General features: G+C 66.5%; 53 protein-coding genes. 33 read left to right on the top strand and 20 right to left on the bottom strand.

Annotated elements, in window-relative coordinates:
• Positions 1-11: 11 nt before the first annotated feature.
• A complete protein-coding gene (locus IM760_RS15265) occupies positions 12-524 on the bottom strand; it encodes a chalcone isomerase family protein (RefSeq protein WP_228233342.1) in 513 nt (170 codons plus the stop codon).
• Complete coding sequence (locus IM760_RS15260; protein ID WP_204430971.1) at positions 503-1,084, bottom strand: nuclear transport factor 2 family protein; 582 nt, start codon at positions 1,082-1,084, stop codon at positions 503-505. Before IM760_RS15260 ends, IM760_RS15265 begins: the two co-directional genes overlap by 22 nt.
• 105 nt (positions 1,085-1,189) lie before the next feature.
• Here IM760_RS15260 and IM760_RS15255 point away from each other — a divergent pair, with 105 nt between their 5' ends.
• From IM760_RS15255 to IM760_RS15240, 4 genes are read left to right on the top strand one after another with little or no spacing between them, the layout of a single operon-like run.
• A complete protein-coding gene (locus IM760_RS15255) occupies positions 1,190-1,741 on the top strand; it encodes a DUF2878 domain-containing protein (protein ID WP_204430967.1) in 552 nt (183 codons plus the stop codon).
• A complete protein-coding gene (locus tag IM760_RS15250) occupies positions 1,734-2,510 on the top strand; it encodes a DUF1295 domain-containing protein (protein WP_204430965.1) in 777 nt (258 codons plus the stop codon). The genes IM760_RS15255 and IM760_RS15250 overlap by 8 nt, the downstream gene beginning before the upstream one ends.
• Entirely contained in the window at positions 2,507-3,520 is a 1,014-nt protein-coding gene (locus tag IM760_RS15245; RefSeq protein ID WP_204430963.1) for an SAM-dependent methyltransferase, read from the top strand. The genes IM760_RS15250 and IM760_RS15245 overlap by 4 nt, the downstream gene beginning before the upstream one ends.
• 35 nt (positions 3,521-3,555) lie before the next feature.
• A complete protein-coding gene (locus IM760_RS15240; RefSeq protein WP_204430961.1) occupies positions 3,556-4,821 on the top strand; it encodes a sensor histidine kinase in 1,266 nt (421 codons plus the stop codon).
• A gap of 9 nt (positions 4,822-4,830) precedes the next feature.
• Here the strand turns inward: IM760_RS15240 and IM760_RS15235 are convergent, their stop codons facing one another.
• The 7 genes from IM760_RS15235 to IM760_RS15205 all read right to left on the bottom strand — a co-directional run bounded on the left by IM760_RS15235 (position 4,831) and on the right by IM760_RS15205 (position 12,793).
• Entirely contained in the window at positions 4,831-5,709 is an 879-nt protein-coding gene (locus tag IM760_RS15235; protein WP_204430959.1) for a GAF domain-containing protein, read from the bottom strand.
• Positions 5,710-5,783: 74 nt separating this feature from the next.
• On the bottom strand, positions 5,784-6,476 hold the full coding sequence (locus IM760_RS15230) for a response regulator transcription factor (RefSeq protein WP_204430949.1): 693 nt from the start codon (positions 6,474-6,476) through the stop codon (positions 5,784-5,786).
• 56 nt (positions 6,477-6,532) lie between these two features.
• Positions 6,533-7,915, bottom strand: coding sequence for an alanine/glycine:cation symporter family protein (locus tag IM760_RS15225; RefSeq protein ID WP_204430947.1), 1,383 nt, complete (start codon positions 7,913-7,915; stop codon positions 6,533-6,535).
• Between the two features lie 54 nt (positions 7,916-7,969).
• Complete coding sequence (locus IM760_RS15220; RefSeq protein ID WP_204430945.1) at positions 7,970-8,962, bottom strand: GlxA family transcriptional regulator; 993 nt, start codon at positions 8,960-8,962, stop codon at positions 7,970-7,972.
• Positions 8,963-9,276: 314 nt separating this feature from the next.
• Positions 9,277-11,637, bottom strand: a complete 2,361-nt coding sequence (locus tag IM760_RS15215; protein ID WP_204430943.1) for a fatty acid cis/trans isomerase — start codon at positions 11,635-11,637, stop codon at positions 9,277-9,279.
• A 91-nt stretch (positions 11,638-11,728) separates the two neighbouring features.
• The gene (locus IM760_RS15210) at positions 11,729-12,184 is read right to left on the bottom strand and encodes a DUF3429 domain-containing protein (protein WP_228233332.1); all 456 of its coding nucleotides are present in this window, start codon (positions 12,182-12,184) and stop codon (positions 11,729-11,731) included.
• A gap of 93 nt (positions 12,185-12,277) precedes the next feature.
• Positions 12,278-12,793 (bottom strand): DUF1643 domain-containing protein, encoded by a 516-nt coding sequence (locus IM760_RS15205; protein ID WP_204430941.1) that lies wholly within the window; start codon positions 12,791-12,793, stop codon positions 12,278-12,280.
• 64 nt (positions 12,794-12,857) lie between these two features.
• Here IM760_RS15205 and IM760_RS15200 point away from each other — a divergent pair, with 64 nt between their 5' ends.
• Positions 12,858-13,580 carry a nitroreductase gene (locus IM760_RS15200; protein ID WP_204430939.1) on the top strand — a complete coding sequence of 241 codons (723 nt, stop codon included), beginning with the start codon at positions 12,858-12,860 and terminating at the stop codon, positions 13,578-13,580.
• A 25-nt stretch (positions 13,581-13,605) separates the two neighbouring features.
• Here the strand turns inward: IM760_RS15200 and IM760_RS15195 are convergent, their stop codons facing one another.
• Entirely contained in the window at positions 13,606-14,124 is a 519-nt protein-coding gene (locus IM760_RS15195; protein ID WP_204430937.1) for an Hsp20/alpha crystallin family protein, read from the bottom strand.
• Positions 14,125-14,322: 198 nt separating this feature from the next.
• Between IM760_RS15195 and IM760_RS15190 the strand changes: the two genes are divergently transcribed.
• On the top strand, positions 14,323-14,529 hold the full coding sequence (locus tag IM760_RS15190; protein WP_204430935.1) for a dodecin: 207 nt from the start codon (positions 14,323-14,325) through the stop codon (positions 14,527-14,529).
• 52 nt (positions 14,530-14,581) lie between these two features.
• Here the strand turns inward: IM760_RS15190 and IM760_RS15185 are convergent, their stop codons facing one another.
• The 3 genes from IM760_RS15185 to IM760_RS15175 form a co-directional block, all read right to left on the bottom strand.
• Positions 14,582-16,237, bottom strand: coding sequence for a DEAD/DEAH box helicase (locus tag IM760_RS15185; protein WP_204430933.1), 1,656 nt, complete (start codon positions 16,235-16,237; stop codon positions 14,582-14,584).
• Positions 16,238-16,430: 193 nt separating this feature from the next.
• Positions 16,431-17,048, bottom strand: a complete 618-nt coding sequence (locus tag IM760_RS15180; RefSeq protein ID WP_204430931.1) for a YceI family protein — start codon at positions 17,046-17,048, stop codon at positions 16,431-16,433.
• Between the two features lie 218 nt (positions 17,049-17,266).
• Positions 17,267-17,680, bottom strand: a complete 414-nt coding sequence (locus tag IM760_RS15175) for a DUF4168 domain-containing protein (RefSeq protein WP_204430929.1) — start codon at positions 17,678-17,680, stop codon at positions 17,267-17,269.
• Positions 17,681-17,904: 224 nt separating this feature from the next.
• Between IM760_RS15175 and IM760_RS15170 the strand changes: the two genes are divergently transcribed.
• The 10 genes from IM760_RS15170 to IM760_RS15125 all read left to right on the top strand — a co-directional run bounded on the left by IM760_RS15170 (position 17,905) and on the right by IM760_RS15125 (position 30,808).
• A complete protein-coding gene (locus IM760_RS15170; RefSeq protein ID WP_204430927.1) occupies positions 17,905-18,618 on the top strand; it encodes a phosphoadenylyl-sulfate reductase in 714 nt (237 codons plus the stop codon).
• 102 nt (positions 18,619-18,720) lie between these two features.
• Positions 18,721-19,146: a hypothetical protein gene (locus IM760_RS15165; RefSeq protein ID WP_204430925.1), complete on the top strand. Its 426-nt coding sequence runs from the start codon at positions 18,721-18,723 to the stop codon at positions 19,144-19,146.
• An 83-nt stretch (positions 19,147-19,229) separates the two neighbouring features.
• Positions 19,230-21,383, top strand: coding sequence for a TonB-dependent receptor (locus tag IM760_RS15160; RefSeq protein WP_239549884.1), 2,154 nt, complete (start codon positions 19,230-19,232; stop codon positions 21,381-21,383).
• On the top strand, positions 21,383-22,591 hold the full coding sequence (locus IM760_RS15155; RefSeq protein WP_204430923.1) for a PepSY-associated TM helix domain-containing protein: 1,209 nt from the start codon (positions 21,383-21,385) through the stop codon (positions 22,589-22,591). Before IM760_RS15160 ends, IM760_RS15155 begins: the two co-directional genes overlap by 1 nt.
• A gap of 290 nt (positions 22,592-22,881) precedes the next feature.
• Complete coding sequence (locus IM760_RS15150) at positions 22,882-24,474, top strand: ABC-F family ATPase (protein ID WP_204430921.1); 1,593 nt, start codon at positions 22,882-22,884, stop codon at positions 24,472-24,474.
• 92 nt (positions 24,475-24,566) lie between these two features.
• Positions 24,567-25,415, top strand: a complete 849-nt coding sequence (locus IM760_RS15145; RefSeq protein WP_204430919.1) for a MurR/RpiR family transcriptional regulator — start codon at positions 24,567-24,569, stop codon at positions 25,413-25,415.
• A 161-nt stretch (positions 25,416-25,576) separates the two neighbouring features.
• On the top strand, positions 25,577-26,827 hold the full coding sequence (locus tag IM760_RS15140) for a pyridoxal-phosphate-dependent aminotransferase family protein (protein ID WP_204430917.1): 1,251 nt from the start codon (positions 25,577-25,579) through the stop codon (positions 26,825-26,827).
• Positions 26,824-28,107 carry an allantoate amidohydrolase gene (gene hpxK, locus IM760_RS15135; protein ID WP_204430915.1) on the top strand — a complete coding sequence of 428 codons (1,284 nt, stop codon included), beginning with the start codon at positions 26,824-26,826 and terminating at the stop codon, positions 28,105-28,107. Before IM760_RS15140 ends, hpxK begins: the two co-directional genes overlap by 4 nt.
• Before the next feature lie 42 nt (positions 28,108-28,149).
• On the top strand, positions 28,150-29,367 hold the full coding sequence (locus IM760_RS15130; RefSeq protein ID WP_239549883.1) for an MFS transporter: 1,218 nt from the start codon (positions 28,150-28,152) through the stop codon (positions 29,365-29,367).
• 151 nt (positions 29,368-29,518) lie between these two features.
• Positions 29,519-30,808, top strand: a complete 1,290-nt coding sequence (locus IM760_RS15125; RefSeq protein ID WP_204430913.1) for a hypothetical protein — start codon at positions 29,519-29,521, stop codon at positions 30,806-30,808.
• An 88-nt stretch (positions 30,809-30,896) separates the two neighbouring features.
• On the opposite strand, the gene IM760_RS15120 is transcribed toward IM760_RS15125, so the two are convergent.
• Positions 30,897-31,592: a pirin family protein gene (locus IM760_RS15120; RefSeq protein ID WP_204430911.1), complete on the bottom strand. Its 696-nt coding sequence runs from the start codon at positions 31,590-31,592 to the stop codon at positions 30,897-30,899.
• 182 nt (positions 31,593-31,774) lie between these two features.
• On the opposite strand from IM760_RS15120, the gene IM760_RS15115 reads away from it, so the two are divergent.
• From IM760_RS15115 to IM760_RS15095, 5 genes are all read left to right on the top strand, one after another.
• Entirely contained in the window at positions 31,775-32,359 is a 585-nt protein-coding gene (locus IM760_RS15115; protein WP_204430909.1) for a ZrgA family zinc uptake protein, read from the top strand.
• Positions 32,356-33,051: an ATP-binding cassette domain-containing protein gene (locus IM760_RS15110; protein WP_204430907.1), complete on the top strand. Its 696-nt coding sequence runs from the start codon at positions 32,356-32,358 to the stop codon at positions 33,049-33,051. The genes IM760_RS15115 and IM760_RS15110 overlap by 4 nt, the downstream gene beginning before the upstream one ends.
• Complete coding sequence (locus tag IM760_RS15105; RefSeq protein WP_204430905.1) at positions 33,041-34,279, top strand: ABC transporter permease; 1,239 nt, start codon at positions 33,041-33,043, stop codon at positions 34,277-34,279. Before IM760_RS15110 ends, IM760_RS15105 begins: the two co-directional genes overlap by 11 nt.
• 1 nt (position 34,280) lies before the next feature.
• Entirely contained in the window at positions 34,281-34,862 is a 582-nt protein-coding gene (locus tag IM760_RS15100) for a DUF3299 domain-containing protein (protein WP_204430903.1), read from the top strand.
• 207 nt (positions 34,863-35,069) lie between these two features.
• Positions 35,070-36,056 carry an ImmA/IrrE family metallo-endopeptidase gene (locus IM760_RS15095; protein ID WP_204430901.1) on the top strand — a complete coding sequence of 329 codons (987 nt, stop codon included), beginning with the start codon at positions 35,070-35,072 and terminating at the stop codon, positions 36,054-36,056.
• A 32-nt stretch (positions 36,057-36,088) separates the two neighbouring features.
• Here the strand turns inward: IM760_RS15095 and IM760_RS15090 are convergent, their stop codons facing one another.
• The 4 genes from IM760_RS15090 to fadB all read right to left on the bottom strand — a co-directional run bounded on the left by IM760_RS15090 (position 36,089) and on the right by fadB (position 40,247).
• Positions 36,089-36,382, bottom strand: a complete 294-nt coding sequence (locus tag IM760_RS15090; protein ID WP_204430898.1) for a type II toxin-antitoxin system RelE/ParE family toxin — start codon at positions 36,380-36,382, stop codon at positions 36,089-36,091.
• 3 nt (positions 36,383-36,385) lie between these two features.
• Positions 36,386-36,643, bottom strand: coding sequence for a type II toxin-antitoxin system ParD family antitoxin (locus IM760_RS15085; RefSeq protein WP_204430897.1), 258 nt, complete (start codon positions 36,641-36,643; stop codon positions 36,386-36,388).
• 256 nt (positions 36,644-36,899) lie between these two features.
• Positions 36,900-38,075, bottom strand: coding sequence for an acetyl-CoA C-acyltransferase FadA (gene fadA, locus IM760_RS15080; RefSeq protein WP_204430895.1), 1,176 nt, complete (start codon positions 38,073-38,075; stop codon positions 36,900-36,902).
• A 24-nt stretch (positions 38,076-38,099) separates the two neighbouring features.
• The gene (gene fadB, locus IM760_RS15075; RefSeq protein ID WP_204430892.1) at positions 38,100-40,247 is read right to left on the bottom strand and encodes a fatty acid oxidation complex subunit alpha FadB; all 2,148 of its coding nucleotides are present in this window, start codon (positions 40,245-40,247) and stop codon (positions 38,100-38,102) included.
• Positions 40,248-40,472: 225 nt separating this feature from the next.
• Here fadB and recJ point away from each other — a divergent pair, with 225 nt between their 5' ends.
• On the top strand, positions 40,473-42,176 hold the full coding sequence (recJ, locus tag IM760_RS15070) for a single-stranded-DNA-specific exonuclease RecJ (RefSeq protein WP_204430883.1): 1,704 nt from the start codon (positions 40,473-40,475) through the stop codon (positions 42,174-42,176).
• Positions 42,177-42,236: 60 nt separating this feature from the next.
• Here recJ and IM760_RS15065 read toward each other — a convergent pair whose 3' ends face one another.
• Positions 42,237-42,995: a transposase gene (locus IM760_RS15065; RefSeq protein ID WP_204430881.1), complete on the bottom strand. Its 759-nt coding sequence runs from the start codon at positions 42,993-42,995 to the stop codon at positions 42,237-42,239.
• Positions 42,996-43,522: 527 nt separating this feature from the next.
• Here IM760_RS15065 and IM760_RS15060 point away from each other — a divergent pair.
• The 8 genes from IM760_RS15060 to IM760_RS15025 all read left to right on the top strand — a co-directional run bounded on the left by IM760_RS15060 (position 43,523) and on the right by IM760_RS15025 (position 52,673).
• A complete protein-coding gene (locus IM760_RS15060; RefSeq protein ID WP_204430879.1) occupies positions 43,523-45,817 on the top strand; it encodes an NADP-dependent malic enzyme in 2,295 nt (764 codons plus the stop codon).
• Between the two features lie 196 nt (positions 45,818-46,013).
• A complete protein-coding gene (locus tag IM760_RS15055; protein WP_204430877.1) occupies positions 46,014-46,298 on the top strand; it encodes a DUF7352 domain-containing protein in 285 nt (94 codons plus the stop codon).
• A 32-nt stretch (positions 46,299-46,330) separates the two neighbouring features.
• Positions 46,331-47,450 (top strand): peptide chain release factor 2 gene (gene prfB, locus IM760_RS15050; protein ID WP_204430875.1). Its coding sequence is split into 2 segments (ribosomal slippage): positions 46,331-46,402 and positions 46,404-47,450, totalling 1,119 coding nucleotides; the frame shifts between segments, so codons are not numbered across the junction.
• Positions 47,451-47,454: 4 nt separating this feature from the next.
• Positions 47,455-48,966 (top strand): lysine--tRNA ligase, encoded by a 1,512-nt coding sequence (gene lysS, locus IM760_RS15045; RefSeq protein ID WP_204430873.1) that lies wholly within the window; start codon positions 47,455-47,457, stop codon positions 48,964-48,966.
• Between the two features lie 79 nt (positions 48,967-49,045).
• On the top strand, positions 49,046-49,699 hold the full coding sequence (locus IM760_RS15040) for a TetR/AcrR family transcriptional regulator (RefSeq protein WP_204430871.1): 654 nt from the start codon (positions 49,046-49,048) through the stop codon (positions 49,697-49,699).
• Positions 49,692-50,390, top strand: a complete 699-nt coding sequence (ung, locus tag IM760_RS15035; RefSeq protein WP_204430869.1) for a uracil-DNA glycosylase — start codon at positions 49,692-49,694, stop codon at positions 50,388-50,390. The genes IM760_RS15040 and ung overlap by 8 nt, the downstream gene beginning before the upstream one ends.
• 22 nt (positions 50,391-50,412) lie before the next feature.
• Complete coding sequence (locus tag IM760_RS15030; protein WP_204430868.1) at positions 50,413-51,522, top strand: enoyl-CoA hydratase/isomerase family protein; 1,110 nt, start codon at positions 50,413-50,415, stop codon at positions 51,520-51,522.
• Between the two features lie 149 nt (positions 51,523-51,671).
• Positions 51,672-52,673 carry an NAD(P)H-dependent flavin oxidoreductase gene (locus IM760_RS15025; protein ID WP_204430866.1) on the top strand — a complete coding sequence of 334 codons (1,002 nt, stop codon included), beginning with the start codon at positions 51,672-51,674 and terminating at the stop codon, positions 52,671-52,673.
• A gap of 140 nt (positions 52,674-52,813) precedes the next feature.
• On the opposite strand, the gene ygfZ is transcribed toward IM760_RS15025, so the two are convergent.
• Positions 52,814-53,779: a CAF17-like 4Fe-4S cluster assembly/insertion protein YgfZ gene (ygfZ, locus tag IM760_RS15020; RefSeq protein ID WP_204430858.1), complete on the bottom strand. Its 966-nt coding sequence runs from the start codon at positions 53,777-53,779 to the stop codon at positions 52,814-52,816.
• Positions 53,780-53,876: 97 nt separating this feature from the next.
• Here ygfZ and IM760_RS15015 point away from each other — a divergent pair, with 97 nt between their 5' ends.
• From IM760_RS15015 to IM760_RS15005, 3 genes are read left to right on the top strand one after another with little or no spacing between them, the layout of a single operon-like run.
• A complete protein-coding gene (locus IM760_RS15015) occupies positions 53,877-54,152 on the top strand; it encodes an FAD assembly factor SdhE (protein ID WP_204430856.1) in 276 nt (91 codons plus the stop codon).
• On the top strand, positions 54,133-54,519 hold the full coding sequence (locus IM760_RS15010; protein WP_204430854.1) for a hypothetical protein: 387 nt from the start codon (positions 54,133-54,135) through the stop codon (positions 54,517-54,519). The genes IM760_RS15015 and IM760_RS15010 overlap by 20 nt, the downstream gene beginning before the upstream one ends.
• Positions 54,520-54,559: 40 nt before the next feature.
• Positions 54,560-56,020: a protein adenylyltransferase SelO gene (locus IM760_RS15005; protein WP_204430852.1), complete on the top strand. Its 1,461-nt coding sequence runs from the start codon at positions 54,560-54,562 to the stop codon at positions 56,018-56,020.
• Positions 56,021-56,155: the final 135 nt, after the last annotated feature.

Here is a 56,155-nt window from a genome sequence, read left to right as displayed (position 1 = left end):
GGCGCAAGGGCTCAGCCGCCGGTATTCAGCAGCGCGTCCTTGAGATCGTCGGAATAGGGCCGGTCGCCGAACCAGATGGTGAAGTAGGCCTGGGCAAAGTCGCGGCCTTTTTCGCGGGCCAGGGGTTCGCCGTTGAGGCGCAGCACCAGCGAGCCGTCGGTGTCGTAGTCCAGGGTGTAGCGGTCGCCGTCGCGGGTGGTGCGGTAATGCTGGTTGAAGGCTTCCAGGCGCGGCAGCAGTGCCTGGAAGCGCGCTTCGTCCACGTTACGCTCGATCATTTTACGAGCGGCCTTGGCGAAGGCATCGCCGGGCACTTCCCGGTTATAGCCGAACGCCAGACGCAGGGGCGGGGCCAGCGGGTCGTCGACGGCGCAGTCCTGCCGGTACAGCGAGGCCTGGCCCACGTCGAAGATTTTCAGCGCCTTGACGTCGCCGGTGGAGCAGCGGGCCATGGCCTCGAAATCGGTGGCGCCGGCCTGTACGGTCCAGGCCAGCAGCGCGATCAGGGATGCTCTCTTAACCATCTTGTCACCGTGCCGAGAATCGGCAAATGCTGATCCAGGCCCTGGCTGCTGTCCCAGAAATCCTGGTGGAAAATGACCCGACCCTGGTCGTCGAAACGCAGCTGGGAGATGCCGATGGTCCGTGCCTCGCGCTCACTGCCCATGATTGAAAAATGGGTCTCCATGATCCAGCGCAGAAACACGTCCTCGCCGTCCCGCCAGGTCTGCTGCACGTCCAGGTTCATGTAATCGAGCCGCTCGGCGGTCTTCAGCATGTGTGCCTTGAGCGTTTCGCGGTCGTAAATGGTGGCCAGGGTGTCGTTGAAATACAGGTCCGGCGCGTACACGTCGTCCAGATGGGCCTCGATGTAGTCCGCGTCGATGGGCGAATACAGGTCAATGAACCGCTGCAGGGCCTGATCGGAGACCGGGCTGGCGCCTTGCCGGGACCGCAGACCCTGCTCGTAAAGGTGCGAATAACCCTGCTGCTGATCGGCGGCGCGGCTGGCGCAGCCGGTCAGCAGCAGCGTCAGCGCCAGGGGGGCGAGCAGCGCGCGAATCAAGAATGTTGGATAGGCCATGACTGAGCTTCCTGTGACGTGACGGCTACTGTCGCCGCCGGGTGGTGAAACCGCTGTGAAGCCGGTTCACAGGGCTTTGACGGTGGCGGGCCCAAGCTCCATCGCATGAACCGATCATTCGCCGCGCTGGCGGTCAACTTCGTGGGTTTCCAACTGCTCTGGTTCGTCGCCGTTTACGGGGGCGCCCGGGGTTGGGGTGGCTGGGCACTGATGGTATTGGTGGTGATGCAGGCGGGGGTGTGGGCCCTTAACCGGGCCTGGCGCCGGGACCTGCCGCTGCTGGCCACCGGCGCCGTGGCCTGTTTGCTGTGTGAGCCCGCCTGGCTGGCCTCCGGGCTGATCCGCTACCAGGACTGGTCGCTGGGCTGGCTGGCCCCGGCCTGGATCTGGGCGCTGTGGCTGGGCTTCGCGGTGAGCTTCAACTACAGCCTGGCGTGGTTGCGGCCGAGGCTGGCGCTGGCGGCGCTGTTCGGTGGCGTGGGCGGCGTCTTTTCGGTGACCGTCGGCATTCATCTGGGGGCGGCCACCACGCCCCACGGCTGGTGGCCGCTGGCGGTGACCTATTGCGTGGTCTGGGCGCTGGTGGTGCCCGCACTGGCGTTCGCGGCCCGCCGATTGGCCCGTGGTTCGGACAAGGAGGTACACGACTATGCCTGAGATACTCTGGTTCAGCCTGGCACTGCTGCTGATGGCGTTCAGCCTGGCCTGGGCGGTGCAATGGCTTAATGGGAACGCCGGCTACGTGGACGTGGCCTGGAGCTTCGGCACCGGCATCACCGGCCTGGCTTACCTGCTGGTGGGCGAAGGCGAGAGCGTGCCGCGCCTGATCGCCGGGGTGCTGTTGCTGGCCTGGTCGCTGCGCCTGGGCAGCCACATTCTCAAGCGCGTGATCGGAGAGGGCAGCGAGGACGGTCGCTACGCGGCCATGCGGGAACGCCTGGGCGGCGCCGCCCAGCCGGTGTTTCTGCTGGTGTTCTGGTTGCAGGCCGGTCTCGCCTGGCTGTTCTCCCTGCCCATGTGGGCGATCAGCCAGCAGCCGGATTTCATTCCCCTGTTCGTGAATCTGGGCCTGGTGGTGGGGGCGGTGGCCATCGTCGGCGAAGCCCTGGCGGACCGGCAGCTGGCGCGCTTCAAGGCGCGCCCGGACAGCAAGGGCAAGACCTGCCGGGAAGGCCTGTGGCGCTATTCCCGCCATCCCAACTATTTCTTCGAGTGGCTGCACTGGTTCAGCTATCCGCTGATCGCCGCCGCCACGGCGCCGCACTGGCCCTGGCTGTGGCTGCTGCCGGTGGCCATGTTCCTGTTCCTGTGGTTCGTCACCGGCATCCCCTATACGGAGAAGCAGGCGCTCAAGTCCCGTGGTGACGATTACCGCGAGTACCAACGCACCACCAGCCCCTTTATCCCCTGGAGACCGCGTCAATGATCATTCGTATGGCGGAGTCCGGCCTGCTGCCGGACCGGCTGATTCGCGCCGGCATTCATCGTTTGCTGCGTAAACGCCTGCATCAGGAAGAACGGCGCGGGGACCAGCAGCCGCGGCTGCTGGAGGAGCTGTCCCGGGGCCCCATCGCGGTGGCCCAGGACGAAGCCAACGAACAGCACTATGAGGTGGATTCGCGCTTTTATGAGAAAGTGCTCGGTCCCCACCTGAAATATTCCAGCGGCTACTGGGACGGCCCGTCATCGACCCTGGCCGAAGCGGAAAAATCGATGCTGGCGCTGACCTGCGAGCGGGCCGGCCTGGATGATGGGCAGGACGTGCTTGAACTGGGATGCGGCTGGGGCTCCCTGTCCCTGTGGATGGCCGAGCAATACCCGGACAGCCGCATCACCTCGATCAGCAATTCCGCCACCCAGCGCGCCTGGATCACCGCCCGGGCCGCGCGCCTGGGGCTCACCAACCTGCGCGTGCTGACCGCCGATGTGGCCCGGTTTCAGCCGGACCAGTGCTTCGACCGGGTGGTGTCCGTGGAGATGTTCGAGCACATGCGCAACCACAGCGAGCTGATGCGCCGCGTGCACGACTGGCTGAAGCCGTGCGGCAAGCTGTTCGTGCACATTTTCTGCCACCGTTCGCTGACCTATTTGTTCGAGACCGAAGGCGCCAGCAACTGGATGGGGCGCTATTTCTTCACCGGCGGGGTGATGCCCGCCTACGACTGGCTGCCGCGTTGCGCCGGCGCGCTGGTGGAGGAGCAGCGCTGGGCGGTCAACGGCCGTCACTACGGGCGCACCCTGGAGGCCTGGCTGGACAACGCGGACCGGCGCCGGGACGAACTGGTGGCCCTGCTCGACGAAGGCTATGGCGCCGGCGAAGGGGCGCTGTGGCTGCAGCGCTGGCGCATGTTTTTCATGGCCTGCGCCGAGCTGTTCAATTATGGTGACGGCGAGGAATGGTTCGTGGGGCACTACCTGTTTCGCCGCGATCCGTGAAGCCGCCGGCGGGCAGTGGGGATACCGAGAAGGGCATGGCGAGAAAGGGCGTTCAGCACCGTCTGACCAGGGTTTTCCTGATCCAGATTCTGTTTATCAGCATGGCCACGGTGTTCGGGGTCTGGGCCACCGCCCAGATCATCGAGCAGGTGTTGGTCAAGGAAGCGCTGATCAAGGAGGCGGAGCATTATTGGAGCCTGCACGATCGCGACGACGATTTTCCCCGCCCCAATACCCGCCACCTGCTCGGGTTGCTGGAAGACGCCGATACCCACGATCCGGTGCCGCCGGTGCTGGCCAATTTGCCGGACGGCTATCAGCGGGTTTATCTGGACGGCGAAAACCCCATTGTCTACATCGAACACCACGGTGAGGCCCGCCTGTATTTGATTTTCGACGAGCAGCGGGTGTCGGTGCTGGCGTTCCTGTTCGGTATTCTGCCGCTCACCGCCGTGCTGCTGGTGATTTATCTCACCTCGTTCCTGGGCTGGCGCAAATCCCGCGCGCTGGTGTCGCCGCTGGTCAAGCTGTCGGAAATTCTGCGCCACACCGACGTGGATGACCCTTCCCAGGCCCGGCCGAATCTGGAAGCGGTGGAAGCGGAGCCCGGCAGCGAGGCCGCCGTGCTGCTGGCCGCGCTGGACGCCTACGCCGACCGGCTGCTGCGGTTCGTCGAGCGGGAGCGGCAGTTTACCCGTGACGCCAGCCATGAACTGCGCACGCCCCTGGCGGTATTCCGGGCCAACCTGGAACTGCTGGCCCGGCAGGTCGGCGACCGGCCCATTATCGGTCGCATGAGCGACACCGTGGACGATATGGAATCGCTGGTGGAAACCCTGCTGTTGCTGGCGCGCACCGAGCAGCAGCCGGTGCAGGAAGAGGAGCTGGTGGTCAACGACGTGGCGGTGAACTTGCTGGATCGTCTACAGCCACTGGCGGAGCGCAAGCAGATCCGTCTGCAGGTGCGCCAGACCGCGCTGCTGACCCTGCACGCTTCGGAGACGGTGCTTAATATCGTGCTCACCAACCTGGTGCGCAACGCCATCAATTACAGCGGTTCCGGGCACGTCACCATCGTCGTCGCCGACAACGCCATCCATGTGGAGGACACCGGCGCCGGTATGGACGCCGAGGAACTGGCCCGTTTTCTCAAGCCGTTCGAGCGTGGCACCAGCAGCGAAGGCGGGCACGGTCTGGGCCTGGCCATCGTGCAGCGTCTGTGTGAGCGCTTCCAGTGGTCACTGGATGTGGCCAGCCAGCCGGGCAAGGGGACCGAAGTGCGGGTTCGCTTCGGCGATTGACGCCGAAGCTCAGTGCATGGCGCCGTCGAACAGCATTTGTGGCTGCATCAGACCGCGCATCAGGGACAGGGATTCCGCGTCGCAACGCATCAGTACCCCTTTGGCGTTGAGCGCATCCAGCATGCGCTGGCGGACCTCTTCGGCGTAAGCCAGATTGCTTTCGGTAAGCAGCACCGCGAATTGATCATGGCCCAGATAGGCGGCCATGTCCTGGTGGCGGATCATGGCGGCGATGGAGTCCGCCACCATCTGGCGCTGCTCGGCGCACAGCATGGCGCCGTGCAGGCGCAGTACCACCGCTTCCAGGCCGTAAACCTCGCAGCGCCGGCGCTCCTGGTCGAGAATGCGGCCCCAGCCGATGCGATCCAGTAAATCGGTATCCGGATCACGGCTTTCTTCTTCCAGAAACTCGGCGATGCGGCGCTGGTCCAGGCCGGCCAGATTCCAGATCAGGGCGGTTTCCAACAGGTGACTCTGGCGGCGCAGCGCCTCGCGGATATCACTCTGGTCAAGCAGGGGTTGCGGCGCGGGGTCCATGGCGCACAGCGTGCCGAACAGGCGATCGTTCTGGTCGCGCAACGGCAGGCCGATGTAGGCACGAATCGAAAGCCGGCGGGTGATGGGCGCGTCGTTGTAAAGCGGCTCGCCCTCCACGTCCGGGCAGATCAGTGGCCCCTGTTCACTGACCCGGCGATGACAAATGCTGTCGCGCCAGCGCAGCATATCGCCGCGTCCCAGGTCGTAGCCCTGGCCACAGGCGTTCAAAAGCAGCCATTCCTCACCGCGTTGTCTCGTCAGAAACCACATCGCCATGCCGAACCGTGATTGCAGATCCAGCAGTTGGGTATCGACGAATTCCGAGAAGGAGTGGCTTTTCCCCCAATTCATATTCGTTATCGTATTTGGTCGGTGAATGAGGGCATCATTCTGTGCTCGTGAACGCCACACCGCAAGGGGCCCGCTCAGTCTTCCCGTGGCGGCCGAATGCTGAAACCGACGCCGGGCTGCGTTTCCAATAAAGCGGTATCGAACGGCTTGTCGACGGCTTTTCTCAGGTTATACAAGTGACTACGCAGGGCGTCGGAGTCCGGCACCAGGTCGCCCCACAGTTCCTGCTCGAGTTGCTCACGGCTGACTACCTTCGGAGACTCGCGCATCAAAATTCGTAAAATGCGAAACGCGGTGGGCGAAAGCTTCAATAATTGGCCGTCGCGGCGCACTTCCTGACGGGCCGGATCCAGTTCCAGGTCGGCCACCGTGAGCAGATTGGCGGCCACTTCACGACGTTCCCGGCGAACCAGGGCACGCACCCGTGCCACCAGCTCCGGCAGAGCGAAGGGTTTGACGATGTAATCGTCGCCGCCGCGGGCGAAACCTTCCAGCTTATCGTCAAGCTGATCGCGGGCGGTCATGAAAATTACCGGCATGTCCTTGGCCATTTCCTTGCGCAGGGCCTGGCAAAAGGTGTAACCGTCCTCCCCGGGCAGCATGACGTCCAGGATCAGGATGTCGTAATGATGTTCCTGGACCAGCGAGCGGGCCAGCATGGTGTCACTGGCGTAATCCACCATGGCGCCTTCCTGTTCCAGGAATTCCACCACGGTTTGAGCCAGCTGACGATGGTCTTCCACCAGCAACACGGACAGATTCTGCACGATACCCTCTCCTGTAATTCACGTTTTATTATTGGGCGCGGCACGTCAAGGCGCTGTCAATTTTGCTCACACGACCGTGGCTGGAAATAGGCTCTCGCCGCCTGATTAACCCGCGGGGCCAGGCGCAACGCGGCGAGCATGGTGGGCAGCGCCATCAGCGCGTACATGCTGTCCAGTACCTTGATCACCAGATCCAGGGAGGCCACCGAGCCGATCACCACCAGGCACAGATAGAACCAGACATAATGATGCTGGTGCCGGGCGCCGATCAGAAAGCCCAGGCATTTGGCGCCGTAATACCAGAACGTGACCACCGTGCTCAGGCTCAGCACGCCCACCAGCACCGCCACCATGACGCCACTGTAATCCACGAACAGCGCCTCGAAGGCCGCCAGGGTCAGACTCACCCCATTGTCGTCGCCGCTTTCCCAGACGCCGCTGATCAGGATCACCAGGGCGGTGCAGGTACAGACGATCAGGGTATCGATAATCGGGCCGAGCATGGCCACCAGGCCCTCGCGCACCGGTTCGCCGGTGCGCGCGGCACCGTGCGCCATGGCCTCGGTGCCGATGCCGGCTTCATTGGAAAACGCCGCGCGCCGGATGCCGGTGATGATCACCGCGCCCAGCACACCGCCGGCGGCGGCCTCGCCGGTGAAGGCGTCCCGCACGATCAGCATCAGCGCCGGGCCCACCTGGTCCGCGTGGCTGACCAGGGTCACCGCGGTGAGCAGCAGATAGCCGGCGATCATCGCCGGCACCAGGACGCCGGTGACCTTGCCGATGCGCGGCAGCTTGCCGGCCACCACCACCAGCACCAGCGCCGCCAGAATCAGCCCGAACAGCAAATCAAAGCCGAAATGGGCGTCGGCGGCGGTCCAGCCGGCGGGCACGGCGATGGCCACCCGCACCACCTCGGTGAGCTGATTGATCTGGAAGATTGGCATGGTGCCGAGCAGCCCGGCCAGGGCGAAGAAATAGGCCAGCGGACGCCAGCGCGGCCCCAGGGCCTCGCGGATGATGTACATGGGCCCGCCCTGCAGGGTGCCTTCGCTGTCGCGGCCGCGGTACATCACCGCCAGGGTACAGGTGTAGAACTTGGTGGCGATGCCCACCAGGGCGCTCACCCACATCCAGAAAATGGCGCCGGGGCCGCCCACCGAGATGGCCACCGCCACGCCGGCCACGTTGCCCATGCCCAGGGTGCCGGACAGAGCCGTGCTGAGCGCCTGGAAATGGGACAGGGTGCCCTCGTCGTCCCGGTCCGGGCCGCTGAACAGCAGCCGCACGCCGTCGGGCAGATGGCGATAGGGCAGTAACCGGGAATAGAGCAGGAAAAACACGCCGCCCCCCACCAGCAGCGTCACCAGCGGGGGCCCCCACAGAAACCCCACCACCGCCCCCAGGGCGTTATCGAGCCGTTCGTAATAGTCGTTCATGGCGACGTACGGTAGCAGGGTCGCCGGGGCCCGTCACCGCGCCGCGTCGGGCGCTCAGTCGCGCAGCGCGCCGACGCGGGCGAAACGCTGGCGGTAATGGCTGGGAGACAGCCCGGTGTGGCGCTTGAACAGCCGTGAGAAACTGCTCACGTCCTGGTAGCCCACCTGCTCCGCCAGATGACTCAGGTTGGTGGCGCCCCGTTCCAGCATCTTGCGGGCGGCTTCGATGCGCACCCGCTGCAGATACTGCAGCGGCGGCTCGTCCAGGGCGTTGGTAAAGCGCCGCTGCAACTGCCGGGGGCTGAGATGCACCCGCTCCGCCAGGTCCGCCAGGGTGGTGCCTTCGGCGAAATGCTCGTGCAGCCAGGCCTGTACCTGCTGCACCTGCTCGTCGCGGTGGTAGGTCTTGGCGGGCAGGCCGGCGTAGACGCTTTGCGGATCGTTGCGCACATCGATCACGAACGCCTTGGCCAGCTCCCGGGCCAGGTCGGCGCCGCAATAACGCTCCACCAGCAGAATGGTCAGGTCCCGCCAGGCGGTGCCGCCGCCGGCGCAGAAAATATTGCCGTCGCGGGTGATCAGCTCGCGCTCGTCCAGATTGACCTGGGGGTAGCGTTCCCGAAACAGCCGGCTGTAGCCCCAGTGGGTGGTGGCGCGGCGGCCGTCCAGCAGGCCGGCCTCGGCGAGCAGAAAGGCGCCGGTGCAGTTGCTGGCCAGATCGGCGCCGCCGGCGTGCAGAAAGCGCAGCCATTCCAGGCTTTCCTGTTCCTGGCGCAGCACCTGGGTGATCTCGTTGCCGATGGTCGGCACGATCACCAGGTCGCACTGATCCACCCGTTCCAGGGCATTGTCCACGGCGATGCGCATGCCGGCGGTGCAGCGCACCGGCTGGCCGCCCCGGGACACCACCTGCACCTTGAACTGGCGGTTGAGCGGCTGGCCGTGAATGCGGTTCCAGGTCACGCCGGTCAGGTTGAGGAGGTCCATGACCCCGGTGAGGGCCGAGGCGAATACGCCGTCGTAGGCAAGTACACTGACTTGATACATATCGTCTTTGCTTCCGGGGCCAGGGCGGGGTTTGTCGCGAATGACCATGAATTAGTCACGGGCGACAATACCAGTCCGGGGCGCCGGCTGCCATCCTATCGGCCACACTGGAACGCATGAGAGAAATATCGTCATCAGGCTCGGGAGCCTGCTCCGGCAGGCAAGCTATGACGGTAGTGTTTAAGCCCCGCTTATCAGCGGGGCTTTTTTTTGTTGCCACCATCCTTGGCAGCAACCCTCCGGGCCGTCACTCCGTGACGTCAAAAATCGCTCCCGGCGATTTTTTTGTTGCCACCATCCCTGGCGGCCCCCGCTTAGAAATTGCCGTAGCGGTTGAGGTCGAGGATGCCGGCCTGGATCGGTTCGTGTTGCTCCATGTAGCGCAGCGGCGCCTGCACCCGTTGCCAGAAATCGGTTTCCGTGCGGCGCAGGCCGAAGCGCTCCACCAGGGCGGTGAAGTCGGCCTCGTCGCGCGCCGCCTGCATGGCGCGGGCGAAGGCGGGCAGATCGGCGGCGGTCACCTGGAACATGAAGTTGGGGTAGCTGAGCAGCACCCCCGGGTAGATCGTCAGGGTGTCCTTTTCCGGCTGATAGCGCAGCGACTCGCCGAACATGAACGCCACGTTGGAGTGGGCGCGGTTGCGCAGCAGGGAATAGACGGTGCTGTCCCGGTCGCCGTCCACCAGCAGCAGGCTGGCTTCCGGCATCCAGTTGATCACCGGCAGGTCGGCGGCGGTTCGCGACGCCAGGGGCGCCAGGGCGGTCTCCACCCGGCGCTCCAGGGCATTGGCCGTCTCGCGCACGCAATCGCCGTCGCCGCAGCGGTTGATCGGGTCCGGGCGGGCATTGATGCCGGCGAACCGCGACAGCAGGCCGGCGTTGAATTCGTTCATGGGCGTGGCGCTGTGGTACTCGATGGCGGTGGGCGTTTCGCCGTCCGCGTCGGCGTAGCTGATCAGCAGCTTCAGCTTGCCGGTTTTCTGATACCAGTCGTCGAGGATGCCCTTGCGGGCCGCCGCCGGCAGGAAGCGCAGGGTGTTCTGCTCGGCGCCGTTGCGAATCAGGTCGAAGTAGAGCCGCGTCTGCGCCTGGTGAGACACCGAACCGAACACGTCGAAATTCACCACCAGGTTGTAGTAGGACCGCTCGAACAGCGGGTAGTCCATCACCCAGGTGGTCAGCGGGTAATCGCCGATCAGACCCTGGCGCACCGAGGAATTGTCGTGGTGCCGGAAGATGGTCAGCAGGGCGTTGCCGTTGTCGCCGTCCCCGTCCCAGACGCTGTCCCAGCCCGGCCCGTCGGGCTGGGCGACGGCATAGGCGTCGTGCCGCTGACGCAGGTACTCGTTGCGGCGGTGGGTGTAGCGGAGCCACTCCGGGCCCAGGTCGATCAGCTTGCCCTCCTGGCCGGGCAGGCCGAGCAGCGGCGCGGCCTTGGCGCGATAGTCCGGGTCGGTGATAAAGAGGTCCCGGTCCGGTTCCTGGAACACCGCCCAGAAGCGGTCGCGGATCACGTCGGTGGCGATCTGCCCGCGGCACACCGGGCCCCGGATAAAGGTGCGCACGAAGTACTCGGCGTCGTCCAGCATCAGCTGGTAGCGGGCGCGGGCGGGCAGGGCGGCGAAGGTGGTGAACGGGTTGGCGCGCTCGTCCTCGCCGTAGCCGGGCAGCTTGCTCACCGTCCAGGGTTCCGCGAAGAACAGCGTCTCCATACGCTGCCGCTTGGCGTCGCTGAGGGCGTAGGTGATGTGGGTCTTGTGCACCAGGGTGCCCTTCACCGGCCGCAGCCGGTACCAGAACTCGCCGCCGGGCGGATCGTTGGGGCGCGGCGTGGCCACCGGCACCAGCGCCTTGCCCGGGGCGGTGCGGGAGCGCTCCAGGGTGAAGAAATGGTCCGGCCGGCGGCCGCTGCCGTCGTCGAAATACAGATGCGCCAGGAACAGGTGCTCGAACACCCAGCGGGCCACCAGCTGCTGGCGCTTGCCGTCCCGGTTAAGCCAGGTTTCCCAGGCGCGGATCTGACGCTGCTCGTCCGCGGACAGCTGTACTTCGTCGCTGCCCGGCGGCGCGCCGGCGGCCAGCCAGGCGCGGAGGGTGGCGAACTCCTGGTCGGTCAGCGCCGGCGTGCCCAGCGGCATGCCGCCCAGGGGGTGCGCCTCGGCGTACTCGTCCATGCGCTCCGGGGTGGGGCACTGGTTTTCCCGCTTCAGCCCCAATTGGATGTCGTCCGGCAGCGGCTCGCCGGGGGTGAACTCATGGGCGCGGCCCAGTTCCAGCATGCGGTACAGCAGAGAGGCTTCCAGCCCCTCGGTGCTGTCGATCACCGAGAAGAAGCCTTTTTCCCGCCAGTCGGCGGTGCTGGTGGCGTCGATAAACAGGCGGGAGGGGGCGGCGGCCTGGGTACGCTGCTTGTAGACCGGCTCGGTGGAGGCGCCCCGGTCCAGCCCGGCGGCGGTTTCCAGCTTCAACTGGCAGGGCGCGTCATAGCAGCCGTGGCAGGCGATGCATTTGGTTTCCAGGATTGGACGGACGTCATTCTGGAAGGTCACCGGCGAGGCGGGCGGCGGCGGCGCGGCTTTGGCGGTGTCGTCGCAACCGCCCAGCAGCGGCAGGGTCAGCGCGAGCAGCGCCAGTGATCGGACCCCGATCAGGGGCAAACGGCGAACGGCGGCCATGAAGCTCTCCAGTATAATTGCGCAGAGTCTAGCGGAGCGCCGCCGCGGGGAAAATGACAGGCTTTAGAGCCCAGGTTTCAGAACTCAGGTGTCAGAACATAGGCATCATCGCCGCCGCCCAGGCGATCATCAGCGCCAGCACCGAGCCGGCGGTGAGCAGGTGCCGCAGGTGGCGGTACCAGGACGGAAGAACATCAAAGAACATCATCTGCTCGGTGCCCCACACGAACACCAGCCCGGCGGTCAGCATCGGCAGGGAGAACTCCACCGGCAGCAGCAGCGCCACCCAGCCGAGCAGCGCCGGCACCACGCCGAACGCCAGCGTACCGATATGGTTGCGGCTTTCCAGCCGCGCCAGCGCCCGCCCCCAGTGCACCGCGCCGAGAAACGACAGAATCACGGCCGCGTAGCTGACCACCGCGGTCAGCGCGCCGCCGCGCAGGGCGTCGTGCCAGGCCAGCAGGGCAAAGGTATAGAACGGAATCAGGCCGGCGATCCCCATCACCCGCGCGGCCAGGATATTGCGTGTCTGGAATCGGTCGGTCACCGGTTCACTCCCTGGTACGACACCCCTGGAAACAGACGGCGGATTGTCGCCAAGCGAACGTGAAGGCGATGCAAAGAATAGCGGGGTGGCGTGTCAGCCTGGCGGCATAGGGAACGGCGTCAGGGTTTTGGGCAGGTAGAGCGGATGGGCGGGCTCGCCGGACCCGTTCAGGCGCAGGCAATGCAGGTCTCCCAGCGAGCGGCGCACGCGCGCGGCGCGGTCGCCATGGGTGCCGTGATTGCCCCAGCCCGCCACCACCAGGGAGGCATCGCCGGCCAGACGCCGCAGCCACCAGTCGTTGCGCGGGCCCACCGGATCGTCGGCGGCGAACAGGTCGCGGGGGTAGGTGGCCCGGAACGCGAACAGATTGGCCACGCACAGGCCGGAGTAGCCCCAATCCCGGGCGAAGCCGATGCAGCGGCGGATGGTCGGATCGTCCTGGCGATGGTCGGCGGTGGAGGGATTCAGCCCCACCAGCAGCACGTAATCCCCGCCTTCGCCCCAGCGGCGCCACAGGGCGTAGCGGTAGCGGCGGCAGCGCGAGAAATTGGCGCCGCGCTGGAGCGTGGGGGTGATCGAAACGGAAGGAATGTCGTCGCGTCGGGTCATGGCGGGCCAGTGTACGGATTTGCCAGAATGCCGCCAGTCTCAATGATGGAAACGGGAACCCTCCATGGAATTTGTCGACGCCCTGAACGCGCGCCACAGCGTGCGGGCCTTCCGCGACCGGCCGGTGCCCGGTCCGGTGCTGGAGCGCTTGCTGGCGCGCGGGGCCACCTCGCCGAGCTGGTCCAATACCCAGCCTTACCAGATCGCCGTGGCCACCGGTCCGGTGCTGGAAGCGCTTCGCGACGACCTGAGCCGCCGCTTTGAACGGCTGGCCCCTTTGCAGCGCGCGCCGGCCTGGAAAAAGGCCCTGGCGGTCCTGCGTCGCGACCCGGGCCTGCCGGACGGGGATTTCCGGCCGGTACAGCGCTATCCGGATGATCTGCAGCCCCGGCGCGTGGCCACCGGCCGCGGCCTGTACCGGATGTTGGGCATCGGCCGGGACGACCACCGGGCCCGGCACCAGCAGATGGCCGCCAACTTCCGCTTCTTCGGCGCGCCGGCGGCGCTTTTCCTGTTCGTGCACCGGGGGCTGGGGGTCTACAGCGTGCTGGACGCGGGCATCTTCCTGCAGACCCTGATGCTGGCCGCCGTGGACGAGGGGCTGGGCAGCTGTGCCCAGGGCGCCCTGGGGCTGTGGCGCTCGCCCCTGGAGCGCCACTTCGAGATTCCCGCGGACTACCAGCTGCTGTGCGGCCTGTCGCTGGGCTACCCGGACACGGACGCGACGGTCAACCGGTTCCACCCGGACAAGCTGCCGGCGGACGCCTTGACCCTGGCGCGGCGCTGACGCTTCGGTGCGCCGGCGGGGCCGGCTAGCGGATATCGATGCTGCGGGTGCTGCGCGGGTGGTTTTCGTGGCGCGGCACGTCCAGGGTCAGCAGACCGTTGTCGAAGGCGGCGGTGAGGGCGTCGCCGTCCGCGTCCGCGGGCAGCGTCAGCAACCGCTGAAAACGGCCGAAGCGTCGCTCGCTGTAGTGATAGCCGTCCTCGTCGTTAAGCCGGGTCTCTTCCTTGCGGCCGCTGATCACCAGGGCGTCGCCGTCCAGTTCCACGGACAGATCGTCGCGCCCCAGACCGGGCACCTCCACGGTGATCACGTAGCGGTCCGGCTTCTCCACGATGTCGATATTGGGACGGAACGGGGCCGAGGGTTCCGCGTGAGGCGCGGGGGTGGTCCAGGCCATGTCGCCGAGCATCTGCTCGAACCAGTTGTCGAACTCCCGATCCCAGCGCAGCAGCGGATGGGACGGGCGCCGCTGGGGCAGCGGCCGGTCACGGCTGGACTCCTTGCTCAGCCAGTTCCAGGGATGCAGTTTGCCTTGGGTGCTCATGGTGCAACTCCTTCTGACAGCCTTTTCCGTTTCAGATTAAGGCCCGTCGGCGGCGATTCAAGCCCCATCCGTCACCGTCCCTTGACCGGCGTCAGCATCGTGTGATTTGCGAAATAACCGTAAAACCCGCGCCGTCGCTCTTGAAACCGGGGCGCCCGACAATCAAACCTGGAGGGACAGTCACGAAAGGAGGCAAACATGAGCGAGCACGTTTACAAGAAACTGGAGCTGGTCGGTTCATCCAAGGACAGCATCCAGGACGCGGTGCGCAACGCCGTCGCGGCGGCCAGCAAAACCGTGGATAACGTGGAATGGTTCGAGGTCAAGGAGACCCGCGGGCACGTGGAAAACGGCCAGGTCGCTCACTTCCAGGTGGTCGTGAACGTGGGCTTCCGGGTGGATTGAATCCTGAGCTGACGGAAAAGGGGCGGCGGCGGGCGCCGCCACCCCGAACGGCTTATACGACTTCCAGTTCCAGCATTTTCTGACACACCCGCGCGGTGCGCAGCTGGTGCAGTTGCTTGGCGCTCAGCGCCTCCGGCAGCTGCACCGTGCTGTGATCCTGATGAATACGGATCGCACCGATCTGCGCGCTGCTCAACCCCGCCTCATTGGCAATCGCCCCGACCAGATTTCCGGGTCGGACCCCGTGCGTCTCGCCCACCGCGACGCGGTAGATCTTCATCGGGCCCGCCGGGCGGGCTGCCTTGCCGGCTTTGCGTTCGCGTTTGCCGGCCGGCTTGCGGTCGCCTTGCTTGGCGCGCGGCTCGCGGGCCTCGCGCATTTCCCGAGGGGCACGTACCGGCACGGCCTTCAGGAACAGGGGTTCCTTCTCGAACATCAGGGTGGCCAGGGCCACCGCCAGATCTTCCGCCGGCAGTTCCAGCTCCTGGGACAGTTCCGCCAGAAGGGCTCGGTTGGCGTCCGTTTCGGCATGCTTTAATGCGCCGCTAAGGCGGTCCCGGAAGGCGTCCCGGCGGCGCTGGTTCAGGTCGTCCACCGAGGGCAGATCCATCATCGTCAGGCGCTGGCCGGTGGTGCGCTCGATGCCGCGCAGCAGGCCCTGTTCCCGACGGGCCACGAACAGGATCGCCTCGCCGTCACGGCCGGCCCGGCCGGTGCGGCCGATGCGGTGCACGTACGCTTCCGGGTCGGTGGGCATGTCGTAATTGAACACGTGGGTGATGCGCGGCACGTCCAGGCCCCGTGCCACCACGTCGGTGGCCACCAGCAGGTCGATGCGGTGCTCGCGCAGCCGCGCCACGGTGGTTTCGCGCTGTGCCTGGGGCATGTCGCCGTTGAGGGCTTCCGCCCGGAACCCGCGACCCTGCAGCTGTTCGGCCAGGTTGATGGTGGCCTGCTTGGTGCGCGCGAACACGATCACGCCGTCGTGGCGTTCGGCTTCCAGGATACGGCACAGGGCATCCAGCTTATTGATGCCGGCCACCGGCCAGTAACGCTGGCGGATGCGCTCGCCGGTGCTGGCGGCGCCGCCGTCGATGCGGATCCACTCCGGGGATTTCAGATGCTGGTCGGCGATGGTCTTGATGGCCGGCGGCATGGTGGCGGAGAACAGCGCCAGCTGACAGGCCGCCGGGGTGCGCTCCAGCACCCAGCGCACATCGTCAATAAAGCCCATGCGCAGCATTTCATCCGCTTCGTCGAGCACCAGGGCGCGCAACTGGTCCAGCCGCAGGCTGCCCCGCTCCATATGGTCCATCACCCGGCCGGGGGTGCCGACGATCACCTGGGAGCCGCTTTTCAGGGCACGCAGCTGATCCCGGTAGCCGCCGCCGCCGTAGATCGGCGTGACGGTGATGCCGGGCAGGCCATAGGCGAAGGTTTCCAGGGCCTCGGCCACCTGCAGCGCCAGCTCGCGGGTGGGGGCCAGCACCAGCATCTGCGGTGCTTTCAGTTGCGGGTCGAGACGGGCCAGCAGCGGCAGGCCGAAGGCAGCGGTTTTGCCGGTGCCGGTTTGCGCCTGACCAAGCAGGTCGCGGCCTTCCAGCAGGGCGGGAATGCTGCGTTCCTGAATCGGGGACGGAGTTTCAAAGCCAAGACGGGCGATTGCGCCGAGCAAAGACTCGGGCAGGCCCAGGGTATCGAACGACATGCACAGACCTTTCGGTGGACGGGCGCTGGGCCGGGCGTGTCGATCAGTGCGGTGCCGGCGTGGCCCTGAAATGAGGGAGGCGGACTATACGTGAGGCGTGGCGGAAATGCACGCTTTTTCTGGGTTTGGAGTGCGGTGGTTGTGGCTATCGCGACTGAGCGGCATTCCGCTTCAGTCGCGATAGGGGAGCGAATTACCCTTCCTGCTTTTTGGCGAAAGCGTCCGCTTCCACCGCTTCCACGGTGATGCGCACGTCCAGCTCGTCGCTGACCGCCGGCACGTAGGCGTCCATGCCGAAATCGGAGCGCTTCAGAGTGGTGGTGGCGTTGAAGCCGGCCGCCGGCGCGCCGTCGTACATGGGGTGCTTGCCCACTTTATTGACGGTGGTGTCCAGCACCACCTGTTTGGTGATGCCGTTGACGGTCAGGTCCCCCACCAGCTCGAAGGACTGACGGTCCTCGGCCACGTTCCGCACCCCGGTGCTCTTGAAGGTGATGGTGGGGTGTTCCTTGGCCTTGAAGAACTCCGGCTTGTTGAGCAGGTGATCGTTGAGCGCCGGCACGTGGGTGTCCACGCTGGCCACCGGAATGGTCACGTCCACGCGGGCGGCGGTGGGGTCATCCGGGTCGGCGGTAAGGGTGCCGCTGACATCGTTGAAGTTGGCCTCGGGCACGGAAAAGCCGAAGTGGTTCCAGGAGAAACGCACCTGGGTGTGGCCCGGGTCCAGGGTGTATTCGGTGGGCGCGGCCAGCGCCGGGGCGGCGGTGGCGAGCAGGGCGGCGGCAAACAGGCCGGCGAGGGCGGATCGCATAACGTCTCCTTACGAAAGCCGTTGGAATGAGTCTGTAAGCCTAGCCGGTGGACGGGGGCGGGAGCCACCGTCTCACCGGCACGGTTTGTTCGGATTTTTCGATGGGATCGGGGCTACAGAGGGCGAGGGAAACGGGGAGGGGAAACCCCGCCACCGCCGAGGGTGGCGGGGCTGGACGCCAAGGAGTGCCCCTCCCCCTCCCTCATTGAACCCGCGGGTCAGCGCCGCTTCTCGATGCGCTCGCGCAGATCCGCATCGTACTGGGCCAGCTGGGCGATTTGGTTGTACTTGCGTACCTCCAGACCGGAATCCTTCACCGCCTGGACCATCTTCTGCTGCGCTTCGCGCTGCACCTCCATGGCCTGCTGGGGCTGTTCGGTGTTTTCCTGCACCTTGACCCGGTAGGCGCCTTTGATCTCCTCCACCCGCTGCTGGGCGTCGGCGAAGCGCGCCACCTCATCGTCGGAAATGTCCGAGGACTCGCCCAGGGCCGGCTGTGCCGGACGCGGCGTCTCGGCGGCGGGAGCCTGGCCGGGCGTGGTTTGTTGACCCTGCGACGGCTGGGCCAGGGCATTGCCGCTCAGACCGAGGGCGAGGAACAGGGCGGACAGGGACAGAACGGGCTTCTTCATGGTCGTCAAACTCCTTCTCGATGGTGAGCCGGACGCGTCTCCCGCGTCCATCAGATAAGACCGGTCCGGCGCCGGGAGTTTCACGCCGAAAGCGTCAAATGGTGTAAAGCGTCATATTCCCTTTGGGCATAAAAATAGCACCATATATTTCTTTTAAATGATTCGCTGCCCCGTATCATGGCCGCTCATACGTTATTCGCATCGCGATAAGGACAGGCAACGTCATGGGTAACGCAGCAGAGTTGATCACACGCGTGGGCGACAACAGCGCCGGCCTCTCCCGGGACGCCATCGACGCCCTCAACCAGGCCTACCGCCCGCTGGACTTCGAGGCGCGCATTCGCCGGGTGTATCAGGACTTTGCTCCGGACAAGGTGATGGTGACTTCGTCCTTCGCCGCCACCTCGGCCTACTTTCTGCACATCATCTCCAGTATCCGGCCGCAGCAGAAGATTCACTTCATCGACACCGGTTACCACTTTCAGCAGACGCTGGACTACAAGGAATACCTGATCGAGCGTTTCAAGCTGGATGTGATCGACCTGCGCGCCGACCCGCGCCAGCATCAGATCACTCAGGATGAGCAGATGTGGCGCACCGACCCGGACCTGTGCTGCCAGGTCAACAAGGTGCAGCCCCTGGAAGACGCCAAGGAAAACTACGACCTGTGGATTTCCAGCCTGATGGGCTGGCAGACCGAGCACCGCGCCGGCCTGGAAATCTTCGAGGAACGTCGCGGCATGATTAAATTCAACCCGATGATTGACGTCACCCGGGAGCAGCGCGACGCCTACATCGCCGACCACGACCTGCCGTTCCATCCGCTGGTCGAGGAAGGCTACCACTCCATCGGCTGCAGCCACTGCACCTGGAAGGGCGAGGGCCGCGAAGGCCGCTGGCAGGGCTCCAGCAAGACCGAGTGCGGCATCCACCTCTAGGCGCACCGCGCGACTGAAAAAAACGGGCTTCGGCCCGTTTTTTTGGCCATCGATCCGAACCCGGGCTTCCAATTCCTACCGTCTTCGGAGAAGCTTGCCGGCATGAAACGCCCCTTCCGCTTCCTGGCCATTGTCGGCCTGTTGATCCTGTCCCTGGTCGCCGCCTGGCGCGGCGGCCTGCTGCCCGGCGTGCCGGCCCCCTGGCACGACGACCTGCGTATCCTGCACGAAGAGCGGGACGGCACCCGGGTGATGGTGATCGAGCTGCGCAACACCGACACCCGCACCCGCTGGCACAGCGAGGGCGAGGACCATCGCATCGACATTCGCCGCCGGGGTCCCACGCTGTACGAGCTGGACATTGCGCAACTGTATGACGGGGTCGATCCGCCGTTGCAGCGGCGCATGCAATCCGCGCTGCAGTTGGAGCCGGGCCGCACCGAGGTAGGCGGGTTCCGCTTTACCGAGCCGGGCAAGCCGGTGCAACGGCAGGTCGTGGAAATCTTGTTGCCCGCCCCGGCTTCCTGAGCGGCTGCGACAAAACGCCACATTCCCTTTCCCGGCCGGATCGCTAGGCTGGCGCGCGATCTTTCCGTCCGGAGTACACCCTGTTGCGCCTGCCTGTCCGCGCCGATCGAGTCGGCCCGCTGTTCGTCCTGTCCCTGTTGATGCCCGCCGCCTGGGCGCAGACGCCTCCGCACCGCCTGGAGGCGGTGGAAGTGGCCGACCCGGTCGATGCGCCCGCATCGCCCACCACCACCGATGGCCGCCTGGGTCTGAGTGAGCGGGAGACGCCGGCCACGGTGAGTACCGTGGGCCGCCAGGACATCGAGCAGCTGGGCCTGCGCAATCTGATCGAGCTGTACCGCAGCGCCCCCGGGGTGGCCGCCGGCAACATTCCCGGCTCGCCGGCGTCGGTGTCCATGCGCGGCCTCACCGATGTAGGGTACCTGTTCGACGGGGTGCGCGTGGCGGACCCGTCCCTGGTGTCGCGCAACCTGGACACCTGGAACCTGGAGAAGGTGGAGATTCTCAAGGGCCCGGCGTCGGTACTGCACGGTAGCGGCGCCCTGGGTGGCACTATTAATCTGGTGACCCGCAAGCCCGACCTGAGTGGCGACCGCAACGACGGCCGGATCGAGTACGGCAGCCACGACAGCCTGCGTCTGGGCGTGGGCGCCAACCGGGTGGTGAATCCGAACGTGGCGGTGCGCGCCGACCTGAGCCACGGCCGGAGCAGCGGTTACGTGGACGACACCGACAGCGAGACCACCGCGCTGACCACCAGCATCCTGGTCCAGGCCACCGACCGGCTGACCCTGAGCGCCGCCCTGGACCTGTATAGCGACCGTTACGCCACGCCCTACCAGGGCACGCCGCTGGTACCGGCGGACGTGGCGCGGGACCCCAGCGACGTGGTGTCCGGCGGCGGGCTGGTGCTGGATGAGTCCATGCGCGACGAGAACTACAACGTACGCGACGGCAAGATGACCGCCGACAGCCAGTGGTTGCGCACCAAGGCGGACTACCAGCTCAGCGACCAGTGGCGGCTGGTCAACGAACTGAGTCTCTACAACGCCAACCGCGACTGGGCCAACTCCGAGGACTTCACCTACAACGACGCCACCGGCGAACTGGATCGCGGCACCACGCTGATCAACCACCATCACCGGTTCGCCACCGACCGCTTCTACGGCGTTTACGACGGCCGGCTCGGCGAGCGCCGCCATCGTCTGGCGGTGGGCGCGGAATACCAGTACACGGACTTCGACAGCCGGCGCCGCTTCGGCACCACCACCTCGGTGGATCCGTTCGACCCGGATCGGGGTTACCTGCCGCCCAACAGCCCGGCCAATTACGGCTCCCGGGCGGATTACGACAGCCAGGTTTCCGGCGGCGCCCTGTTCGTGGAGGACGCCCTGAATCTGACGCCCAACTGGGTGGTGGTCAGCGGCCTGCGCTATGAATACCTGGATCTGGATCGCGGCATTGATGACCTGGCCGCCGGCACCCGGGAGACCTTCGGGCAGACCTACGAGGATCTGTCCTGGCGGCTGGGCACGGTCTACGACCTGAGCAACCGGGTGCAGGTGTTCGCCCAGTACAACCGGGCGTCGTCGCCGGTGAGCGGCTTGCTGCTGAGCCGCGCCAGCAACGCGGAGTTTGATCTGAGCAAGGGGCGGGCGGTGGAAGTGGGCAGCCGCGCGGCCTTGCTGGATGACCGCGCCACCCTGACGGTCTCCCTGTATCGCCTGGATCAGGACGACATTCTCACCCGCGATCCGGCCAACCCGGCCTTGTCCGTGCAGGGCGGTAGCCTGCGCGCCGAGGGGGTGGAAGTGGACCTGACCCTGCGGCCCCATGAGCGCTGGTGGGTGAACCTCAACGGCGCGTACAACGACGCGGAATACGACGAGCTGCTGGGGGCCGGCGGCGTGGACCTGTCCGGCAACCGCCTCACCAATGTGCCGGAGAAAACCGCCAACCTGAGCAGCGCCTACACCCTGGCGGCCCTGCCGCTGACCCTGGGCGGCGCGGTGCGTTACACCGGCGACTTCTTTACCAGCACCGCCAATGAATACCGGGTCGACGCGCGCACCCTGGTGGACGCCTGGATCAGCTACCCGGTGGCCAAGGGCACCCTGACCCTGCGCGGTCGCAATCTCACCGACGAGTTCTACGCCGACTGGTCCGGCTACAGCGCCACCCAGGTCTACATCGGCGAGCCGCGCACCGTGGAGATCGGCTGGACCGGGCGCTTCTGATGGCGGCCGGGCGCTTCGCCATGCTTCGGCGCTGGCATTTCTATCTGGGAGTGTGCACGGCGCCGTTTCTGCTGATCCTGTCGATCACCGGCGCCATCTATCTGTTCAACGATGAACTGAACGACTGGATCTACCCGCAGCTGCGCTTCGCCCCCAGCGGCGACACCATCCGGCCCGCCGGTGACCTGGTGGCCTCGGTGCGCGCCCGTTATCCCGGCGCCACCGTGACCCGCATCGACATGCCGGTGGCGGAGGGACGCAGCGCCGAGGTGTTCGTCACGCCGGCGCGGGGCGACCCCTTGCGGGTGTTCGTGGACCCGGGCGACGGCGCCATCCTCGGTGACTACATCTATACGCACACCCTGGTGGGCTTCGCCGATCGCATGCACGGTTCGCTGCTGCTGGGGGAGGGCGGTGATGCCCTGGTGGAACTGGCGGCGGTCTGCGCGCTGGTGCTGATCGCCACCGGCCTGTACCTGTGGTGGCCACGGGGGCGCGGCGGACTACGTGCCGGATTTCTGTTCTTCCGGCAACGGCGCGGCCGCGCCCGCTGGCGGGAGGTGCACCGGCTCACCGGTGTCTACGCCGCCGTGCTGATCGTATTCCTGATCCTCTCCGGCCTGCCCTGGGCCGGCGTCCTCGGTGAGCGGGTGCTGACGCCGGTGAGCAACGCCCTGGGCCTGGGCTACCCCCCGCAGCTGCGCCACCACGGCGGCGACAGCGGCAAGACGCTTTTGGATACCCTCGGCGAGGCACCCTGGGCCCTGCAGCAGGCGCCGCTGCCCACGGTGCCGGTGGCTCATGACCACCACCATCACCATGGGCCAGTGGCTGCGCCGGACACCTCCGCGGCGGCCATCAACCGGGTGCACAGCGCACTGGTCGCGGCGGGGCTGCCGCTCGCCTACCGCCTCTCCATCCCCACCGAGGCCGGCGACCCCTACAGCGCCTACACCTACCCGGCCCGCCCGGAAGGCCAGCGCACCCTGCACTTCAACAGTGACGGCGAGGTGCTGGTGGACACCGGCTTCGACGACTATGGCGCCATCGCCAAGACGGTGGAATACGGCGTCGCCCTGCACATGGGCAACTACTTCGGCCGCGCCAACCAGATCGTCATGCTGCTCGCCTGCCTCGCCATCATCGCCCTGATCCTCACCGGCCTGACCCTGTGGCTCCGCCGCCCACCCGGGGTCGGACCCCGCTAAGCCCATGAAAAACAAGAAAATCGCGAAAAAATTCGCGTCTTTTGCGGCCTTGGAGGCGCTTTTTCACCGCGAAAAAAGGCCGGATAAGCAAGGTGGAGGGGTCTGACCCCGGTAAGGGGTTGATTTGGAAGGGGTAGGGGGTGGAAAGGGGTGGGTTTTGGGGGCTTGGCGGGGGGGTTGGTGGGGGCAAAAGAGGCTTCAGGGCGGGGCGGTGTGACCGGTGGGGTGGGTGTGTGCGATAATCCGCCGCCTTTCGCCCCACCACTTCCCCTCTATCCGGTAGAACGACTTTGCTGACCACCGCCAACATCACCATGCAGTTCGGCGCCAAGCCGCTGTTCGAAAACGTGTCCGTGAAATTCGGGGACGGCAACCGCTACGGCCTGATCGGCGCCAACGGCTGCGGTAAATCCACCTTCATGAAGATCCTCGGCCGCGATCTGGAGCCGTCCGCGGGCAACGTGTCCAAGGAAGCCAACGAGCGCATCGGCAAGCTGCGCCAGGATCAGTTCGCCTACGAGCAGTATTCCGTGGTCGACACGGTGATCATGGGCCATGAAGAACTGTGGGCGGTGAAGGAAGAGCGCGACGCCATCTACGCCAAGGCGGAGATGAGCGAGGAGGACGGCATCCGCGCCGGCGAGCTGGAAGCGGAATTCGCCGAGCTGGACGGTTACACCGCCGAGTCCCGCGCCGGCGATCTGCTGCTCGGCGTGGGCATTCCCGTGGAGCAGCACTTCGGGCCCATGAGCGAAGTGGCGCCGGGCTGGAAACTGCGGGTGCTGCTGGCCCAGGTGCTGTTCTCGGACCCGGACATCATGTTGCTGGACGAGCCCACCAACAACCTGGACATCAACACCATCCGCTGGCTGGAAGACGTGCTCAACCAGCGCCAGTGCACCATGATCATCATTTCCCACGACCGCCACTTCCTGAACAGCGTGTGCACGCACATGGCGGACCTGGATTACGGCGAGCTGCGCGTCTACCCGGGCAACTACGACGAGTACATGACCGCCGCCACCCAGGCGCTGGAACGCAAGCGCGCGGACAACGCCAAGAAGAAGGCGCAGATCGCCGACCTGCAGCAGTTCGTCAGCCGCTTCTCCGCGAATGCGTCGAAATCCAAGCAGGCCACGTCGCGGGCCAAGCAGATCGACAAGATCAAACTGGAAGAGATCAAACCCTCCAGCCGCCAGAACCCCTACATCGTGTTCGAGCAGGACAAGAAGCTGTTCCGCAACGCTCTGGAAGTGAAGGGGCTGGCCAAGTCCTTCGACGAAGACGAGCTGTTCTCCGGCCTGGACCTGCGCGTGGAAGTGGGCGAGCGCATTGCCATCATCGGCCCCAACGGCGTCGGCAAATCCACCCTGCTGCGCTGCCTGGTGGGCGACCTGAATCCCAGCGCCGGCGAGGTGAAATGGTCCGAGAACGCCACCCTCGGCTACTACGCCCAGGACCACGCCGCCGATTTCGAGAAGAAGCTGAACCTGTTCGACTGGATGAGCCAATGGGGCAAGCCCAGCGACGACGAGCAGGTGATTCGCGGCACCCTGGGCCGCCTGCTGTTCTCCTCCACCGAGATCAACAAAACCGTCAACGTGATCTCCGGCGGCGAGCAGGGCCGCATGCTGTTCGGCAAGATCATGCTGCAGCGCCCCAACATCATGCTGCTCGACGAGCCCACCAACCACCTGGACATGGAGTCCATCGAGTCGCTCAACCTGGCCCTGGAAAACTATCCCGGCACGCTGCTGTTCGTCAGCCACGACCGGGAGTTCGTGTCGTCCCTGGCCACCCGCATCATCGAGCTGACCCCCACCGGCATCGTCGACTTCCACGGCAGCTACGAGGACTACCTGAAAAGCCAGGGCGTGGCCTGACGGCGGCACCGGGCGGACGCTTGTGGTAGGGTTCTTGAAACAAAGGTTTCAGGGCCCCGCCATGTTTGCTGCCACCGTTTCGAGACCGTGCCATGCCGTCCCCGCTGGATGAACGCCTGCGCGCCCGCTATGCGGAGCTTTCTCCCCAGGAACGGCGGGTGGCGGACTTTATCCTCGACCACTACGACGACCTGATCAGCTACAACAGCGCCGAACTGGCGCGGCTGAGCGGGGCGTCCAAGCCCACCGTCAGCCGCCTGTTCAAGCGGCTCGGCTACAGCGGCTACAAGGCCCTGCGCGACGAGCTGCGGGCCCTGCGCCAGAGCGGCGTGCCGCTGGTCGACGCCCGTACCCTGGCGGACGGCGACACCCTGCCGGCCCGCCATTATCAGCAAGAGCTGGCCAACCTGAACCGCTGCCTGGCCGGGCTGGACGCCGCCCGGTTGGGCGAGGCGGCGGCGGCCCTGGCCACCGCCGGCCAGGTGCTGATCGTCGGCCAGCGCAACGCCTATCCGGTGGCGCTGCACCTGCGCCAGCAGCTGATCCAGGCCCGCGGCCGGGTACGGCTGGCGCCGCAGCCCGGGCAGACCCTGGCCGAGGAGCTGGTGGACCTGACCCCGGACGACGTGGTGGTGCTGGTGGCGTTCCGTCGCCGGCCCCGGCTGATCGCGCCGCTGCTGAAAAGCCTGAAGCAGCGCCAGGTGCCGGTGCTGCTGCTGTGCGAGCCGGAGGCCCGCGCGCTGACATCCCTGGCCCGCTGGCCTTTCCCGGTACCGCTGGACAGCCTGTCCGCCTTCGACAGCTACGCCGCCGCCATGAGCCTGGCCAGCCTGCTGGCCAACGCGGTGCTGCACCAGTCGCTGGCCGCCGGCCGCCGGCGCATCCACGACATTACCGGCCTCTACGACGACCTGGACGAACTGGAAAAACCCTCCCCCTAGCGGCGCCACCCGGCGGCTCGACGGTATTACCCACACCAGTGTTGGAACAATCGTTTCCTGTGTGTAGTATTGAAACTATTGTTTCTTGGCCTCAAGCCGCTACTCAACCTGCTTGTAGGAGCGGCTTCAGCCGCGATGCCGCTACCCTCAAAGAGGACGCCATGCTGGACATCCACCAGTTCGACCAGATCAACCCGCCGGCCCGTCTGCTGATGGGCCCTGGCCCGATCAACGCGGACCCCCGGGTGCTGCGTGCCATGGCGGCCCAGCTGGTGGGCCAGTACGACCCGTCCATGACCGGCTACATGAACGAGGTGATGGCGCTCTACCGGGCCCTGTTCCGCACCGCGAACCGCTGGACCATGCTGGTGGACGGCACCTCCCGGGCCGGCATCGAGGCCATTCTGGTGTCGGCGATCCGCCCCGGTGACCGGGTGCTGGTGCCGGTGTTCGGGCGCTTCGGCCATCTGCTCTGCGAGATCGCCCGCCGCTGCCGGGCGGAGGTGCACAGCATCGAGGTGCCCTGGGGCCAGGTGTTTGAACCCCAGGCCATCGAGGACGCCATCAAGCGTGTCAAACCCCGCCTGCTGCTCACCGTCCAGGGCGACACCTCCACCGGCCAGCTGCAACCGCTGGCGGAACTGGGTGAGATCTGCCGCCGCCACGACGTGCTGTTCTATACCGACGCCACCGCCTCCTTCGGCGGCAATGCTCTGGACACCGATGCCTGGGGCCTGGACGCGGTCTCCGCCGGCCTGCAGAAATGCCTGGGCGGCCCGTCCGGCAGCGCCCCCATCACCCTCAGCGACAACATGGAAGAAGTGATCCGCCGGCGCCAGCACGTGGAGGAGGGTATTCGCACCGAGGCCCACCGGGACGGCGAGGACGAGAGGATCGCCTCCAACTATTTCGACCTGGGCATGGTGATGGACTACTGGGGGCCGGAACGCCTTAACCACCACACCGAGGCCACCAGCATGCTGTTCGCCGCCCGCGAATGTGCCCGGCTGATCCTTCAGGAAGGCCTGGACCACACCATCGCCCGGCACGCTCTGCACGGCGCCGCCTTGCTGCGGGGCGTGCAGGGCCTGGGGCTGGACACCTTCGGCGACCTCAACCACAAGATGAACAACGTGCTGTGCGTACGGATCCCGGAAGGCATCCCGGGCGAGCCGGTGCGCGGCCTGCTGCTCAACGACTTCGGCATCGAAATCGGCACCTCCTTCGGCCCCCTGCAGGGCAAGATCTGGCGCATCGGCACCATGGGCTACAACGCCCGCAAGGACTGCGTATTGCAGACGCTCACCGCCCTGGAGGCAGTGCTGCGGCGCCTTGGCTTCCGCGCTCCCGAGGGCGGCGGCGCCCAGGCCGCCTGGGACTACTACGACCAGCAAGCGGCGGACGCCTCATGACCGCCGCCGCTCTGACCCGGGACCAGGCCCGCGCCGCCGCCGAGCGGGTGATGGCCCGCTGCGACGAACTGGCGGCGATCAGCGAAACCCCGGAGGCCCTGACCCGGGTCTACCTGTCGCCGGAGCACCGTCGCGCCAACGCCCTGGTCGGGGGCTGGATGCGCCAGGCGGGCATGACCGTTCACCAGGACGGCGCCGGCAACATTTGCGGCCGCTATGAAGGCGCCACGGCCGGCGCCCGGGCCCTGCTGCTGGGCTCGCACCTGGACACGGTCCGCGACGCCGGCCGCTACGACGGCCCGCTCGGCGTGCTCACCGCCATTGAAGCCGTGCACCACCTGCACCGGCAAAATGCCCGCCTGCCTCTGGCCATCGAGGTGGTGGGCTTCGGCGACGAGGAGGGTGTGCGCTTCGGCATTACCTTGCTGGGCAGCCGGGCCCTGGCCGGCACCTGGCCGGAGGGTTGGCTGGACCAGAAGGACGGGGAGGGCTTCCGCCTCGCCGACGCCCTGCACGAGTTCGGCCTGGACCCGCACCGGGTGGCGGACGCCGCCCGGCCGGTGGACGACATTGCCGCCTACCTGGAGCTGCACATTGAGCAGGGCCCCTGCCTGGAACAGGCCGACCGGGCCCTGGGCGTGGTCACCGCCATCAACGGCGCGCGCCGGCTGAACTGCACCTTCACCGGCCAGGCCGGCCACGCCGGCACCGTGCCCATGGGCCAGCGCCGCGACGCCCTGGCCGGCGCCGCCGAATGGATGACGGAAATTGAACAGGTCACCGGTCGGGCCGGCCCCGATCTGGTGGCCACCGTGGGCGCGCTGCAGTGCCGGCCGGGGGCGGTGAATGTGATTCCCGGCCAGGCGCGTCTGACCCTGGACATTCGTGGCCCGGAGGAAGAGCCGCTGGACGCCCTGCTCGACGACCTGCTGGCCCGCGCCGGCGCCATCGCCGAACGCCGGCGCCTGACCTTCGACGCGGACGAGTTCTACCGCATCGCCGCCACCGCCTGCGACACCGGCCTGCAACACCACCTGGCCGAGGCCGTCATGGAGGTACAGGGCGATGCCCCGCATCTGCCCAGCGGCGCCGGCCACGACGCCATCGCCCTGTCCGACCACTGGCCGGTGGCCATGCTGTTCGTGCGCTGCAAAGGCGGCATCAGCCACCACCCGGCGGAGTCCGTCACCACCGACGACGTGGCCCTGGCCATCCAGGCCTACACCCGGGCCGTCACCCACCTGGCCACCAACACCGCGCTTGACCTGAACCACGGTTGAGGTCCCAGACTTCCCCGCTCTTTTACCCAGCGAGGAAGCACCATGACCACCCCGACCCCGGCGGCGCTACCGCGCCGCGCCCTGGCCGGCATGATCACCGTGGCCGTGCTGGTGGGCCTGAACCTGCGGCCCTCCGTGGCCGCCGTGGGCCCCCTGGCCGACCGCATCCAGGCGGAGCTGGGGGCCAGTTATACCGGCCTGGCGCTGCTCACCACCCTGCCGGTGCTGGCCATGGCCGCCGGCTGCTTTGTCGGCGCCGGCCTGGCGCGCCGCCTGGGGGATTCCGCCCTGGTGGTGGCCTCGCTGCTGATGATCCTGCTGGCGGACCTGGTGCGGCTGGCCAACCAGACCCTGGCCGGCCTGATGCTCACGGCCCTGGTGGCCGGTTTCGGCATCGCCTTTCTGCAAGTGCGCCTGCCGGCGCTGATCAAGCGCCGCGCCGGCGGCTATACCGCTCTGGTGATGGGCTGGTACATCGCCGCGGTGATGGGCGGCGCCGCCCTGGCGTCGTCCCTGGCGCCGTCGCTGGCCACCTGGGCCGGCGGCTGGCGGGCCGGCCTGGCGGTATGGGCCGCGCTCGCGTTGCTGGCGTTGCTGGCCTGGTGGCGAGGCCAGGCGGTGTTCGGCGCGCCGTCGGCGCAAGGCGCCACCCTGCCCACCGCCGGCCTCTGGCGCCGCCCCCGTACCTGGACGCTGGCGCTGTTCTTCGGCCTGGGCACCGCCGGCTACACCTGTGTGCTGGCCTGGCTGCCGCCGTATTACATAGCGCGCGGCTTCAGCCCCAGTCAGGCTGGCGGCCTGCTCGGCTTGCTCACCGCCTGGGAAGTGGTGGCCGGCCTGTTGCTACCGCCCCTGGTCCTGAAAAGCGCGGACCGCCGTCCGGCGCTGCTGGCGGTGCTGGCCAGCGCCCTGGCCGGGTTCGTGCTGCTGGCCGGCTGGCCCCTGGGCTCGCCGCTGCTGGTGGCCACACTGCTGGGCCTGGGCATCGGCGGGCTGTTCCCGCTCAGCCTGATCGTCGCCATGGACCACCACGACCACGCCGAAGTGGCCGGCGCCCTGGCCGGCATCGTCCAGGGCATCGGCTACCTGATCGCCGCCTTCTCGCCGTTCCTGGCCGGCCTGATCCGCGACCGCCTGGGCGATTTCGCCCTGGCCTGGGTCGGGCTGGGGATGCTCTATCTGCTGCTTATCGGCCTGGCGCTGCGCTTCAACCCGCGCGGCTATGCCCGGCACTATCCGCTCAGGCTGGCAACGGATTAGCGGTCAAGAGCGGGCGCTTGTTCGGAGCGGGGCGGAGGGAATGTGTCGCGCGTCACGGTATTCCCGGGAGGTGTGCCTAAAATTTAACCGGCAACGCGCCCGGGGACCCATAACAGCAAGGGCGCACTACATAACATTCTGGGGGATAAAAATGATGAAAAGCGTTTTCGCCGGGGCGGCCGTGGCCGCGATCCTGGCTATCACCGGTTGTGGCGGCTCCAGCGGTTCCAGCGGGTCCGGTAGCGGCGGGGAGGCGGCCACGCGCAGCGCCCACTTCGTGGACAACGCGGTCACCGGCCTGCGCTACACCTGCGATGGGTCAAGCACCAAGACCACCGGCGAGCAGGGCGTGCTGCGTTGCCCGGACGGCAGCACGGCGCGCTTTCTGGTCGGCGACATTCCACTGGGTGAAACCGTGGTCGACGGCAACACCGTTTTCATCACCCCGGCGGACCTGGCCGGCGAGGGCGCCGACGAAACCGACTTCACGGTGATCAACATCAGTCGCTTCCTGATCAGCCTGGACGCCGACCAGGACCTGGAGAACGGCATCCAGATCGATCCCGCCTCGCACCAGAATCTGGGCCTGGCCATCGACTTCAGCCTGGATCCGGCGGCGTTCGAGACCGCGATCGCCTCCGCCCTGGAAATGCTCACCACCGACCTGCCCGGCGGGCCGCGCGCCCTGGTGGACGCCGGCGACGCCGAGGACCACGTTACCCTGGCATTGCATCTCACCAACGCCGGCCTGTACCGCGGCACCGTGCATCACACCGCCGATATCAGCCACGGCATGACGTTCCTGGTCACCCGGCAGGGCGCCGTCTACGGCAGCAACCAATCCGCCGAGGGGCTCTACGCCGCCACCGGTTTCGATGAAGGCTCGGACTGGCTGAACACCCTGGGCAGCGGCGACGATTTCAAGATCGACGGCACCAGTGGCGCCACGACCTTTATCGACGCCACCTTCAACAAGGGGCGGGCGACCGGCCAGCCGGCGGGCGACGACTACCCGCGTTTCGAAGCTACCCGCCGCCTGACCTTCGACCCGCTCTACGACCAGGACCTGGCCGATGACTTCGCGGACTTGCTGCCGCTGGCCATTGGCATCGGTGAGAACAGCGATGCGCCGTTCGTGATCGCCGACTCAGGCATGGGCGTGCGCGGCTCGCCGTTCAGTGCCTTTGAAGGCGGCCCGCCCTCCCAGCAGATCGAGAACGACGTGGAGTACGGGAGTATCGTGGTGGCCGACGTGGTCGGCACCAAATACCGGACCCTGCGCCTGCTGGGCATGTCCATGGCCGGCTACCTGGTCGATGCCACCGTCGACCTGAGCGGCGCGGAACCCACGGTGAACGCCACCTGGGAACACGTCCACGAAGGCCGTAGCGGCACAACGCAAACGTTCGTGCCCGTCCCCGACCTGGACCTGGAGCCCTAGCCGGCTAGCCGGGGCCGCCACACCGATGGCGTGCCCATGAAAACGCCCCCGCGGCGTCCCGCGGGGGCCGGGCTTGCCGAGGGCCGGTTCAGGCCACGTCCACCAGCACCACTTCACTGTCGACCTCGGCGCTGACCACCAGCGTGGTCTCGTCCTCGATGGCCAGGCCATCACCGGCTTCGGCCAGCTGGCCGTTCACCCGCACGCGCCCCTTGGCCGGCACCAGATAGGCCTTGCGGCCCGCCGCCAGCGTATAGGTGGCCTCCTGCCCGGCGCCCAGCGCCGCCGCCGCCACCCGACCGTCCGCCTGGATCGGCAGGGCGTCGCCGTCGTCATAGCCGCTGGCCAGTACCTTGAAGCCACCGTCCCGGCCCGCCTTCGGAAACGGCCGGCTGCCCCAGGTGGGCGGCAGGCCGGTGGCGTTGGGGATAATCCAGATCTGGAAAATCCGCGTCGGCGTGGCCTCCCGGTTGTACTCGCTGTGCGTGATCCCGGTGCCCGCGGACATCACCTGCACATCGCCGGCCTCGGTGCGGCCTTCGTTGCCCAGGTTGTCCTGGTGGGTGATGGCTCCCTCGCGCACATAGGTAATGATCTCCATGTCCCGGTGGGAGTGCGGCGCGAACCCGGTGTGCGGCGCGATGGTGTCGTCGTTCCACACCCGCAGGTCGCCCCAATGCATCCGCTTGGCATCGTGGTACCCGGCGAAGGAGAAATGGTGTTTGGCGTTCAGCCAGCCGTGGTCGGCCCCGCCCAGATGTTGAAATGCCCGCCGCTCGATCATGATGACCTCCTCGGTGCCGGCGGAATGCCGGCCTCAATGACGTCACTTTAGGATTGAAACAGCTGATGAAAAAGCGACTCTTTTGCCGCGATATCATCAGTTTTTTCGATTTTAATTGCTTGCTTGTGCGGTCGTGTGGAGGTGTTATCTTATAACGTCGCTTTCGCTGCTCGGGATTCGTCATGTTTCGATGGATAACGCGGACCACGCTGGCCGCGGGCACGACGCTGCCACTGCTCGGATTACTGACCGCCGCCCAGGCCGCCCCGGTGCATCAGCACGGCCGCGCGGAGGCGGCGCTGGTGGTGGAAGGGGACACCCTGACCCTGTCGTTCCGGGCGCCGCTGATGGACATCGTCGGCGCCGAGCGGCCACCGGCGGACGCCGACGAGCGGGCCCGGTACCAGGAACAAATGGACAAGGTCACGGCACCGCGACCGTCGCCGGCGGCGGGCTGCGAATTGCGGGAGGAAGCGGTCACCACAGTGGCGGAGCTGTTCCCGGAAGGGCAGGCTGACCACGACCACGACCACGACCACGACCACGACCACGACCACGACCACGACCACGCGGGCGGGGGCCATCAGGATCTGGAGGCCAGCTGGACCTACCAGTGTGCCCACATGGACCGTCTGGACGCGGTGACCTGGTCGTTCCTGGCTGACTTCCCGGCGCTCACCACCGAGGTGATTCTGCTGCGGCCACAAGGGCAGGGCGCCCGACGGCTGGCCCCCGGCCAAACCCGGCTGACCCTGGACGACGCATGATCCCGGCCCTGGACCTGGAAGACCTGCGCTTCCACCACCCGGGCCAGCCGCGCCCCTTTATCGCGGTGGAGCGGCTCACCCTGGCGCCCGGTGAACGGGTGCTGATCCACGGCCCCAGCGGCTGTGGCAAGAGCACGCTGCTGTCGCTGGTCACCGGCATTCGCCCGCTGCAGCGCGGCGACATCCACATCGCCGGCGAGGCGTTTTCCGGCCTGTCCCAGCGGCGCCGCGACGCCTTCCGCGCCGACCATATGGGCGTGATTTTCCAGGCCTTCAATCTGCTGCCGTATCTGTCCGCTCTGGACAATGTGGCGCTGACCCCGGCGTTCTCGCCGCGTCGCCGCCAGCGCGAGCCCGGAGAGCGGGCCTCGGCGGCCTTGGCGCTATTGCGGCGGCTCGGCCTGGACGAGACGGTGGCGCGCCTGCCCGCCCATCAGCTGTCGTTCGGCCAGCAGCAGCGGGTGGCGGCGGCCCGGGCCCTGTTCGGCCAGCCGGAGCTGATCGTCGCCGACGAGCCCACCTCCGCCCTGGACAGCGGCCACCGCGACGGCCTGATGCGGCTGCTGGCGGACCAATGCGAACGGGGCGGCAGCGCGCTGCTGATGGTCAGCCACGACCCGGCGGTGGCGCCGTTCTTCCATCGCTCCCTGGCGTTTGAGGATATCAATCGGGCGGCCCGCCATGCTGCCTAGAATCATCCTTGCCTCCCTGGCCACCCGCAAAACCTCCGCCGCGCTGATCGTCGCCGCCATCGCCCTGAGCCTGGTGATGATTCTCGGCATCGAGCGCCTGCGCCACCAGGTGCACGCCAACTTCGCCAGCACCGTCTCCGGCATGGATCTGATTGTCAGCGCCCGGGGCGGCCCCACCAATATCCTGCTCTACAGCGTCTTCCACCTGAGCGAACCCCCCGCCGGCATCGAGTGGCGCACCGTGGAGCACCTGGCCGCCCACCCCCAGGTGAAATGGTGGATTCCCATCGCCTTGGGCGACTTTCACCGTGGCTTCCCGGTGGTGGCCACCAACCACGGCTACCTGGACCACTACCGCTACGGCCGCGACCGGCCTCTGGAACTGGCCACCGGTGACTGGTTCGCCGGCCCGGACCAGGTGGTGCTGGGCAGCGACGTGGCCCGCCGCCTGGGCTACCAACCGGGCACGCCGGTGGTGCTGGCCCACGGCTCCGGCGGTGGCCCGGCCATCATCGAGCACGACGACCACCCCTTCACCGTCAGCGGCATCCTCGCCCCCACCGGCACCCCGGTGGACCAGGGGCTCTATATCTCCCTGCAGGCCATGGCGGTGATCCACAGCGGCGGTCGCTACGCCTATCCCGTGCCCGGTCGCCCGGCCGCCAGCGACAAACCAGACACCGTCAACGCGGTGATGCTCGGCCTGAAGCAGCGCACCGCCATTCTCGGCCTGCAGCGAGAACTGTCCCGCTACGACGGCGAACCGCTCAGCGCCATCATCCCCGGCGTGGAACTCCAGCGCCTGTGGCGCATGACCGCCAACGTGGAAAACGCCCTGCGCGCCGCCGCCGTGGCGGTATTCCTGGTGGCGCTGCTGGTGCTGATCTCCACGGTGCTGGCGGCCCTGGAAGGCCGCCGCCACGAACTGGCCGTGCTGCGCGCCGCCGGCGCCGGACGCGGCACCGTCTACGGCGTGATCGTCGGCGAAAGCCTCTGCCTCACCCTGGCCGGCTGCGCCACCGGCCTGCTGCTGCTGTTCGCCGCCCAACAAATCCTGGCCCCCTGGGCGCTGATGGAATGGTCCCTGCGGCTGCCCACGCACCTGCTGGCCATGGCGGAACTGCCCCTGGTCGCCGCCGTGCTGCTGGCCGGCTCCCTGGCGGGCCTGCTGCCCGCCGAAAAAGCCTTCCGCAACAGCCTCGCCGACGGCCTCACCCCACGGAGCTGATATGAAAGCCCTCTCCCTTGCTCTGCTCGCCCTGATGTTGAGCGCACCGGTACCGGCCGCCGAACCCTCGGAGCCGCCCGCCGAACCCGCCCACATCCAGGCGGAATCCAACGTCTGGGACACCCTGGTCCCCAAGGACTGGGACCCCCGCGCCGAATACGACGCCATCTCCAAGAAAATCTACGGCAACAACTCCCCCGACCAGCTCGACGACACCGACGCCCGCGCCGTGGAACTCTTCGACGCCATGCAGGACGCCTGGAGCAACGCCCCCCTGCGCCAGGACCTGGACAACACCGCCCTCACTCTCCCCGGCTTTGTGGTCCCCCTGGAAGGCGACGACAAACACCTGCGCGAATTCCTGCTGGTGCCGTACTTCGGCGCCTGCATCCACTACCCTCCGCCGCCCCGCAACCAGGTGGTGCTGGTCAAAATGCAGGGTCAGGGCATGCCGGTGGACATGATGTGGGACGCCGTGGAAATTGAAGGCACCCTCAAGGTCGACTCCCGGAAGACCGAATACGGCACCGCCGGGTATGTGTTGGAGGGGGATCAGGTGCGGGCTTATACGGGCGAGTCGTAGGTATTCCTGAATGATTCAGATGTTGGCGAAATACGATGAGAGAAAATTGTAGAGGTGCCTTCCAGATCAGGCGCTTCCAGTCTCCCTGAGAGCAGTAATCTTCAAGTTTATGATTTTCATGGTTTTTTACTGTGGCGGTTAATTATTAGCCAAGAAGAGGGGGCTGTGATAATTTTTTAAGTGTATTGGCCAGCCACTGGATTGGAAATGAGAAAGTCTCGAAAGCAAATCGTTTCGAATGACCGTTATCGATTGCAGAATCCGTATGCTCATATGGAAGAGTTGGAGGAGTTTGAAGAGAAGCGCCTGGCTGTGGGCGCTGTTTATTCCGGAAGTAAAGAATTGCACGCAGCGCGAGAAAAGCTCCAAAACCCGCACGCTTTCGACGACGGGGAGGGTGGGTTCGTTGGGGTATTGACCTCCAGGTCTCGGCACTCTGATCAGGAGGGTTTTGGAAAGGCGGCCTCTATAGCGATGACCGGCTTCCCAGTTGGTAAGAAAAAGAAAGCCGGTAGCTATTCGAATGAAGAAATAGAGAGCATCGTTAGAGGCTTTCACCGGTATCTATGGGAAAGCCGAAAATCTTTGTGGCCTGAAAAGGATATATCCAATCCGCTTGATGTATTGGACTTGAGGAAGTCCCTTGGAAGTGTTGGGTATGACTATATGGAAGTGGAAGGGATTGAGAGTGCCGTTCTGGCGTCTGGGAGAGTCGAGGTTGAGGGGATAATCGACCCACGTTCAAAAATGGTTTATATATCCGGTCAGTGTTCCCCTGAAATTAAAAGATTTACCGCTGCTCATGAATTGGGGCACGCGGTTTTGCATGAGATGACGGGGGCCGCTCATCGCGATCGTGCTTCCGACGGCTCAAAAATCTCACGTCGACCAATGGAAAGAGAGGCTGATCGGTTTGCGAGCTGTTTTCTGATACCTGAAAAGCAGCTGAGGCGGCATTTTGAGGCGCGATTTGGAAGTGCCCCTTTTATGTTGACTGAGGAAAGCGCTTTCGCTTTGGGGGTAGATATGCAGGAAATCGAGAAGCATGTAGAAAGAGATTCGCTACACATATTGCTTGCCGACGCCAAAACTTATAACGGTGTCTCTTTTTTATCGTTGGCTGAGCGATTTAAGGTCTCAAAAACTGCAATGGCTATACGGATAAGAGAGCTGGGACTCATTCGCCAAGGCTAAGGGAATGAGCAGGTGGGGATGCCTCTCGTTCTTCAAAGGTGTCGGTTAACGTCCTGCCGGGCATGAAGAATCCGAATGATCTCCAGTTGGCTTGTTTGCATGCGGTAGAAGATGACGTGGCTGCACACCGAGCGGCTGCGGATCTCGCCAGGCAATTCCGGGCGCGCTCTGCCCGTCCCAGGATTTTCGAGAAGCGACCAGAGGGCTTCCTTTAAGTCATCCAGGTACCGATCGGAGCGGGTCTTGCCCCAACTGAGCGTGCCATATTGCCGGATCGCTACCAGATCCTCGCGAGCGGCGGGTGAGAGGATCAGAGAGGGCGGCATGGGTTACGCCTTCAGGTCCTCGAACAGGTCGTTTAGGCGAGCCTTGGAGGTGATGCGGGTGCCCTCGCCGCGGTCCAGTTGATCCACGCCTTCCTGAAGCTGCTCACGCAGGCGCGCCAGCTTGAGTTCGTTGATCCATTCTTCATGGGTTTCCACGAAGCGCAGGGCCTCGCGGATGACTTCGCTGGCGTTGTTGTAGAGCCCGCTTTCCACTTTGGTTTTGATGCGTGCTTCCAGTTCGGGGGTTAGTGAGATGTGCATGCTCACTCTCCTGGGGTTGGGGTACATGATTATGCTATGCGTCGGACAAAGTTTGTCAATCTTTGAGACTACAGAATGGGGAGGGGCTTCTGACTGGATTAACGGTGGTGCCAAGTTCATCGCGACTGAAGTCGCTCCTACATCAAGGACCCAGCCCACCGTGTAGGAGCGGCTTCAGCCGCGATCAACCATAAAAAAGCCCCGGCGGGCGAACCCGCCGGGGCTTTTCAGCTCTCGGCAACGGTGAAGAGAAGGGTTAAACCCGCTCGATCACCGTGGCAATCCCCTGCCCCAGGCCGATGCACATGGTGGCGAGGCCGATCTGGCCGTCGTTGCCCTCCAGTACGTTCAGCAGGGTGCCGGTGATGCGGGCACCGGAGCAGCCCAGGGGGTGGCCCAGGGCGATGGCGCCGCCGTTGAGGTTGACCTTCTCGTTCATCTTGTCGAGCAGTTTGAGGTCCTTCAGTACCGGCAGGGATTGCGCGGCGAAGGCTTCGTTGAGCTCCACGTAGTCGATGTCGTCGATGGTCAGGCCGGCGCGGGCCAGGGCTTTCTGGGTGGCCGGGACCGGGCCGTAGCCCATGATGGCCGCGTCGCAGCCGGCCACGGCCATGCTGCGGATCTTGGCACGGGGCTTGAGGCCCATGGCCTGCGCTTTTTCGGCGGTCATCACCAGCATCGCCGCCGCGCCGTCGGAGAGGGCGGAGGAGGTGCCGGCGGTGACGGTGCCGCTGACCGGGTCGAACACCGGGCGCAGGTTGGCCATGTCTTCCAGGCTGGCGTTGGGACGGATGGTTTCGTCGATTTCGCACAGCACTTTGTGGCCGTTGGCGTCGTGGCCTTCCACGGGCACGATTTCGTTTTTCCAGCGGCCTTGTTCGGTGGCTTCCCAGGCTTTCTTGTGGGAGCGCACGCCGAATTCGTCCTGCTGTTCACGGGTGATGCCGTGCATGCGGCCGAGCATTTCCGCGGTCAGGCCCATCATGTTGGAGGCCCGGGCGGTGTACTTGGACAGTTCCGGGTTCAGGTCCACGCCGTGGTCCATGGCCACATGGCCCATGTGTTCCACGCCGCCGATGACGAACACGTCACCGTTGCCGGTCATGATTGCCTGGGCGGCGCTGTGCAGGGCTTGCATGGAGGAGCCGCACAGGCGGTTGACGGTTTGCGCCGCGGTGGTGCGGGGCACGCCGGCCAGCATGGCGATGTTGCGGGCGATGTTCATGCCCTGTTCCTTGGTCTGGTTCACGCAGCCCCAGATCACGTCCTCGGTGGTGGCGGTGTCCCAGCCGGCGTTGCGTTCCATCAGGGCCTGGATCAGCAGCGCGGAGAGTTTTTCCGCGCGTACATTGCGGAACATACCGTTCTTGCTTTTGCCCATCGGGGTGCGCACGGCATCGACGATGACCACGTCTTTCGGATTCAAACTCATTTCAAAATCTCCTTTGCCCGTGCCTTAGCCGAAGAAGGACTCGCCCTTGGCGGCTTTGTCCTTGAGCATTTGCGGCGCTTCGTACAGCGCGCCCAGGTGGGCGTACTTGTCACACAGTTCCACGAAGGCCTGGGTGCCGATGCTGTCGATGTAGCGCAGCGGGCCGCCGCGGAACGGAGGGAAGCCGATGCCGTAGATCATCGCCATGTCCGCTTCGGCGGGGGAGCCGACGATGTTGTCTTCCAGGCAGCGGACGGTTTCGGTGCACATCGGGATCATCATGCGGGCGATGATCTCGTCGGCGTCGTAGTCCTTCGGCTCGCTGGTGACGGCGGGCTTGATCAGCTCGTAGGTCTTTTCGTCGACCACTTTCTTGGGCTTGCCCTTCTTGTCTTCCTCGTACTTGTAGAAGCCGATGCCGTTCTTCTGACCATAGCGTTCGTTTTCGAACATGATCTCGGTCGGGTCCTTGAAGTCGTGGTCCATGCGGTCGGGGAAGCCTTCCGCCATCACCTTGGCGGCGTGCACGCCGGTGTCGATGCCGACCACGTCGAGCAGATAGGCGGGGCCCATGGGCCAGCCGAATTTCTGCATAACTTTGTCGACCTGCTGGAAGTCGGCGCCGTCACGGACCAGCATGCTGAAGCCGGCGAAGTAGGGGAACAGCACCCGGTTCACCAGGAAGCCGGGGCAGTCGTTCACCACCACCGGGTTCTTGCCCATTTTTTGGGCGTAGTTGACCAGGGTGGCGACGGTTTCATCGGAGGTTTTTTCACCGCGGATCACTTCCACCAGGGGCATCATGTGCACCGGGTTGAAGAAGTGCATGCCGGCGAAGTTTTCCGGTTTCTTGAGCGCTTCGGCGAGCCGGTTGATGGAGATGGTGGAGGTGTTGGAGGCGAGGATGGCGCCTTCCACTTTCTCTTCGGTCTCGGCCAGGACGGATTGCTTGATCTTGGGGTTCTCGACCACCGCCTCGACGATCACGTCGATGTCCTTGAAGTCCTCATAGCTGAGGGTGGGACGGATGGCGGAGAGCACCTTGCCCATGCCGGCGGCGTCCATCTTGCCTTTGCTGACGCGTTTGGAGAGCAGTTTGGAGGCTTCGTTCATGCCCAGGTCCAGCGCCTTGTCGTTGATGTCCTTCATCACGATGGGCGTGCCCTTGAGGGCGGACTGGAAGGCGATGCCGCCGCCCATGATGCCGGCGCCGAGAACGGCGGCGTGCTTCACTTCGCGGGAGGCCTTGGCGGTCTTGCCGTTCACTTTCTTGACCTGCTGGTCGGCCAGGAACAGGCCCACCATGGCGGTGGCCTGCTGGGTCTTGGCGAGCTTGGCGAAGCCTTTGGATTCCACGTCCAGGGCGTCGTCGCGCTTCATGCCGGCGGCCTTCTGCATGGACTTCACGGCTTCCACCGGGGCGGGGTAGTTCTTGCCGGCCTGCTGCTGGACCATGGCCATGCCGGTCTGGAACGCCATCATCTGTTCCATCGGCGGCATCGGCAGAGGATCCAGTTTTTCCTGGCGCTTGGCGCGGAAGTCGATCTTGCCGGCCAGGCACTGCTTGACCAGGTCGATGGCGGCGTCACGTTCGTCGCCGGCTTTGACCACGGCGTCGACGATGCCCACTTTCAGGGCCTTGTCCGCTTTGTTCTGGCTGCCGGTGGCGATCCACTCCACGGCGTTGTCCACGCCGATGATGCGCGGGGTGCGCACGGTGCCGCCGAAGCCCGGGTAGATGCCCAGCTTCACTTCCGGAAAGCCCACCTGGGCGGCTTCGCCCATGACGCGGAATTCGCAGGCCAGGCACATTTCCAGGCCGCCGCCCAGGGCGAAGCCGTTGATGGCCGCCACCTTGGGCACGTCCAGATCTTCGAAGGCGTTGAAGATATCGTTCGCCTGACGGGACCACTTGGCGATCTCCGCCTCGTCGTTGGCGAACATTTCGGTGAATTCGGTGATGTCGGCGCCGACAATGAAGACTTTCTTGCCGGAGGTGACCACGATGCCCTTGACCTGGTCGTTGCCCTTGAGGGCCTCGGTGGCCTTGCTCAGGTCTTCCAGAGTGGCACGGTTGAACTTGTTCACGGACTCGCCCTGAAGGTCGAACTTCAGTTCGGCGATGCCGTCGTCAAGCAGTTCTACGCTTACGGCGTTGCCTTGGTAAATCATAACGATTGCTCTCCAGTCCCAAAGTACGCGGAGGGGCCGCGGGCGTGGCCCGCCGTTTCATGTGAGTGTTTGCTCACATTTCCGGTCGAGCCCGCTCAGGGTCGCCAAGTATAAGAAGCACGGGCGCTTGATGTTAGCCCCCCTGTGTGACTTATGGGTCGTTTCCCTTGACGCAAGGGGTGGATACCCGGACGCTTGCCGCGATTGCCCCCACTGACGGATGTCATGACCGTAAGTTCGTACCCCCGTATTCGCCGCCGCCCGCCGGTGTCCGTGGACTGGCCGGGCGTGCCGCCGCTGCTGGCGCGCATTCTCGCCGGCCGTGGGCTGACCGCTGCGGAGCAACTGGAGTTGACCCTGGGGCGGCTGCCGCACCCGGATCATTTTCAGGGCCTGGCGGCGGCGGTGGAGCTGCTGGTGGCTGCCCGCGAGCAGCACTGGCGTATTTGCATCGTCGGTGATTACGATGCCGACGGCGCTACCGCCACCGCGCTGATGGTGCGAGGACTGCAGGCGCTGGGCTTCCCCCGTCCGGATTTTCTGGTGCCCAACCGGTTCGAGTACGGCTACGGCCTGTCGCCGGCCATCGTCGAACTGGCGCGGGTGACGTTCGAGCCGGACCTGATCATCACCGTGGACAACGGCATCGCCAGCGTGGACGGCGTGGCTGCCGCGCGGGCCGCCGGCATGCGCGTGCTGATCACCGACCACCACTTGCCCGGCGAGCGCCTCCCGGAGGCGGACGCCATCGCCAACCCACGGTTGGAGGGCGACGAATTCCCCGCCGCCAATCTGGCCGGCGTGGGCGTGGCCTTCTATCTGCTGATGGCGGTGCAGCGGCGGTTGCGCCTGAAAGGCGCGGTGGTGGATCTGCTCGACCTGGTCGCCCTGGGCACGGTGGCGGACGTGGTGCGCCTGGACGACGCCAACCGCATCCTGGTGGAGCAGGGTCTGCGGCGGCTGCGCGCCGGCAAAGGCAACCCGGGCATCCGTGCGCTGCTGCAGGTGGCCGGGCGCGACCCGTCGCGGGCGCTGGCGGCGGATCTGGGGTTCGCGGTGGGGCCGCGGCTCAACGCCGCCGGGCGGCTGGCGGACATGACCCATGGCATCGACTGCCTGTTGGCGGACAGCGTTTCCGAGGCGCGCCAGTATGCCGAGGAGCTGGACGCCATCAACCGGGAGCGGCGCGGCATCGAGCAGGGCATGCGCGACGCCGCCATGGCGGAAGTGGCCCGGTTGCGCGAGCAGACATTGCCGGCGGCGCTGTGCCTGCACGGCCGGGACTGGCACGAAGGGGTGGTGGGGATTCTGGCGTCGCGGGTCAAAGAAGCCGTGCACCGGCCGGTGATTGCCTTCGCCCCGGCCCAGGAGGCCGGGCTGCTGAAAGGCTCCGGGCGCTCGATCCCGGGGCTGCATCTGCGCGACGTGCTGGACGCGGTGGCCACCCGTCATCCGGAGATGCTGCACAAGTTCGGCGGCCACGCCATGGCCGCCGGCATGACCCTGAGGGCGGCGGACCTGGAGGCGTTTCGCGAGGCGTTTCAGAGGGCGGTGCGCGAGGCGGCCAGCGACGACCTGTTCGACCCGGTGGTGGACAGCGACGGCGGCCTGGACGACCGGGACATCTGCCTGGCCACCGCCGAGCTGCTGTCCCACCGGTTCCCTTGGGGCCAGGGCTTTCCACCGCCCCGTTTCGACGGCGAATTCGAAGTGCTCAACCACCGCGTGGTGGGCGAGCGGCACTTGAAGCTGACCCTGGGCCTGCCGGCGGTGAGCGGCGTGGTGGACGGCATCCTGTTCAACGCCGACCCGACCCTGCTGGGCGCCCGCCTCAAGCGCGTGGAAGGCGTCTACCGCCTGGAGGTCAACGAATTCCGTGGCCGCCGCGCCCCGCAAATGCTCTTCGAACACCTCCGCCCGCTCCCCTGACGGGGTCGGACCACCATAACCCCTTGTTTTTCCGGGGAAAGCCTGCCCAGGGAAGCCGGTTTAACCGCTTACAGGGTCGTTTTCGGTGGTCGAATAGGGCTGATAGACGAATGGCTCTTCGCGCAGATGGCAGGTCTCGCCAGCCGTTTCGATTGGCCGATTCCTGGCAATGGGGCCCTGGGCGTCGCGAAACTGCTCCACGAAGTCCCGGCTGCCCACCGCCAGCGCCTCGGTCCAGGCCGGGTCACGCCCGTGGTCGCCGCTGTCCAGGGCTTCCTCCACCCAGTCCCGATGGGACCGCCGCAGCACCCCCAGATCGGAGATCCCGAGCACGTTCATCAGCGCACCGGTGTTGATGATGCGGTGACGGGTGCGTGGCAGTTGGATCTCCTTGTAGCCGCAGGTGTCCCATTCGCGGGGATGCCGTACGCGGCCGGCGCGCACCATATTCAGGTCGATGTAGACCAGACAACGGCGCAGATGCTCGCCGGTTTCCACCGCCGTGGCGTGGTAGCGACCCTCCCAGAAGGCCCCTCGGCGGCGCCGGCGCCCGTTGAAATGCTGGGCGGTGCGTCCGGCCACCAATTGGATGGAACGCCGAATCTCGTCGTCGCCCCGGTCGTGGACCAGAAGGTGTACGTGGTTGCTGGTGGCGATGTAATTGAGAATCCGCAGGCCATAGCGGCGCCGCGCTTCGTAGAGCCAGCGCTCCCAGAGGCGACGGTCGTGTTTGAATTTGAGTAGAAAGGTCTGGTCGTGGCAGCGGTGGGTGATGTGCCAGACATGACCCGGCAAGTAATGACGGTGGGCGCGAGGCATCCGTTCCTCCTTTCTTTATGCTGATTTTTGACTAGTAAAAACCATGCATTAAGCGCCTTCTGAGCCCCATTTCACAAAAAAAGACATGCGGCATCAAAGGGTTGCCGCGGTCCGACCCCGGTCTTCCCCAGTGAGGGGTCGGACCGCGATAAGCTTTTGTTTTTACTGGTAAAAAGGTTTTCAGAGGGTACGTTTCGCGGGCTTGGAGGCGGTTTTTGGGGCCGGAAAAGGTCTGGTTAAGAGCTTCGAAGAGGTACCGCGGCAGCCGTCAGGACTTTGGCCTCAGGCGGCATTTTGGTGGGCAGAAAGCGGGCGCTAACGCCGTATTGAGCCCGTTCCGGAGATGAAAATACTGTGTTTTCAGTGGGTTACGGTGGTCCGACCCCGATGTTGTTCAGTGTGTTACGGTGGTCCGACCCCGATGTTGTGACAAAACGTGGCGGGTGGGTGCGGGCGGGGCGCGGCGGCAGTACACTGGTGGCAGCCTGTTTAATGATGTGTACACCCTATCCCGAAGGAGACCCGCCTTGGCCACCGACAGCCGCCGCGCTGCGCTTGATTACCACGAATTTCCCGTCCCCGGCAAAACCGCCATCGTCCCCACCAAACCGCTGACCAACCAGAACGATCTGGCCCTGGCCTATTCGCCGGGGGTGGCCTGGGCCTGCGAGGAAATCGTCGACGATCCCAAGAACGCGGTGCGCTATACCGGGCGCGGCAATCTGGTGGCGGTGATCACCAATGGCAGCGCGGTGCTCGGCCTGGGCAACATCGGGGCGCTGGCGTCCAAGCCGGTGATGGAAGGCAAGGCGGTGCTGTTCAAGAAGTTCGCCGGGCTGGACGTGTTCGACATCGAGATCAACGAGAGCGACCCGGACAAGTTGGTGGACATCATCGCCGCTCTGGAGCCCACCTTCGGCGGCATCAATCTGGAAGACATCAAGGCACCGGAGTGTTTCATCGTCGAGCGCAAGCTGCGCCAGCGCATGGGCATCCCGGTGTTCCACGATGACCAGCACGGCACCGCGATCACCGTGTGCGCGGCCTTTATCAACGGTCTGCGGGTGGCCGGCAAGGAACTGGATCAGGTCAAGGTGGTGGTGTCCGGCGCCGGCGCCGCGGCGCTGGCCTGCCTGGACCTGATGGTGGATCTGGGACTGCCCCAGGAGAATATCTGGGTCACCGACATCGAGGGCGTGGTCTACGAGGGCCGCAAGGAACTGATGGACCCGGACAAGGCGCGCTTCGCCCAGCCCACCGACGCCCGCACCCTGGGCGAGGTGATCGACGGCGCCGACGTGTTCCTGGGCCTGTCCGCCGGCGGCGTGCTCAAGCCGGACATGGTGCAACGCATGGCCGCCCGGCCGCTGATTCTGGCCCTGGCCAACCCGCACCCGGAGATCCTGCCGGAGGAGGCCAAGGCGGTGCGCGACGACCTGCTGATCGCCACCGGCCGCTCCGACTACCCCAACCAGGTCAACAACGTGCTGTGCTTCCCGTACATCTTCCGGGGCGCGCTGGACGCCGGCGCCACCACCATCACCCGGGAGATGGAAAAGGCGGCGGTGTACGCCATCGCCGGCCTGGCCCAGGAGGAGCAGAACGAGGTGGTGGCCGCCGCCTACGGCACCTACGACCTGAGCTTCGGGCCGGAATACCTGATTCCCAAGCCGTTTGATCCGCGTCTGATCGTGCGCATCGCGCCGGCGGTGGCCAAGGCGGCCATGGCCGACGGCGTGGCCACCCGGCCGATCGCCGACCTGGATGCCTACGCCGAGCAGCTCAAGCAGTTCGTTTACCACTCCGGCGCCTTCATGAAGCCGCTGTTTTCCGCCGCCAAGGCCCTGGTCCGCGACGGCGGCAAGGCCCGCATCGTGTTCACCGAGGGCGAGGAAGAGCGCGTGCTGCGCGCCGTCCAGGTGGTGGTGGACGAGGGACTGGCGTTCCCGATTCTGGTCGGTCGCCCGGAGGTGCTGGCCATGCGCATCGAGCGCTACGGCCTGCGCCTGAAGCTGGGCGAGGACGTGGAGGTCACCAATCCGGAGCAGGACGACCGCTTCCACCGCTACTGGAACGCCTACTGGGAAATGCGCGGCCGCCACGGCGTCACCAAGGAAATGGCGCGCACGGAAATGCGCCGTCGCATGACCCTGATCGGCGCCATGATGGTCCACCTGGGCGAGGCGGACGGCATGGTATGCGGCACCGTGGGCCGGTTCGCCGAGCACCTCAACTTCGTCGATCAGGTGATCGGCCTGCGCCCGGAGTCCCACACCTACGCGGCCATGAACGTGCTGCTGCTGCCGGAACGGACCCTGGCGGTGGTGGACACCCACGTCAACGAGGACCCCGGCGCCGAGCAAATCGCCGAGTTCACCATCGCCGCCGCCGAGGAAATGCGGCGCCTGAACCTGGAGCCCAAGGCGGCGCTGCTGTCGCGCTCCAATTTCGGTTCCGAGCGCTGCCAGGCCAGCGACAAGATGCGCCGCGCCCTGGCCCTGATCCGCGAATGGGCGCCGGAGCTGGAGGTGGACGGCGAGATGCACGGCGACGCCGCCCTGGAGGCCTCGATCCGCAAGGAAATCCTGCCGGACTCCACCCTGCAGGGCTCCGCCAACCTGCTGGTGTGCCCGAACGGGGATTCCGGCAACATCGCCTACAACCTGCTGAAGACCGCCGCCGGCAGCAATGTGGCCATCGGCCCCTTCCTGCTGGGCGTCAACGCGCCGGTGACCATTCTCACCGCCAGCGCCACGGTGCGGCGCATCGTCAACATGGCGGCCCTGACCGTGCTGCGCGCCAATCTGGAACAGCGCGCCTGAGGCCCGCCTGACCGCCGGCACGCCCGCCGTGGCGTGCCGGGCTGGTGCCAGCCCCCCGGGGACCTGATAGGATTGCGCCTTGCGCCGACTGGCGCGCATTACCCTTATCGCCATCCCCCGGCCCACAAGGCCGGGCCCCGGAATGCGCCGGTGGCTATCGCTACCCGCGCCTGGTTACCCCTGACGGAGGGACCGCATGAAAACAATCCATAAACACCGGCTGGAAATCGGCACCGAGGTGCAGGAAATCCGCTTGCCGGAAGAGGGTGAAGTGCTTCGCGTGGATTACATCCAGCAGGAGCGCCTGATCTATATGTGGGTGGAGGTGGACGCGGACACCGTCATCGACACCCCCAAGGAAGTGCGTCGCTTCAAGGTGTTCACCACCGGCAGCGGCATTCCCGACAACGCCGTGTACCTGGGGACCACCCTGGACGCCCTCAAACCCGAGGCGTTCCATGTGTACGAGCTGGTCGATTAAGAACCGTTTCCACTGAGAGTCATAGAGTCATTATGGAAGTAAACCCGCTGAGAACCCACCTCACCGACCTGGCCGAGCGCATCGAAGCGCTGAGGGGGTATCTTTGACTTCGATCAGAAGAGCGAACGACTGGTCGAAGTAGAGCGCGAACTGGCCCTGCCGGACGTGTGGAACGAGCCGGAACGGGCCCAGGCCCTGGGTAAGGAGCGCGCGCAACTGGAAGGGGTGGTGACCACCCTGCGCGACGCCGACCAGGGCGTCGGCGACACCCGGGATCTGCTGGAACTGGCGGTGGAAGAGGACGACGAAGCCACCGTCTCGGAAGTGGAAGCGGATCTGGATCGCCTGGAACGCATGGTCGCGGATCTGGAATTCCGCCGCATGTTCTCCGGTGAGATGGACACCGCCAACGCCTACCTGGACATCCAGGCCGGCTCCGGCGGCACCGAGGCCCAGGACTGGGCCGAGATGCTGCTGCGCATGTATCTGCGCTGGGGCGAGGCCCACGGCTTCAAGACCGAGCTGGTGGAAGCCTCCGACGGCGACGTGGCCGGCATTAAATCCGCCACCGTGCGGTTCGAGGGCGACTACGCCTACGGCTGGCTGCGCACCGAGACCGGCGTGCACCGGCTGGTGCGCAAGAGCCCGTTCGATTCCGGCGGCCGCCGCCACACCTCGTTCAGCTCGGTGTTCGTGTCCCCGGAAGTGGACGACGACATCGACATCGAAATCGATCCCGGCAAGCTGCGCACCGACACCTACCGGGCCTCCGGCGCCGGCGGCCAGCACGTGAACCGGACCGACTCGGCGGTGCGGCTGACCTACACCTTCACCGATCCGGACAACGGCCAGGAGCACATCGTGGTCACCCAGTGCCAGTCCGAGCGCAGCCAGCACCAGAACCGGGACAAGGCCACCAAGATGCTGCAGGCCAAGCTCTACGAGCTGGAAATCCAGAAGCGCAACGCCGAGAAGCAGGCCCAGGAAAACGCCAAGGCCGACATCGGCTGGGGCAGCCAGATCCGCTCCTACGTGCTCGACGATGGCCGCATCAAGGACCTGCGCACCGGGGTGGAAAGCCACAACACCCAGCAGGTGCTGGACGGCGACCTGGACCGATTCATCGAAGCCTCCCTGAAAAGTGGACTCTAAGAGAATGGCCGACGAACACAGCAAGCAACACGACGCCGCCGACGAAAACCGCCTGATCGCCGAACGCCGCGCCAAGCTGGCGGAATGGCGCGACGGCGGCGCGGCGTTCCCGAACCATTTCCGGCGCGACAGCCTGGCCGCCGGTCTGCAGGCGCAATACGGCGACCTGAGCAAGGAAGAACTGGAAGAGAAAAACATCCAGGTGGCCGTGGCCGGTCGCCTGATGCTCGACCGCAAGGCCTTCAAGGTGCTGCAGGACATGTCCGGCCGCATCCAGGTGTACGCCAACAAAGACGTGCAGAAGGCGGTCAAGCACTGGGACCTGGGCGATGTGATCGGCGTGCGCGGCAAGCTCTGCAAATCCGGCAAGGGCGACCTCTATGTGATGATGGACGAGTACCTGCTGCTCACCAAATCCCTGCGCCCGTTGCCGGAAAAGCACAAGGGCCTCACCGACACCGAGTCCCGCTATCGCCAGCGTTACGTGGACCTGATCGTCAACGAGGACAGCCGCGAGACTTTCAAGATCCGCTCGAAAATCGTCGCCGGCATCCGCAACTACCTGGTCGCCCACGATTTCATCGAAGCGGAAACGCCGATGCTGCAGGTGATCCCCGGTGGCGCCACCGCGCGGCCGTTCGTCACCCACCACAACAGCCTGGACCTGGACATGTACCTGCGCATCGCGCCGGAGCTGTACCTCAAGCGTCTGGTGGTGGGCGGCTTCGAGCGGGTCTTCGAGATCAACCGTAACTTCCGCAACGAGGGCCTGAGCACCCGGCACAATCCGGAATTCACCATGCTCGAGTTTTACCAGGCCTACGCGGACTATCACGATCTGATGGACCTCACCGAGGACATGCTGCGCACCCTGGCCCGTGACGTGCTGGGCGACACCCTGGTGCGCAACACCGTGCCCGGCGCCGACGGCGAAACCGGGACCGTCACCTACGATTTCGGCAAGCCGTTCCGCCGGCTCACCGTGTTCGATGCGATTCTCGAATACAACCCGGACATCGACGCCGCCGAGCTGGCCGACGAGCAGGGCGCCCGGCGCATCGCCGAGGGTCTGGAGATTCCGCTCAAGGACGGCTGGGGCCTGGGCAAGGTGCAGATCGAGATCTTCGAGAAAACCGCCGAGCACCGCCTGCAGGAACCGACCTTCATCACCGACTACCCCACCGAGGTGTCGCCCCTGGCGCGGCGCAAGGACGACGACCCGTTCGTCACCGAGCGCTTTGAGTTCTTCGTCGGTGGCCGCGAGATCGCCAATGGCTTCTCCGAGCTCAACGACGCCGAGGACCAGGCGGAACGCTTCCGCGCCCAGGTGGCCGAGAAGGAAGCCGGCGACGACGAGGCCATGTTCTACGACGAGGATTACATCACCGCTCTGGAGCACGGCCTGCCGCCCACCGCCGGCGAGGGCATCGGCATCGACCGTCTGGTGATGCTGTTCACCGACTCGCCGACCATCAAGGACGTGATCCTCTTCCCGCACATGCGTCCACGTACCTGACCCAACAGCACCGCCACTCCCGTTGGGTGGCGGTGCCTGTTAGGCTAGTGGCGACGCCATAAAAAAAGCAGACGGAGCCATGACCGCAATCCGTTATCAGGGCCGCAAGGCTCGCCGCGCGGGCAGTGAACAACGCCGCCAGGCGATTCTCGACGCGGCGCTCAACATCATCGTCACCGACGGCATCCGCGCGGTGCGCCACCGGGCGGTGGCCCGCGAAGCGGACGTGCCGCTCTCCGCCACCACCTATTACTTCAAGGATATTTCCGATCTGATCGCGGACGCCTTCACCCTGTTCGCGGAGCGGGCCCTGGATACCGTGATCCGCCCGTTCCGCGACCAGGCGTTCGCGCTGATCGAGGAATTCGAGAAGGGAGGCGCCGACCGGGAGCAACTGATCGAGGCGCTGGCCTCGGCCACCACCGCCTTTATCCTCGACGAGCTGCACAACCGTCGCGAACATCTGGTGGCGGAGCAGGCGTTCCTGCAGGAAGCGATCCTGGATCCGCGGCTGCGTGGCCTGGCGGATCTCTACCTCAAGGAAATGGCGATGCTGCTGGTGGACGCCTGCCGGGCGTTCGGCTCGCCCACTCCGGAGATGGACGCGGAAGTGATCAACGCCCGCATCATGGCTCTGGAAGTGCGTCTGCTGACCCACCCGGAACTGGCCGACGAGGACACCGTGAAAACCCGCATGCGGCACCTGTTGGAGAAGCTGGTTCCCCATGAGTGACGACACCGGATCCCAGGCCGACGTACAGCTCGAAGCGGGCTGGAAGCGGGCGCTGGGCGAGGAGTTCGCGCAGCCCTACATGGGCGAGCTGAAGGATTTTCTGCGCCGCGAAAAGCAGGCCGGCGAAACCCTGTACCCGCCGGGCCCGGACATCTTCCGCGCTTTCAACGAAACCCCCTTCGACCAGGTCAAGGTGGTGATCCTGGGTCAGGATCCCTACCACGGGCCCAACCAGGCCCACGGGCTGAGCTTTTCCGTGCAGCCCGGCGTACGGGTGCCGCCGTCCCTGGTCAACATCTTCAAGGAGATCGAGCGCGACCTGGGTATCCCGGCGCCGGACCACGGCAATCTGGACGCCTGGGCGAAGCAGGGCGTGCTGCTGCTCAACGCGGTGCTGACCGTGCGCGCCGGCCAGGCCGCCTCCCACCAGGGGCAGGGCTGGGAACGCTTCACCGACCAGGCCATCGAGCACCTCAACCGCGAGCGCGAGGGCGTGGTGTTCATGCTGTGGGGCAGCTCGGCGCAGAAAAAGGGCAAGCTGATCGACCGCCAGCGCCACTGCGTGCTGACCGCGCCGCACCCGTCGCCGCTGTCCGCCTATCGCGGCTTCTTCGGTTGCGGGCACTTCTCCCGCGCCAATCAATACCTGCTTCAGCAGGGTAAGGACCCCATCGACTGGTCCCTGAACTGACCGATAAGGATTTTTTTCCGGCATGACCGACACCGTCCTGTTCGACGAAATCAACACCGACTGCGGCCGCGTGATCGGCCGCGCCACCCTCAACGCCCCCCGTTCCCTGAATGCTCTGAGCCTGGAGATGATCCAGGCCCTGGACGCCCGCGTGGCGGCCTGGCAGGCCCGCGACGAGGTGGTGGCGATCTGGCTGGAAGGCGCCGGCGGCAAGGCGTTCAGCGCCGGCGGCGACGTGGTGGCGCTGTACCGCTCCACCGTCAAACACGCCGGCCAGGCGGGCAACCCGGAGGCGGAGCAGTACTTCGCCGAGGAATACCGGCTGGACTACCGCCTGCACACTTCCCGCACCCCGGTAATCTGCTGGGCCGACGGCGTGGTGATGGGCGGCGGCATGGGCCTGATGCAGGGCAGCCAGTTCCGGCTGGTGACGCCGCGCAGCCGGCTGGCCATGCCGGAGATCACCATCGGCCTGTTCCCGGACGTGGGCGCCAGCTGGTTCCTCAATCGCCTGCCCGGCCGCACCGGCCTGTTCCTGGGCCTCACCGGCGTGCATCTGAATGCCCGCGACGCCCTGGACCTGGGCCTGGCCGACCGCTTCATGGACGCCGACCCGGAGCAGGTGCTGCAGGCCCTGGCCGCGGGCCGCTACGAGGACGACGGCGACGCCAACCGGGCGCTGCTGTACGGCCGTCTGCGCGAGCTGTCGGCGGCGCCCACCGGCCTGGAGGCGCCGGTGAGCGCCCACCGGGACACCATCGAGCAGTTGTGCGACGGCGCCACCGTCGGCGAAGTGGTGGCGCGCATTCTCGACCACAAACAGTGCGACGGCTGGCTGGACAAGGCCCGCAAGACCCTGGCCGCCGGCTGTCCGCAGACCCTGCACCTGGTGTGGCAGCAGCTGCACCGGGCCCGGCATCTGTCCCTGGCCGAGGTGTTCCGCATGGAATGGTGCGTGGCGGTGCAATGCTGCCTGCATCCGGACTTCCGCGAGGGCGTACGGGCGCTGCTGATCGACAAGGACGGCAGCCCGCGCTTCCGACATCGCTCGGTGGACGAGGTGAGCGCCGACTACATCGACGGCTTCTTCCGCTGCCCCGCTGACGTCCACCCCCTCGCCGACCTGGGCTGACGCCCATCGCGGCTGGGCGGCTTGCCGCTTCAGCCGCGATCCCCCGACCCGCTCTATTCCCCCGGACGATACCGAACATCACGGATCATCATTTCCCGTCATGAGCCGGGCTCCCTAGAATTCCTATCCAGGACCACAGGAGACTCGCCATGCCCTTCCAGGACTTCACGCTGATTCAGGCCCCCATGGCCGGCGGCATCAACACCACCGAACTCACCGTGGGCGCCGCCCGGGCCGGGGCGCTGGCGTCCATCGGCGCCGGTTACCTGAGCGGCCAGGCCATCGAGGACGCGGCCCGGGCGGCAAGGGACGGCGGCGCCGACGCCTTCGCCCTGAACCTGTTCATCCCCGCCGAACGGGGCGCCAGCGACCAGGAATGGCGGCGCGCCCGGGAGGCCCTGGCGCCCTGCTATCAAAGCGCCGGCGTCGCGCTGCCGGATCATTTCGCGGAACTGCCGGCCTTCGAGGAACAGTTCGAGGCGGTGCTGGCGGCGCGGCCGGCGTTCTTCAGCTTCACCTTTGGCCGTCTGCCCAAGCCTTTGATGGAGGCCTGCCGGGCCCGGGGCATCGCCCTGATGGGCACCGCCACCACCCGGGAGGAAGCCCGGGCGCTGGCGGACGACGGCGTGGACGGCATTGTGCTGCAGGGCGAGGAAGCCGGCGGCCATCGTGGCAGTGCCGACCCGCGCGGGCCGGGGCGGCCGCTGGCGGACCTGCTGGGCGAGTGCGCCGGCTTGTCGGTGCCGCTGATCGCCGCCGGGGGCCTGATGGACGGCGCCGACATGGCGCGGGTGCTGGCCGCCGGCGCCGCTGCCGCCCAGCTCGGCACCGCCTTTCTAAGCTGCCCGGAAGCCGGCACCGCGCCGGCCTGGCGGGAGGCCCTGGCCCGGGCCGAACCGGAGCAGACCGCGGTGACCGCGGCGGTGTCCGGGCGCTTCGCCCGCGGGCTCGCCAATGCCTGGATGGATGAACGGGCCCCGTCGGCGGTGGCGCCGTACCCGGACCAGCACCGGCTCACCGCGCCGCTGCGCAAGGCCGCCGGGGCGGAATGGAAGAGTCTGTGGGCGGGCACCGGCGCGCACCGCTGCCGGGCCCTGCCGGTGGAGGAGCTGGTGGCGACCTTGTTGAAGGAGTGCCGCGCCGACGGTTGAAGGCCGTTCGCCGCGGCGGGTATCGCGGCTAAAGCCGCTCCTACAAAATCCCTTCGCTGCGGCGTAGTGGCCGGGCGGGCCGCGATCCTCCCAGCGTTCGCAACGCCAGCAGCGTTCGTAGGAGCGGCTTTAGCCGCGATTCAGGCTTTCGGTTTCGGCAGCTCGTAGGGCAGGGCGATGGGCTCGACCTGGAGCGGCTGGTCGTCCAGAAACAGGTCTCCCTCATGATCCAGCCGCACCACCGCCAGCAGGGCCGGGTCCGGCTCGCCGGGGGCCGCGTCCACCACCTCGGCCACCGCGCAACCCTGGTCGTTACGCAGGCTCTGGCCCGGGGCCAGCGCCGGGCCCCGGTAATGGAACGCCGCCATGCGCTGCTTGAGCTTGCCCTTGAAGTGCATGCGGGCCACCACCTCCTGGCCGGTGTAGCAGCCTTTCTTGAAGCTGACGCCGCCGAGCACGTCGTAGTTGAGCACCTGGGGCAGGAACAGATCCTCGGCGCCGGCCTGGATCTGGCCCTCGCCGGCGAGGATGTCCTGGTAGCGCGCGCCGGCGCCGTCGGTGAGCGCCCGCTCCGCCGCCAGGGCCTGCCAGTGGGTGGCCAGCAGCGGCCCGGCGGCGACGATCAGGGCATGGTCGCTGTGCGCGTAGCGGAGCACGGACACGCCGTCACGGTGGGCCGCCTGGCCCGGGCCCGGCGTCGGCAGGCCCGCCGCCGCCAGGGTGGCGTCCACGCCGCCGGCCAGCTGCGCCACGCGCACCTCCAGGTCCGGCCGGAAGCTGACCTTGGCGCGCAGCCGGTATTTCTCCAGGCAGCGCACCGTGGCCTCGGTCTGGCCGGCGGGCACCAGCAGCAGATAGCCGCCGTCCTGGCGGGCGATGCGCAGGCTCACCAGCCCGCGCCCCTTGAGGGACAGATGCATGGCGGCGCGGTGGGCGCCCTCGTCCACCGCCTTCAGGTCCACGGTGAGCTGCCCCTGCAGGTAATCGCCCGCCTCCTCGCCTTCGGCGTGAATCACCGCCAGGTGCTCGCCGGTGGCCAGCGTCGGCGCCGGGCGGCCTCCGTGCACCGGCTGTTGCGCGTCGATCAGGGATTGCCAAGCGTCCATACCGTTCCTAATGAGTCTGCGAGGGTGTGAGTGCGACCCGTGATGATAGATAATCAACGGCCCCTGTGTCAGTCGATCAGCGAAAGAGATTCCGCCAATGACGTCTTCCCCGTCCCCCGAAACCGCCGATCTGAAACGCCGCTACCAGTGGCAATGCCGGCGCGGCGCCTCCGAAGTGGAGGTGGTGCTGTACGCCTATCTGGAGCGTTTTTTCGACACCGACACGCCGGAGCAGCGCGCCGCCTTCGGCCGTCTGCTGGAATGCGAGGACGTGGACATGCTGGACTGGTTCACCGGCCACGGCCAGCCCGAGGACCCGGAACTGCGCGAGTTCGTGGCCGGGATGCTGCGCCGTGTGGCCACGACGTCTTGAACTGAGCGCTTCGCGCTATCCGGCGCGGCTGCGGCTGGCCGCCGTGCTGGTGGCCTGGTGGGCGCTGGCGGCCAGCGCCTTGCCGCTGAGCGTGGCGGTGCTGCCCGGTCTGGCGGTGCTGATCGCCGCGCGCCGCTGGCGCCCCGCCTCGCCGGCCCGGGTGGCGGTGTCGCCGGAGGGCCTGCGCCTGCTGCTGCGCGACGGCCGCCGGGTGGCGGTGGCGGCGCCGTTCCGCACCGTCCTGAAGGCGCGCTGGCTGGCGGTGCACTGCCCCCGGGTGGGCTGGGTGTGGGTGTTTCCCGACCAGATCGGCGCGGCGGCGGTCACGCCCCTGCGCCAGGTGTTGCTGCTGGGCCGCCGGCCATGACGCCCTTGTGCCCCCGTGCCACCGCCCCCAGAGAACCATGATGAGCACTGATTACGGATTCCGCTTCGACAACCGTTACGCGCGCCTGCCGGACGCCCTGTTCGCGCGCACCGACCCGCAGCCGGTGGCGGCGCCCCGCCTGCTGCTCTGGAACCGCACCCTGGCCGGGGAACTGGGCCTGGACCGCGCCGCTCTGGACGGCGACGCCGGGGCCGCCCTGTTCGGCGGCAACGCGCTGCCGGACGGTGCCGAGCCCCTGGCCCAGGCCTACGCCGGCCATCAATTCGGCAACCCCACCATGCTCGGCGACGGGCGCGCGGTGCTGCTTGGCGAGCAGATCACCCCGGACGGCCGGCGCCGGGACATTCAGCTCAAGGGCGCCGGCCGCACCCCGTTCTCCCGGGGCGGCGACGGCCGCGCGGCCCTCGGGCCGATGCTGCGCGAATACCTCATCAGCGAAGCCATGCACGCCCTGGGCATCCCCACCACCCGCAGCCTGGCGGTGGTGGCCAACGGCGAACCGGTGTTCCGCGACGGGCCCGAACCCGGCGCGGTGCTCACCCGGGTGGCCGCCTCGCACCTGCGCGTGGGCACCTTCCAGTACGCCGCCGCCCGCCGCGATCCGGACCTGCTGCGCACCCTGTTCGAATACACCCTGGAACGGCACTACGCGCCCCTCAAGGACGCGGACAACCCGGCCCTGGCTCTGCTGGAGGCGGTCATGGAGCGCCACATCGATCTGGTGGTGGCCTGGATGCGGGTGGGCTTCATCCACGGCGTGCTCAACACCGACAACGTGACCCTGTCCGGCGAGACCATCGACTACGGCCCCTGCGCCTTCATGGACGTTTACCACCCGGACACGGTGTTCAGCTCCATCGACCAGCGCGGCCGCTATGCCTACGGCAACCAGCCGGTGATCACCCAGTGGAACCTGGCGCGGCTGGCGGAAACCCTGGTGCCGCTGATCGACGACGACCCCAAGGCCGCCGTGGCCAGGGCGGAGGCCCTGCTGGGTGAATTCGGCGACCGCTACGAACAACGCTGGCGGGCGATGATGGCCGACAAGCTGGGCCTGCTCGGCGAGGAGGAGGGCGACCGCGCCCTGGTGGACGATCTGCTCGACTGGATGCGCCGGGAGCGGGTGGATTACACCAACACCTTCCGCGGCCTGATCGGCCGGGCGCTGCCCGATGGCGAGGCGTTTTATCAGGACGCCTTCCTGGACTGGCACCGGCGCTGGCGGGACCGGCTGGGCCGCAACCCGGAATCGGACAGCCAGGCCGAAGCGCGCATGCGCGCCGCCAACCCGGCGCTGATCCCCCGGAACCACCAGGTGGAAGCGGCCCTCAACGCCGCCGAGCACGACGACGACCTGGCCCCCACCCGGGCGCTCCTGGAGGCCCTGGCGAACCCCTACCAGGACCGCGCCCTGGACGACCCCTACACCCGCCCACCCACCGAGGAAGAACGGGTCCTGCGCACCTTCTGCGGCACCTGACCTTCCCCGGTCGCTTCCACAACCCCCTCACCCAAAGGTGCGGACGGCTCCTCGGAGCTTCCGTGTCGGGCGCCACCGGGCCGGACCGTTGGAGGCAGGGATGCCGGAAACGAGCTACAGGGACGTACTTGCCGC

The sequence above is a fragment of the Alloalcanivorax marinus genome (assembly GCF_016906305.1).
In the GTDB taxonomy this organism is placed as follows: Bacteria; Pseudomonadota; Gammaproteobacteria; order Pseudomonadales; family Alcanivoracaceae; genus Alloalcanivorax; species Alloalcanivorax marinus.
Note: the sequence above shows the minus strand (reverse complement) of the source record. Positions and strands in the feature narration are given on the sequence as shown.

Bases quoted from the DNA above. Each gene is read 5' to 3' on its own strand.
- IM760_RS15250 (WP_204430965.1), top strand. From the start codon at position 1,734: ATGCCTGAGATACTCTGGTTCAGCCTGGCACTGCTGCTGATGGCGTTC.
- IM760_RS15055 (WP_204430877.1), top strand. From the start codon at position 46,014: ATGAAAACAATCCATAAACACCGGCTGGAAATCGGCACCGAGGTGCAG.
- IM760_RS15100 (WP_204430903.1), top strand. From the start codon at position 34,281: ATGAAAGCCCTCTCCCTTGCTCTGCTCGCCCTGATGTTGAGCGCACCG.
- IM760_RS15125 (WP_204430913.1), top strand. From the start codon at position 29,519: ATGATGAAAAGCGTTTTCGCCGGGGCGGCCGTGGCCGCGATCCTGGCT.
- IM760_RS15215 (WP_204430943.1), bottom strand. From the start codon at position 11,637: ATGGCCGCCGTTCGCCGTTTGCCCCTGATCGGGGTCCGATCACTGGCG.
- IM760_RS15165 (WP_204430925.1), top strand. From the start codon at position 18,721: ATGAAACGCCCCTTCCGCTTCCTGGCCATTGTCGGCCTGTTGATCCTG.
- IM760_RS15190 (WP_204430935.1), top strand. From the start codon at position 14,323: ATGAGCGAGCACGTTTACAAGAAACTGGAGCTGGTCGGTTCATCCAAG.
- IM760_RS15255 (WP_204430967.1), top strand. From the start codon at position 1,190: ATGAACCGATCATTCGCCGCGCTGGCGGTCAACTTCGTGGGTTTCCAA.
- IM760_RS15030 (WP_204430868.1), top strand. From the start codon at position 50,413: ATGACCGACACCGTCCTGTTCGACGAAATCAACACCGACTGCGGCCGC.
- IM760_RS15110 (WP_204430907.1), top strand. From the start codon at position 32,356: ATGATCCCGGCCCTGGACCTGGAAGACCTGCGCTTCCACCACCCGGGC.
- IM760_RS15170 (WP_204430927.1), top strand. From the start codon at position 17,905: ATGGGTAACGCAGCAGAGTTGATCACACGCGTGGGCGACAACAGCGCC.
- IM760_RS15120 (WP_204430911.1), bottom strand. From the start codon at position 31,592: ATGATCGAGCGGCGGGCATTTCAACATCTGGGCGGGGCCGACCACGGC.
- IM760_RS15180 (WP_204430931.1), bottom strand. From the start codon at position 17,048: ATGCGATCCGCCCTCGCCGGCCTGTTTGCCGCCGCCCTGCTCGCCACC.
- IM760_RS15175 (WP_204430929.1), bottom strand. From the start codon at position 17,680: ATGAAGAAGCCCGTTCTGTCCCTGTCCGCCCTGTTCCTCGCCCTCGGT.
- IM760_RS15185 (WP_204430933.1), bottom strand. From the start codon at position 16,237: ATGTCGTTCGATACCCTGGGCCTGCCCGAGTCTTTGCTCGGCGCAATC.
- fadB (WP_204430892.1), bottom strand. From the start codon at position 40,247: ATGATTTACCAAGGCAACGCCGTAAGCGTAGAACTGCTTGACGACGGC.
- lysS (WP_204430873.1), top strand. From the start codon at position 47,455: ATGGCCGACGAACACAGCAAGCAACACGACGCCGCCGACGAAAACCGC.
- recJ (WP_204430883.1), top strand. From the start codon at position 40,473: ATGACCGTAAGTTCGTACCCCCGTATTCGCCGCCGCCCGCCGGTGTCC.
- ygfZ (WP_204430858.1), bottom strand. From the start codon at position 53,779: ATGGACGCTTGGCAATCCCTGATCGACGCGCAACAGCCGGTGCACGGA.
- IM760_RS15140 (WP_204430917.1), top strand. From the start codon at position 25,577: ATGCTGGACATCCACCAGTTCGACCAGATCAACCCGCCGGCCCGTCTG.
- IM760_RS15245 (WP_204430963.1), top strand. From the start codon at position 2,507: ATGATCATTCGTATGGCGGAGTCCGGCCTGCTGCCGGACCGGCTGATT.
- hpxK (WP_204430915.1), top strand. From the start codon at position 26,824: ATGACCGCCGCCGCTCTGACCCGGGACCAGGCCCGCGCCGCCGCCGAG.
- IM760_RS15200 (WP_204430939.1), top strand. From the start codon at position 12,858: ATGGAATTTGTCGACGCCCTGAACGCGCGCCACAGCGTGCGGGCCTTC.
- IM760_RS15260 (WP_204430971.1), bottom strand. From the start codon at position 1,084: ATGGCCTATCCAACATTCTTGATTCGCGCGCTGCTCGCCCCCCTGGCG.
- IM760_RS15025 (WP_204430866.1), top strand. From the start codon at position 51,672: ATGCCCTTCCAGGACTTCACGCTGATTCAGGCCCCCATGGCCGGCGGC.
- IM760_RS15005 (WP_204430852.1), top strand. From the start codon at position 54,560: ATGAGCACTGATTACGGATTCCGCTTCGACAACCGTTACGCGCGCCTG.
- IM760_RS15090 (WP_204430898.1), bottom strand. From the start codon at position 36,382: ATGCCGCCCTCTCTGATCCTCTCACCCGCCGCTCGCGAGGATCTGGTA.
- fadA (WP_204430895.1), bottom strand. From the start codon at position 38,075: ATGAGTTTGAATCCGAAAGACGTGGTCATCGTCGATGCCGTGCGCACC.
- IM760_RS15085 (WP_204430897.1), bottom strand. From the start codon at position 36,643: ATGCACATCTCACTAACCCCCGAACTGGAAGCACGCATCAAAACCAAA.
- IM760_RS15115 (WP_204430909.1), top strand. From the start codon at position 31,775: ATGTTTCGATGGATAACGCGGACCACGCTGGCCGCGGGCACGACGCTG.
- IM760_RS15235 (WP_204430959.1), bottom strand. From the start codon at position 5,709: ATGAATTGGGGGAAAAGCCACTCCTTCTCGGAATTCGTCGATACCCAA.
- IM760_RS15065 (WP_204430881.1), bottom strand. From the start codon at position 42,995: ATGCCTCGCGCCCACCGTCATTACTTGCCGGGTCATGTCTGGCACATC.
- IM760_RS15225 (WP_204430947.1), bottom strand. From the start codon at position 7,915: ATGAACGACTATTACGAACGGCTCGATAACGCCCTGGGGGCGGTGGTG.
- IM760_RS15155 (WP_204430923.1), top strand. From the start codon at position 21,383: ATGGCGGCCGGGCGCTTCGCCATGCTTCGGCGCTGGCATTTCTATCTG.
- IM760_RS15145 (WP_204430919.1), top strand. From the start codon at position 24,567: ATGCCGTCCCCGCTGGATGAACGCCTGCGCGCCCGCTATGCGGAGCTT.
- IM760_RS15105 (WP_204430905.1), top strand. From the start codon at position 33,041: ATGCTGCCTAGAATCATCCTTGCCTCCCTGGCCACCCGCAAAACCTCC.
- IM760_RS15220 (WP_204430945.1), bottom strand. From the start codon at position 8,962: ATGTATCAAGTCAGTGTACTTGCCTACGACGGCGTATTCGCCTCGGCC.
- IM760_RS15095 (WP_204430901.1), top strand. From the start codon at position 35,070: ATGAGAAAGTCTCGAAAGCAAATCGTTTCGAATGACCGTTATCGATTG.
- IM760_RS15195 (WP_204430937.1), bottom strand. From the start codon at position 14,124: ATGAGCACCCAAGGCAAACTGCATCCCTGGAACTGGCTGAGCAAGGAG.
- IM760_RS15040 (WP_204430871.1), top strand. From the start codon at position 49,046: ATGACCGCAATCCGTTATCAGGGCCGCAAGGCTCGCCGCGCGGGCAGT.
- IM760_RS15015 (WP_204430856.1), top strand. From the start codon at position 53,877: ATGACGTCTTCCCCGTCCCCCGAAACCGCCGATCTGAAACGCCGCTAC.
- ung (WP_204430869.1), top strand. From the start codon at position 49,692: ATGAGTGACGACACCGGATCCCAGGCCGACGTACAGCTCGAAGCGGGC.
- IM760_RS15130 (WP_239549883.1), top strand. From the start codon at position 28,150: ATGACCACCCCGACCCCGGCGGCGCTACCGCGCCGCGCCCTGGCCGGC.
- IM760_RS15265 (WP_228233342.1), bottom strand. From the start codon at position 524: ATGGTTAAGAGAGCATCCCTGATCGCGCTGCTGGCCTGGACCGTACAG.
- IM760_RS15240 (WP_204430961.1), top strand. From the start codon at position 3,556: ATGGCGAGAAAGGGCGTTCAGCACCGTCTGACCAGGGTTTTCCTGATC.
- IM760_RS15205 (WP_204430941.1), bottom strand. From the start codon at position 12,793: ATGACCCGACGCGACGACATTCCTTCCGTTTCGATCACCCCCACGCTC.